45 protein-coding genes and 1 tRNA gene are annotated in these 44,102 nt (G+C 69.0%); 13 read left to right on the forward strand and 33 right to left on the reverse strand.

The window, feature by feature from the left end:
• Both QLQ12_RS02450 and QLQ12_RS02455 read right to left on the reverse strand, forming a co-directional pair.
• The coding region (locus tag QLQ12_RS02450; RefSeq protein WP_282756852.1) for an ATP-binding cassette domain-containing protein at positions 1-256 on the reverse strand (256 nt) is incomplete at its 3' end.
• Complete coding sequence (locus tag QLQ12_RS02455) at positions 253-1,419, reverse strand: ABC transporter substrate-binding protein (RefSeq protein ID WP_282756853.1); 1,167 nt, start codon at positions 1,417-1,419, stop codon at positions 253-255. The genes QLQ12_RS02455 and QLQ12_RS02450, both read right to left, overlap by 4 nt.
• A 79-nt stretch (positions 1,420-1,498) precedes the next feature.
• Between QLQ12_RS02455 and QLQ12_RS02460 the strand changes: the two genes are divergently transcribed.
• A complete protein-coding gene (locus tag QLQ12_RS02460) occupies positions 1,499-2,392 on the forward strand; it encodes a PaaX family transcriptional regulator (protein ID WP_282756854.1) in 894 nt (297 codons plus the stop codon).
• Positions 2,393-2,455: 63 nt separating this feature from the next.
• Here QLQ12_RS02460 and QLQ12_RS02465 read toward each other — a convergent pair whose 3' ends face one another.
• The 5 genes from QLQ12_RS02465 to QLQ12_RS02485 form a co-directional block, all read right to left on the reverse strand.
• The gene (locus QLQ12_RS02465) at positions 2,456-3,181 is read right to left on the reverse strand and encodes an HAD family hydrolase (RefSeq protein ID WP_282756855.1); all 726 of its coding nucleotides are present in this window, start codon (positions 3,179-3,181) and stop codon (positions 2,456-2,458) included.
• 151 nt (positions 3,182-3,332) lie between these two features.
• Positions 3,333-4,145, reverse strand: coding sequence for a slipin family protein (locus tag QLQ12_RS02470; RefSeq protein ID WP_282756856.1), 813 nt, complete (start codon positions 4,143-4,145; stop codon positions 3,333-3,335).
• Between the two features lie 214 nt (positions 4,146-4,359).
• Entirely contained in the window at positions 4,360-5,244 is an 885-nt protein-coding gene (locus QLQ12_RS02475) for a DUF6910 family protein (protein ID WP_282756857.1), read from the reverse strand.
• Positions 5,245-5,284: 40 nt separating this feature from the next.
• Positions 5,285-5,716, reverse strand: coding sequence for a PPOX class F420-dependent oxidoreductase (locus QLQ12_RS02480; protein ID WP_282756858.1), 432 nt, complete (start codon positions 5,714-5,716; stop codon positions 5,285-5,287).
• Positions 5,717-5,863: 147 nt separating this feature from the next.
• A complete protein-coding gene (locus QLQ12_RS02485; RefSeq protein WP_282756859.1) occupies positions 5,864-7,102 on the reverse strand; it encodes an MFS transporter in 1,239 nt (412 codons plus the stop codon).
• 25 nt (positions 7,103-7,127) lie between these two features.
• Here QLQ12_RS02485 and QLQ12_RS02490 point away from each other — a divergent pair, with 25 nt between their 5' ends.
• The gene (locus QLQ12_RS02490; RefSeq protein ID WP_282756860.1) at positions 7,128-8,015 is read left to right on the forward strand and encodes a winged helix-turn-helix transcriptional regulator; all 888 of its coding nucleotides are present in this window, start codon (positions 7,128-7,130) and stop codon (positions 8,013-8,015) included.
• 412 nt (positions 8,016-8,427) lie between these two features.
• Here QLQ12_RS02490 and QLQ12_RS02495 read toward each other — a convergent pair whose 3' ends face one another.
• Complete coding sequence (locus QLQ12_RS02495) at positions 8,428-9,072, reverse strand: DUF4360 domain-containing protein (protein WP_282756861.1); 645 nt, start codon at positions 9,070-9,072, stop codon at positions 8,428-8,430.
• Between the two features lie 446 nt (positions 9,073-9,518).
• Between QLQ12_RS02495 and QLQ12_RS02500 the strand changes: the two genes are divergently transcribed.
• Positions 9,519-10,169, forward strand: a complete 651-nt coding sequence (locus tag QLQ12_RS02500) for a DUF4360 domain-containing protein (protein ID WP_282756862.1) — start codon at positions 9,519-9,521, stop codon at positions 10,167-10,169.
• A 114-nt stretch (positions 10,170-10,283) separates the two neighbouring features.
• Here QLQ12_RS02500 and QLQ12_RS02505 read toward each other — a convergent pair whose 3' ends face one another.
• The 7 genes from QLQ12_RS02505 to QLQ12_RS02535 form a co-directional block, all read right to left on the reverse strand.
• Positions 10,284-10,655 (reverse strand): hypothetical protein, encoded by a 372-nt coding sequence (locus QLQ12_RS02505; RefSeq protein WP_282756863.1) that lies wholly within the window; start codon positions 10,653-10,655, stop codon positions 10,284-10,286.
• A 99-nt stretch (positions 10,656-10,754) separates the two neighbouring features.
• Entirely contained in the window at positions 10,755-11,780 is a 1,026-nt protein-coding gene (locus tag QLQ12_RS02510; protein ID WP_282756864.1) for a trypsin-like serine peptidase, read from the reverse strand.
• A 298-nt stretch (positions 11,781-12,078) separates the two neighbouring features.
• On the reverse strand, positions 12,079-14,370 hold the full coding sequence (locus tag QLQ12_RS02515) for a transglutaminase family protein (protein WP_282756865.1): 2,292 nt from the start codon (positions 14,368-14,370) through the stop codon (positions 12,079-12,081).
• A complete protein-coding gene (locus QLQ12_RS02520) occupies positions 14,364-15,473 on the reverse strand; it encodes a DUF58 domain-containing protein (RefSeq protein WP_282756907.1) in 1,110 nt (369 codons plus the stop codon). The genes QLQ12_RS02515 and QLQ12_RS02520 overlap by 7 nt, the downstream gene beginning before the upstream one ends.
• 209 nt (positions 15,474-15,682) lie before the next feature.
• The gene (locus QLQ12_RS02525) at positions 15,683-16,654 is read right to left on the reverse strand and encodes an AAA family ATPase (RefSeq protein ID WP_282756866.1); all 972 of its coding nucleotides are present in this window, start codon (positions 16,652-16,654) and stop codon (positions 15,683-15,685) included.
• Positions 16,648-19,251: a fibronectin type III domain-containing protein gene (locus tag QLQ12_RS02530; RefSeq protein WP_407651389.1), complete on the reverse strand. Its 2,604-nt coding sequence runs from the start codon at positions 19,249-19,251 to the stop codon at positions 16,648-16,650. The genes QLQ12_RS02525 and QLQ12_RS02530 overlap by 7 nt, the downstream gene beginning before the upstream one ends.
• Positions 19,252-19,365: 114 nt before the next feature.
• Complete coding sequence (locus tag QLQ12_RS02535) at positions 19,366-21,618, reverse strand: tetratricopeptide repeat protein (protein ID WP_282756867.1); 2,253 nt, start codon at positions 21,616-21,618, stop codon at positions 19,366-19,368.
• Between the two features lie 176 nt (positions 21,619-21,794).
• Here QLQ12_RS02535 and QLQ12_RS02540 point away from each other — a divergent pair.
• Positions 21,795-21,878: transfer RNA gene (locus QLQ12_RS02540), tRNA-Leu, on the forward strand.
• A gap of 818 nt (positions 21,879-22,696) precedes the next feature.
• Here the strand turns inward: QLQ12_RS02540 and QLQ12_RS46860 are convergent.
• Positions 22,697-23,068 (reverse strand): alpha/beta hydrolase, encoded by a 372-nt coding sequence (locus QLQ12_RS46860; RefSeq protein ID WP_328518250.1) that lies wholly within the window; start codon positions 23,066-23,068, stop codon positions 22,697-22,699.
• Between QLQ12_RS46860 and QLQ12_RS02550 the strand changes: the two genes are divergently transcribed.
• The gene (locus QLQ12_RS02550; RefSeq protein WP_282756869.1) at positions 23,047-23,175 is read left to right on the forward strand and encodes a hypothetical protein; all 129 of its coding nucleotides are present in this window, start codon (positions 23,047-23,049) and stop codon (positions 23,173-23,175) included. The genes QLQ12_RS46860 and QLQ12_RS02550 overlap by 22 nt on opposite strands.
• Positions 23,176-23,254: 79 nt before the next feature.
• Here the strand turns inward: QLQ12_RS02550 and QLQ12_RS02555 are convergent, their stop codons facing one another.
• The 4 genes from QLQ12_RS02555 to QLQ12_RS02570 all read right to left on the reverse strand — a co-directional run bounded on the left by QLQ12_RS02555 (position 23,255) and on the right by QLQ12_RS02570 (position 26,604).
• Entirely contained in the window at positions 23,255-24,175 is a 921-nt protein-coding gene (locus QLQ12_RS02555; RefSeq protein WP_282756870.1) for a SpoIID/LytB domain-containing protein, read from the reverse strand.
• A 2-nt stretch (positions 24,176-24,177) separates the two neighbouring features.
• The gene (locus QLQ12_RS02560; protein WP_282756871.1) at positions 24,178-25,062 is read right to left on the reverse strand and encodes a peptidase inhibitor family I36 protein; all 885 of its coding nucleotides are present in this window, start codon (positions 25,060-25,062) and stop codon (positions 24,178-24,180) included.
• Between the two features lie 52 nt (positions 25,063-25,114).
• Positions 25,115-25,936 carry a peptidoglycan-binding domain-containing protein gene (locus QLQ12_RS02565; RefSeq protein ID WP_282756872.1) on the reverse strand — a complete coding sequence of 274 codons (822 nt, stop codon included), beginning with the start codon at positions 25,934-25,936 and terminating at the stop codon, positions 25,115-25,117.
• Positions 25,937-26,151: 215 nt separating this feature from the next.
• On the reverse strand, positions 26,152-26,604 hold the full coding sequence (locus tag QLQ12_RS02570; RefSeq protein WP_282756909.1) for an NBR1-Ig-like domain-containing protein: 453 nt from the start codon (positions 26,602-26,604) through the stop codon (positions 26,152-26,154).
• Positions 26,605-26,825: 221 nt separating this feature from the next.
• Here QLQ12_RS02570 and QLQ12_RS02575 point away from each other — a divergent pair, with 221 nt between their 5' ends.
• Entirely contained in the window at positions 26,826-27,266 is a 441-nt protein-coding gene (locus QLQ12_RS02575) for a hypothetical protein (protein ID WP_282756873.1), read from the forward strand.
• A 123-nt stretch (positions 27,267-27,389) separates the two neighbouring features.
• On the opposite strand, the gene QLQ12_RS02580 is transcribed toward QLQ12_RS02575, so the two are convergent.
• Together QLQ12_RS02580 and QLQ12_RS02585 are read right to left on the reverse strand one after the other, a co-directional pair.
• Entirely contained in the window at positions 27,390-27,626 is a 237-nt protein-coding gene (locus QLQ12_RS02580) for an Ig-like domain-containing protein (RefSeq protein WP_282756874.1), read from the reverse strand.
• A gap of 943 nt (positions 27,627-28,569) precedes the next feature.
• The gene (locus tag QLQ12_RS02585; RefSeq protein ID WP_282756875.1) at positions 28,570-28,776 is read right to left on the reverse strand and encodes a hypothetical protein; all 207 of its coding nucleotides are present in this window, start codon (positions 28,774-28,776) and stop codon (positions 28,570-28,572) included.
• An 85-nt stretch (positions 28,777-28,861) separates the two neighbouring features.
• On the opposite strand from QLQ12_RS02585, the gene QLQ12_RS02590 reads away from it, so the two are divergent.
• A complete protein-coding gene (locus QLQ12_RS02590) occupies positions 28,862-29,212 on the forward strand; it encodes a hypothetical protein (protein ID WP_282756876.1) in 351 nt (116 codons plus the stop codon).
• 199 nt (positions 29,213-29,411) lie between these two features.
• On the opposite strand, the gene QLQ12_RS02595 is transcribed toward QLQ12_RS02590, so the two are convergent.
• The 3 genes from QLQ12_RS02595 to QLQ12_RS02605 form a co-directional block, all read right to left on the reverse strand.
• Complete coding sequence (locus QLQ12_RS02595) at positions 29,412-29,855, reverse strand: acyl-CoA thioesterase (protein ID WP_282756877.1); 444 nt, start codon at positions 29,853-29,855, stop codon at positions 29,412-29,414.
• Positions 29,856-30,238: 383 nt separating this feature from the next.
• A complete protein-coding gene (locus tag QLQ12_RS02600) occupies positions 30,239-30,751 on the reverse strand; it encodes a cell division FtsX domain-containing protein (RefSeq protein ID WP_282756878.1) in 513 nt (170 codons plus the stop codon).
• A complete protein-coding gene (locus QLQ12_RS02605; RefSeq protein WP_282756879.1) occupies positions 30,748-31,236 on the reverse strand; it encodes a permease-like cell division protein FtsX in 489 nt (162 codons plus the stop codon). Before QLQ12_RS02605 ends, QLQ12_RS02600 begins: the two co-directional genes overlap by 4 nt.
• Positions 31,237-31,496: 260 nt before the next feature.
• Between QLQ12_RS02605 and QLQ12_RS02610 the strand changes: the two genes are divergently transcribed.
• Together QLQ12_RS02610 and QLQ12_RS02615 are read left to right on the forward strand one after the other, a co-directional pair.
• Entirely contained in the window at positions 31,497-31,655 is a 159-nt protein-coding gene (locus tag QLQ12_RS02610; RefSeq protein ID WP_282756880.1) for a hypothetical protein, read from the forward strand.
• Between the two features lie 98 nt (positions 31,656-31,753).
• On the forward strand, positions 31,754-32,608 hold the full coding sequence (locus QLQ12_RS02615; protein WP_282756881.1) for a phosphotransferase: 855 nt from the start codon (positions 31,754-31,756) through the stop codon (positions 32,606-32,608).
• A 142-nt stretch (positions 32,609-32,750) separates the two neighbouring features.
• Here QLQ12_RS02615 and QLQ12_RS02620 read toward each other — a convergent pair whose 3' ends face one another.
• From QLQ12_RS02620 to QLQ12_RS02630, 3 genes are all read right to left on the reverse strand, one after another.
• Entirely contained in the window at positions 32,751-33,314 is a 564-nt protein-coding gene (locus QLQ12_RS02620) for a nucleoside monophosphate kinase (protein ID WP_282756882.1), read from the reverse strand.
• A gap of 215 nt (positions 33,315-33,529) precedes the next feature.
• Positions 33,530-34,006 (reverse strand): GNAT family N-acetyltransferase, encoded by a 477-nt coding sequence (locus tag QLQ12_RS02625; protein ID WP_282756883.1) that lies wholly within the window; start codon positions 34,004-34,006, stop codon positions 33,530-33,532.
• A 228-nt stretch (positions 34,007-34,234) separates the two neighbouring features.
• Positions 34,235-34,594, reverse strand: a complete 360-nt coding sequence (locus tag QLQ12_RS02630; protein ID WP_282756884.1) for a winged helix-turn-helix transcriptional regulator — start codon at positions 34,592-34,594, stop codon at positions 34,235-34,237.
• Between the two features lie 107 nt (positions 34,595-34,701).
• Here QLQ12_RS02630 and QLQ12_RS02635 point away from each other — a divergent pair, with 107 nt between their 5' ends.
• Complete coding sequence (locus QLQ12_RS02635; protein WP_282756885.1) at positions 34,702-35,538, forward strand: NAD(P)H-binding protein; 837 nt, start codon at positions 34,702-34,704, stop codon at positions 35,536-35,538.
• On the opposite strand, the gene QLQ12_RS02640 is transcribed toward QLQ12_RS02635, so the two are convergent.
• Entirely contained in the window at positions 35,476-37,566 is a 2,091-nt protein-coding gene (locus QLQ12_RS02640) for a hypothetical protein (protein ID WP_282756886.1), read from the reverse strand. The two genes, QLQ12_RS02635 and QLQ12_RS02640, sit on opposite strands and share 63 nt — an antisense overlap.
• 164 nt (positions 37,567-37,730) lie before the next feature.
• Positions 37,731-38,132, reverse strand: coding sequence for a hypothetical protein (locus tag QLQ12_RS02645; RefSeq protein WP_282756887.1), 402 nt, complete (start codon positions 38,130-38,132; stop codon positions 37,731-37,733).
• A gap of 137 nt (positions 38,133-38,269) precedes the next feature.
• Here QLQ12_RS02645 and QLQ12_RS02650 point away from each other — a divergent pair, with 137 nt between their 5' ends.
• Entirely contained in the window at positions 38,270-38,839 is a 570-nt protein-coding gene (locus tag QLQ12_RS02650; protein WP_282756888.1) for a GrpB family protein, read from the forward strand.
• Positions 38,840-39,238: 399 nt separating this feature from the next.
• Here QLQ12_RS02650 and QLQ12_RS02655 read toward each other — a convergent pair whose 3' ends face one another.
• From QLQ12_RS02655 to QLQ12_RS02665, 3 genes are all read right to left on the reverse strand, one after another.
• Entirely contained in the window at positions 39,239-39,832 is a 594-nt protein-coding gene (locus QLQ12_RS02655; protein ID WP_282756889.1) for a hypothetical protein, read from the reverse strand.
• A 445-nt stretch (positions 39,833-40,277) separates the two neighbouring features.
• The gene (locus QLQ12_RS02660) at positions 40,278-40,949 is read right to left on the reverse strand and encodes a phosphotransferase (protein ID WP_282756890.1); all 672 of its coding nucleotides are present in this window, start codon (positions 40,947-40,949) and stop codon (positions 40,278-40,280) included.
• A gap of 37 nt (positions 40,950-40,986) precedes the next feature.
• A complete protein-coding gene (locus tag QLQ12_RS02665) occupies positions 40,987-41,217 on the reverse strand; it encodes a hypothetical protein (RefSeq protein WP_282756891.1) in 231 nt (76 codons plus the stop codon).
• A gap of 236 nt (positions 41,218-41,453) precedes the next feature.
• Here QLQ12_RS02665 and QLQ12_RS02670 point away from each other — a divergent pair, with 236 nt between their 5' ends.
• Both QLQ12_RS02670 and QLQ12_RS02675 read left to right on the forward strand, forming a co-directional pair.
• The gene (locus QLQ12_RS02670) at positions 41,454-42,200 is read left to right on the forward strand and encodes a class I SAM-dependent methyltransferase (protein WP_282756892.1); all 747 of its coding nucleotides are present in this window, start codon (positions 41,454-41,456) and stop codon (positions 42,198-42,200) included.
• 1,254 nt (positions 42,201-43,454) lie between these two features.
• The gene (locus QLQ12_RS02675; protein WP_282756893.1) at positions 43,455-43,796 is read left to right on the forward strand and encodes a hypothetical protein; all 342 of its coding nucleotides are present in this window, start codon (positions 43,455-43,457) and stop codon (positions 43,794-43,796) included.
• Positions 43,797-44,102: the final 306 nt, after the last annotated feature.

Consider the following 44,102-nt stretch of genomic DNA (forward strand, 5'->3'; position numbering starts at 1 on the left):
GGCCTGGCCCCCCGCCGCGGCGGCCCCGCGGCGCCGGGGGGGGGGGGTTCCGGCGCTCGACGGGAACCCCGTCGAGCGCCACGGTGCCGCCGTCGACGGCGAGCTGACCGCCGATCAGCGCGAACAGGGTCGACTTGCCGGCGCCGTTGGGGCCGATCACGGCGCGCAGCTCGCCGGGGGCGACCGTCAGACTCACGTCGCGGACGGCGTAGACGCCCCCGAACGCGCGGGAGACCTCGTCGACGGTCAGTTTCACTTGAACCGGCCCCGGGAGAACTCGGTGGGGACGAACTTTCCGGTCTCGATCGTGTTGATCGCGATGAAGTCGGTGCCCAGGCCGGAGTGGTTGGCAGCCGAGTAGGTGTAGGTGCCGTTCGGGGTGGTCAGGGTGAGGTTTTCGAGGGCGTCGCGGACCTTCTTCCGGTCGGTGCCGCCGGCCTTGGCCATCGCGGCGGCCAGCAGTTTGACGCCGCTGTATCCGTCCTGCGCGAACTGCGGCGGCGAGTAGCCGTACTTCGTGGTGAAGGTTGTGGTCAGTTCGTCGACGGCGGTCTTCAGTTCGCCGGCCGGGAGGTGTTCGCCGACGACACCGACCGAACTGGCGATGACGGCGCCCTCGGCGGCCGGGCCGGCCGGTTCGAGGAAGAGTCTGCTGGCCTGCGCGCCGGTGAGGACCAGCGGGACGGTCAGGCCGGACGCGTCGTACTGCTTGGTCAGGGCCACGGCGGGGGCGCCGGTCGCCCAGACCATCAGCGCCTGCGCGCCGGACGAGCGGACGTGGGTGAAGACGGCGCCGAACTCGGTCGCGGTGGTCTGGAACTCCTCGACCGGGCCGACGGTGACGCCGTACTGGGCGGCTTTCGCCTGGAGGCCCTTCGCGCCGGCGACCGCGTAACTGCTCTTCGTGTCGTAGGCGAGGGCGACCTTCGTGAGGCCCGCGGACTGGAAGTACTGCAGGGCGGCCTCGGCATAGGTGCCAGAGGTGGCCGGGACGACGAACACATACGGATGGATGGGGGTGACCTGTTCGTCGGCCGGGGTCAGCGAGACGTAGGGGATCTCCTCGCGGTCGACCAGCGGGATGGTCGCGAGAGCCGAGTTGCTGAACGGTGACCCGATGATCGCGTCGGAGCCGTCCTTGAGCTCGTTGAAGGCGAGAACCGCCTGGTCGGGCTGGCTCTTGTCGTCGCGGACGGCCAGTTCGATCCGCCGGCCGCCTATGCCACCGGCGGCGTTGATCTGCTCGACGGCGAGGGCCACGGACTTCTGGTTCTCGGTGCCGAGCGGCGAGTAGTTGCCGGTCAGCGAGACGATCTGGCCGACCCGGATCGGGTCACCCTGGTCGCCTTGGTCGTCGCTGCACGCGGGCAGGGAGATCGTGAGGATGAGGACGGCCAGGAAGGCCCATGGCTTGCGCACGATGACCTCCTCGATGAGGATCCATCGAAGTTAGGCTCTTTCTTCGACGGCCGTCAAGAAATTGCCTAACATCTTCTCCATGGTGGCGAATCCACAGACGCTGATGCTCATGCTGCTCGGCGACTTCGTGCTGGACAGAGACGTGTGCGTCTTCTCCGGCAGCGCGATCGACGCCCTCGGCCGGCTCGGCGTCTCCTCGCACGCCACCCGGTCCACACTGTCCCGGATGGTCACCCGCGGGCTCCTGCGCCGGCAGCGGCACGGCCGCAAGATGTACTTCGGACTCACCGGCCGGGCCGCCGCGATACTGCACGACGGCCGCTCCCGCATCTGGGACACCGGCGCCGTCAACGACCGCTGGGACGGCACCTGGACGCTGCTCTGTTTCTCGCTGCCCGAAGCCTGGCAGCGGCAACGACACGACCTGCGCTCCCAGCTGGCGTGGTCGGGGTTCGGGCCGCTGCAGGGCGGTCTGTGGATCGCACCGGGCGCCGTGCCCGCCCAGGACATCGTCACCGGGCTGGGCCTCTCCGCGCACGCCCGGGTCTTCCACGCGACGGCCGCCGATCTCACCGACATCGGCGGCATGGTCCGGGACGCCTACGACCTGCCGGCGCTCGCGGCCCGCTACCAGGAGTTCCTGCACCGCTGGGAGGGCTCTCCCCCACTGGCCGACCCGATCGCCGCCCGTCTCACCCTGGTCGCCGAGTGGCTCGACGCCATCCGCCGCGACCCGCGCCTGCCGGTCGAGCACCTGCCGCCGGACTGGCCCGCGGTGCGGGCGCAGAAACTCTTCCGCGACCTCGACACCGCCTTGCTGCCCCCGGCGCGCTCCCTGGCCGCGTCCCTCCTGGACCTACAGCCCGATCTGGTACGCGCCCCGCCGCCCCCGACCGCACCTGCCCGCTCCGCCGCCGGCCTCGGCCCGGCCGCACCCGACCGCAGCGTGGCGCCGGACACCGGCCGGCCGTAGCTCGGACAGGTCACGGCAACGCCGGAACGTCGGCGCGCAACGGCCGACCGAACCGGCCGTCGCTCAGACGCCCAGCAGGGCGGCGGCGGACGGGAGATCGGGGACGCACGCGGTGGCGGCGGGGGCGTCGGGGGCGTCGGCGTACTCGCCGGTGCGGACCCGGATGGAACGGGCCCCCAGGGCCGCCGCGACGGCCATGTCCCGGGCGGGGCGGTCGCCGATCACCACCAGGTCAGAGGGGCGCACCCCCAGCGTCTCGGCCACCTGGCGCAGACCTTCGGGGTGAGGTTTGCGCAGCGTACGGCCACCGAGCTCGTCGGTGATGACGATCGTGGCGAAGGAGTGGGCCAGGCCGGTCGCGGCCAGTTTGGCGCGCTGGATGACCGGGTCGCCGTCGGTCAGGCAGCCCACCGGGTAGCGCGAGCTGATAGCGGTCAGGGCGGCCAGCGCGCCGGGGTAGCGGGGCAGACGCCGAGGTCGGTAGGCGGTGAAGGCCGCGACCAGGGCCGGGATGAGGTCGGCGGCCAGGTCGGGGGCGATGCCGTAGGCGGCCAGGGCGCGGTCGATGGCGCCGCCGCGGTCGGAGCCGGCGACGATGGCGCCGCCGCGGTCGGAGCCGGCGACGAGTTGGCGGCGTACCGCCCGGCTGAGGCGGACCTGGTCGAGTCCGGCTGCGGCGCCGGCACGGCCGACCGCGCGGGAGGCGCCGTACAGGTAGGCGGACTGCGGGAAGAGGGTGTCGTCGAGGTCGACGACGACGGCCAGGGGCGGCCGCTCGATCAAGGTCATGCTGTCCACGTCGCTGCTGCTCTCGCTCTCCGCGGTCCGGACTCCACCCCCGTGGCGGCGTGACCTCACCGATCGGTCACGCCACCGCGGGGTTGAGGAATCCTCGCGTCCGCGGGATGGAGGAATCCACCAGGCCCCGGGGCCGCGCAGACTAGGCGTCGGTCAGGCGGTCGCTGTGCTTGTCGAAACCGATGTACAGCCGGGCCGACGCGTTGGCGCCCAGGGCGCCGAGGGTCTCCAGCTCACGCAGCCGCAGCAGGGCCGGGTGCCGCGCGTACGCCTCGGCGGCCTCGGCCAGCCGCCGCAACGCGTCCACCTCGGCGTCGGCGCGGATCCGCTTCGCCTCGGCGTCCGCCTCGGCGGCGAGCCGGGCGGCGCTCGCCCGCGACGTCGCCTCCAGCGTCTCCCGGTCGGCCTTGGTGCGAGCCTCGACCATCTGCGCCTCGGCCATGCGCTGAGCGGTGAGCACCCGGTTCATCACGTCCTGCAGGTTGCCCGGGAAGACCAGGTCCTTCACGTCGGCCCGGATGATCTGCACGCCGTAGCTCGCCGACACGCCCTCGACGTCACGCAGGATGTCCTCGGAGAGCTGGTTGCGGTTGGTGAGGATGGCCTCCAGCGTCATCGACGCGAGTGAGCGCCGGGCCGCGAGCTGGACGTCGCTGTAGACGCGGTCGCCGTAGTCGGCCACCCGCTCCATGGCCGCGACCGGGTCGGTCACCCGGAAGTGCGTGATGATGTTGACGCGGACCGCGACCTTGTCGGCGGTCAGGATCTCCTGGCCCTTGATGTTGAGCTCACGCTCACGCAGGTCGACCGGGACGATCTCGACGGTCGGCACCCTCCGGTTCAGGAAACGGCGCTGGGGCAGCTCGTAACGGCCCGGCTCGAGAACTCGGTCGAATCGGCCGTCGATGTAGCGCAGACCACGGAAACCGCTGCGAATGATCACCTCATTGGACATGGCACACCTCTGTTGCGAAGAAAGACTGTTGCGAAGAAAGAAAGGGTGGCCCCGTAGCGGTTCCGATCTGAAGGATCAGACGCTGATGATGGCAGCGGACAAGCTCGGTTTGATCGCCAGTGCGCTCGCTGCTTAGGCGCTTTCTTCTGAAGCCGCCGGGGCCGGATCGATCATCGCAAACGCCGGGCGGCGGCCACAACGCAATATCGAACGGTCACCAGCGCAGCCGCAGCCCGAGCCGCCGCGACGGGACGTCCGGGTCGTCCGCGTCGACGACGGCGTGCAGCCGGACACCGCCGGCGGTGGTCTCGCGGACCGCCAGCCCCTCCACCTTCGCGGCGCCCGGGATCTCCACCACAACCGGGCCGTCGTCGTCCAGCAGGGCCAGCGCGGAGCCGGTGACCGGGCCGTCGTCGATCGCGTTCGGAGTGTCCTCGGCGGCGGCGCTGACCAGCACCCGGCCGTCGGCGAGCGCCACCGCGTCGGTGACGGCCAGCGCGACTCCCGCGACGGCGCCCAGGTCGTACCGGCGTACCCCCTCGATGTCGATCTTTTCGGCCGGGCCGTCGCCGTGGACCGCGGCGAGCAGCGCCGCCACGTCGAGATCGACGCACGCCGTCGGCGTGCCGGCGGTGGGGTTGCCCCGCTGGAACCAGCGCAACCGGTCGCCGATCAGGCAGGCGCCCTCCAGGTTGAGCTGGTCCTCGCGCAGGCCGAGAGCGGCCGCGACCGCCTGGTACGCCGGCCGCAGGTCGGCGACCACCGGGGCCGCGCCGGGCCGCACCAGCGACACCCGGGTCCGGGCCGGCGACGAGCCCGAGCCGAGCAGCAGGACACCGCCGCCTGGCACCGCGCACGCCGCCTCGAAGTCCGGTTTCAGATGCTTGGTGCCGGCCGCGGAGCTGAAGACCTCCAGCCCGCCGACCGGATCGGCCACCCGGACCGGGGTCACCGAACCCGGCCGCCACCAGGCCGCGTGGGTGGCGTCGTCCTGAACGACCAGCCAGCCGTCACCGAACGCGGCGATCGCCGAGGCGGCCCGCACCGGCGAGCCGTCGTCGAAGACCAGTTCCGCGTTCTCCTCGATCTCCAGCAGCACGAGACGATCCTCTCACCGTTCGCGTGCTCCGGCCTGTCGCTCAGCGCAGGCTGGCGCCGTACACGTGGGACACCTTGAGCGCCATCAGGACGCGCCGGTCGGCGACCATGACCTGCCGGTACTCGTCCCAGTCCGGATGCTCCCCGGCCGCGCTACGGTAGTAGCCGACCAGCGCCTCCACCTCGGGCCCGTGCGGGTCGGCGCCCGGCCCGGTGAGCGTCACCGCGCCCTCGGCGGTCGCCCAGGACCAGCCGTCCGCGCTGGTCACCTCCAGGGCCGCCCGCGGGTCCCGGCGCAGGTTGGCGGTCTTCGCCCGCCCTTCGGTCACCGAGACGTAGATGGTCTCGGCGTCCCGGTCGTAGAACGGCGTCACCGGCGACAGCTGCGGCAACCCGTTGGCCTTGATGGTGGCCAGCACACCGATCTTGCTTCCGGCCAGCAATTCACGAGGATCGAACGAAGCAGAGGTCATATTCCTGCCAATTCCCGTTTCCGCCCGGCTATTCCAGATCTCCGCGGACAGGGTCCGCGGCGAAGCCCGCGCGACAGCGGTGGCGGCTCCGCGCGTGCCGCCGGGGTCGCCGGAACGGGCGCGGGTCGCCCTGTTCTGTCGCGCAGTTCACGCCCGCGCCTCGGCGGGTTTCGGGGCGGCGTCGAGCGGCAGGTCGCGCAGGTGCCGGATCGGGGTCGACAGGTAGATGATCGGGGACAGCACGGTGAGCGCCCCGAAGATCAGCAGGGTGGCGCGGGCCCCGATCGACCCGGCCAGGATGCCGGCAAGCAGGCCTCCGATCGGAATGGCGCCCCAGGAGACGAACTTCACCGTGGCGATCACCCGCGACAGCAGCTCCGGCGGGCTGGCGAGCATTCGGTAGGTGCGGGTGGTCACGCTGAGCACCACCGTGGAACCGGCGAAGATGAGGTTGCCGGCGGCGAAGGCGACGTAGGCGGTGGTGCCTGTGCCCAGCGGGATGACGAGCGCGCCTACCACGCCGGCGAGGGCCGCAACGATCAAGCCGCGTGCGGTGCCGACCCGGTCGGTGAACCGGGTGGTCAGCGCGGCGCCGATGAGCGTGCCGAGGCCGTCGGCGGCGAGCAGCAGCCCGACCATGAGCGGCGACGCGTGCAGCTCGCGGACCAGGTAGAAGGGGAAGAGGGCCAGCATCGCGCCACAGACGAAGTTCGTCGCGGTGGCGTCCCACATGGCCGGCCCGATGATCGGGTGCCGGAGCACGAAGCGCCAGCCCTCGCGGATCATCGTGACCATCGGTGGCCGCTGGGCCGGTCGCTGCACCCGCCGGGCCGGAAGGGTGCGCAGCAGTACGGCGGAGATCAGATAACTGACGGCGTCCACGAACAGCGTCGGCACCGCACCCAGCATTTGCACCGCGAGTCCGCCCAGAGACGGCCCGCCGAGCTGGGTGGCGGCGTGCGTGCCGGAGTTGAGGCTGTTGCGCGCCTGCAACTGCGCGGCCGGCACGATCTCCGGCAGGAAGGTCTGGTTCGCCACGTCGAACAGCACGTTGCCGAAGCTCACGACCAAGGCGACCGCGACCAACTGGGCCACTGACAGGGCGTCGAACCACCAGGCCAGCGGCACCGACGCGATGGCGAGGGCGCGGATCAGGTCCAGTGCGACCTGCATGCCGCGCAGCGGCACGCGCTGCACGATGACCCCCGCCGGGAGGCTGACCAGAAGGTACGCGAGATAGCCGGCCGCCGTGATCAGACCCATTTCGAAGGCCGACGCGTCCAGCACGGTCAGCGCGGTCAGCGGCAGGGCCACCCCGCCGACCGCCGAGCCGAGGTGACTGGACGTACCAGCGACCCACCACCGCCAGAAAGCAGTCAGTTTCATAATGGAACTCACTATAGTGGTGGGTGTGAGAAGAGTCGACCTCGCCGACGCGGACTGCGGCATCGCCCAGTCCCTCGGCGTGCTGACCGACTGGTGGACCTTCCTGCTCATCCGCGACATCGCCGGCGGCGTGACTCGCTTCGACGGCCTGCAACGCGGGCTCGGGATGAGCCGACGCGCCCTGACCGAGCGCCTCGCCGCCCTCGTCGAGCACGGCGTGCTGCGGCGCAGGCGGTACACGGATCACCCACCCCGCCACGACTACCTGCTCACCGCCAAGGGCGAGGGTTTGCTGCCAGTGCTGATCGCGCTGCAGGAATGGGGCGACCGGCACGTGCTCGGCGACGGGACGCTCACCGCCACGGCGGCGGCCGGGTCGGCGGAGGCGCGCCGGGTGCACGCCCTCGTCGGACGCCGGCTCCCCGAGCTGACCCTGGCACGCCACGACGGCATATCGGCGCCGCCCGCCGACGCGGACGGCTGGACGGTGCTCTACTGCTTCCCGGGCGCGTTCGTGCCGGGCGGTCAGGGCCTCCCGCCGTACTGGGCGGACATCCCCGGCGCTCCCGGCTGCACGCTCGAGTCCATCACCTATGCCGCGCGGGCCGCCGACTTCGCCGCCGCGGGCGCGCGGATCCGCGGGGTCAGCACACAGCGCCCAGACCAGTTGGCCGCCTTCTCCGCCCACGCCGAGCTGCCGTTCCCGCTGCTCTCCGATGCCGACGGGCGGCTCGCCGCGGCGCTGCTGCTGCCCACCTTCCGAGCCGCCGGCACTGACCGGCTCAAGCGGGCCACGCTGCTGCTCGACCCGGCCGCGACGGTGCGCGCCGTCCAGTTCCCGGTGACCGATCCGGCCGGCTCGGTCAGCGAGATGCTGCGCCTGACCCGGGATCACGTTGCGGCCGCCGGATAGCGTGCCGCGCCGCTTCCCTTAGGAAAACCTTAATTCTGAGGGATGCGGGAAACCGCTTGCCCGCACGATCCGTGCTAACGGGCGACAACCCACCGCCGCTATCGAGAGGCACGTGATGGCTGATTCCCGGCACGTCAGAGGCCGAGTGACCGGGGCGGCGGACGCCAAGCTCGAGCCGGGCGCCGCCGTGACCGGCCCGTAGACCCTCGCCGGGGTGGCGAGGTCCCCCAGTTACCTCCCGCCACCCCGGCGAGCCGCGCCACTCTCCCATTCCACGCTTCCCCGCTTTGCGACGAGGCGCGCCCGGCCTCATCCGGGCGCTCGGCAGCGTCCTCCGAGGGCCGGCACGGAGCCCGTGCCGGCCCTCACGCTGCGCCCCGTCAGGAACACGTGCGCCAAAAGAAGTGGCAGATCAGCACCTGCGCCAGGAGAAGTGGTAGATCGTTTCGATGCTGCCGTCGGTGGAGTCCATCGTCAGGTAACTGACGTCGGTGGAGGTTCCCTTGGCGACACGCAACTCGGTGTTGATGTTGAGGTTCCGCAACTCGCCGCACGGGCGGAAGACCTGGGCCGCGACCGGCACCGCGTCCGTGGCGATCCAGTTGTCGTCGAGCGGCGCCGAGATCGGGTGGTTCGCGTAGCTGCCCTGGGTCATGCCCTGGAAGTAGTAGTTGGCGCGTTGCTGGGCGACCGCGCCACGCTGCAGGAATCCATAGCCGCGATAGTCCACCTTGGCGATCGCGAAGGTGAATCCGTGCGGCACGTGAACGAGCACGTTGAGCTGACAGTTCTTCCGGTTCTCGGTGACCGGGACGCCGGGGCCGGCCTGGGCCAGGTAGTTGCTGTAGATCGCGGTGAACGCGGTGTTGTCCGGGGAGACGGCCACGTCGGCGGTGCCCGGAGCACAACCGGAGCCCGCCATGGCGACCAATTCGATGACGATCTCGTCCGGCGGCGGGTCGTCCAGGGGGCTGCTCGCGGAGGCCTGCGGCGCACTGACGAGCAACGACGCGAAAAATGCGAGCGCGGCACCGCCACGCGTTAACAGTGTTCTCATTTCAGGACCTCCAGCGTCGTAGTGGGTGCCTGGGCACGCTATTCACGAACGCCAATGTAAGTCAACGCTCTCCTGGCGCGGCTGGTGGATTATTGCTGTCTTCAAGAAAGAGGGACGCCCGGCCAGCAAAGGTATAAATACGACAAGCTGGCCGGTGATTCACGTGTTTTGCAGACATTATGACGGCGACCTAGGCCCTTCAGCCCAGGACACCCCTCGGCACGACGACATCAACGAACCGCGACAGCCGTCTATAGATATTCCAGGCTTGTGCGCTCCGGAGGCGCACCGCTAGCGTTTGCTGCGATGCGTTGTTCGATCATTGCGGGGGCGGTGACCTCGGATCGCCAGGCAGCACCAAAATGATGAAATGTTTCCAGAAGCTGCTGCCGTGGAGTGCGCTCGTTCCGGGTTCCCGGTCATGTCTTCGACCGAAGGAAAGAATCATGCCGAAAAGAACAGTCACCCTGACGCGTGTGGTGGCGGCCGCACTGGCCGCCGCCCTCACGATCCCCCTCGGCGGGCCGGCGCAAGGCGCACCCCGGGCGAACGGGGCCACGACGCCCGCCGCCGTCACCCTGGAGGTGCTCGCGAGCAACGGCTCCGGGTGCGCTCCCGGGACGGCCACGGTCACCGCCGACGCCGACGACACCGGTTTCCGGGTCAGATACCGCGACTTCGTCGCCGAGGCCGGCGGAGGCGCGGAGCCGGTCGACCGCCGGAAGAACTGCCAGCTCAGTGTTCTGGTGAACATTCCGGCCGGTTGGACGGTGGCCATCGCCGAGGCCGACTACCGCGGCCGGGCGCACCTGCGCCACGGCGCCACCGGCCTGCACCGCACGAACTACTACTGGCAGGGATCCTCCGGGGGCGACTCCAGCAACCAGTCGTTCTCCGGCCCCTTCTCCGGCGCCTGGTCGACCTGGGACGTCGCGCCCGTCCTGCACTACGCGCCGTGCAGCGGGCAACGGGTGCTGAACATCAACACGGAGCTGCGAGTGGACTCCGGCGACTCCACCGGCACGAGCAGCATGTCGATGCGTTCCTCCGAGGGCGACGTTCACACACTCTTCAACTTCAGCTGGGGCCACTGCTGACCGTCCGCCGAACCCGGACGGGCTGACCGGACGACGGCGTGCAGTCGGGCGTGCCTGCGCGCCGTCGTCCGGCGCCCGGCGCCCGGCGACCGGCGACCGGCGACCGGCGACCGGTCAGGCCACCTCGAGCACGCCTTCGGCGAGGGTGCCCCGCAGTGTCATCTCGCCACCCCACACGACGCCCTGGGCAGACTCGCGGTTCGGGATCGCCTCGGCGGCCAGTCCACGCACGACCAGGGCGGGAGCACCACACTGCGGGGGGTACGACCCGGCCAGGCCGGAGCAGAGACGCGCCACCCGGTCCGCCGCGATCAGGACGTAACCGCGGACCCGGACCTCTCCGCTGCCGGCGCTGATCGCCTCCTGCACGGTGAGGACATCGTCGCGGCTCGGTGAGTCACCCGCCGTCGTGTCCGGCGTCGCGCACCCCACCAAGAGGGCCAGCGCGCCGATCGCGATCATGAACCGGATTCGAGCGGCATCCATCGGACCTCCTGGCTCGTAGTCGAAGGATGGGACGTCCCGGCGGCCTGCCGGGTTCCACGCGAGGGGTGCCAGACCGCGCGTCCGGCACCCCTCGGTCTCTCAGAGATTGGCGATCGCGTTGTAGAAATCGCGTGCGTTGTTTCCGAAATAGGGACCGTTCCACTTGTAGCGGACCCCACTGGAGTTCCAGAAGACCCAACTGTTGACCGAGTCGAGCCATCCGAAGGTGCCGTTGAAGTCATCCAGCCACGGGCCTCCACTGGCGCCCTCGGTCATGTTGCAGTTGATCCCGTTGTGACCGCCGTCGCTGTACGACTGGCCCGTGCAGTACTTCAGGATCTGCCCGTTGAAAGGCGTCCTTGTCGGGTATCCGAATTGGAACTGATACTGCGACAGCGGATAGTTCCACTCGATGCCCTGCCCGCCCACATAGTCGACGATCCGGGTGCCGCCGGCGTTGGTGAACATCACGGCCGCGCCGATGTCCTCGGCCCGGTTCGCACCGTTGTGCCACGCGGGACGGGTCCACAGTTGGCGGGCCGTCCACTGGCCGTGCGGCGCGTTGCCATTGTTGTAGCCGGGCACGAAGGTCCACGGGGCGCTGTTGTACCAGATGCCGGAGCCGTTGGAGACGCAGTGCCCGGCGGTGAAGACGAGGTTCTTGCCACCGCTGTTGACGGTGCTGCCGGAACAGACGTAGTTGAGGCCGTCGGCCCCGACGAAGAAGACCTTGCCGGAGGTCGCTCCCGGCGGGGAGCTCATCGAACCCGCCCACGTGGCGGCGGTGGCGCCCGGATCCACCAGCGGAACGACGGAATGGCGCTCCTGTCCCAGCGCCGCCGCACCGTCGATCTTGCCGGCGCGTCCCTGAGGTTTCGCCTGTTCGGAGAGCTTCGCGTTGGTGGCGGCGTCCACCCGGGGCACCGGCACGGGTTTCGCGGCGAGCATGCGCTCCTTGGTCCAGTAACTCGCCGCGGCGCCGGCGGGGACGGAGACGGCGGAGCTGCCCACCGCGCCGGCCGGTGAGGGCGGCGGGCCGGCCTGGACCGGAGCCGCCAGAATCGCACCGACGAGAGCGCCGGCGAGCGGAATCGAGAGAATGAATGATCGAAGACGTCGTGACATGAGTCCTCTTTTTCGGTCAGCCAATCGGATGCAGTGGTGATCGCATCGCCCAAGAACGGACAAAGACGGCGATTCATTGATCCACATAAATGCCCCGCGGAGGCAATGCGACTATAGGACGCGTGACACGAACCTTCTACAGTGCTCTCGAATGGTGGATGCGAGTGAGTTCCATCGATGGAGCTCACGCCCTCGATCGATTCTGAGATTTAACAACATATTCATCAGTGGGCGACCTTCGGCGCTGTGCCGGCCCGAGGTCCTCGGGCCGATGGCCACTCCGGTTTCCGCCGTGGGGTCAGGAGCGGTTCCAGCGCAGCGGGCCCGGTCGTGCGCTCCACCAGATCCGCCGCCACCACGAGCGACGCCCCCGCAGCGCGTCGGCGAACGCCACCACCTGCGCCCCGGCCCGGTCCGCCTGTCCCGCATCGGCGGCCTCGGGCGCGAACCCGGCCGTGTTGATCGCCTCCACCAGCGCGTCCAACCCGGGAAGCGGGTCACCCTCGGCCGGAGCGAGCGACACCGCACCGGGCGACGGCACGGCTGGATCGTCGGGGGACGGCGGCACGGCCCGGCGCAGCAGGCCGGTCCGCTGCACCGGCCGGGGCAGGACAGCCGCGTGGCCGGCCGCCTCGGTCGCCGACAGATGCGCCGGCACCGGCCGCCCGGCCAGCCGCAACGCGTCGGTGAACTCCAGCCACGCGCCGGCGATCCGCTGTCCCGGATCACCCGTGGTCAGCCGCCGCCGGCGCTGGGAGCCGCGCAGCCCGGCCACGGTGAACGCGGCCCCGGCCAGCAGCAACACCAGGCCACCGGACGTGCCGGAGGCGATCAGGACGGTGGGCGGCCCGCCCTGCGACGGCGGGACGGCGAGCGCCGACGGTGGCGCCACCGGCTCGCTTCCGGTCGGCGGCGGGGTGTCCGACGGCGACGGGGGCGGGCTGGGTGTCGGCGGGGTGAAGTCCTCCTCGACCGGCCGTACCTCGTCGCTCTTGGGCATCGGGTCGAAGGCGATCCAGCCGAGCCCGTCGAAGTAGACCTCCGGCCAGGCGAGCGCGTCACCCGCGGTGACCGGGCCGCCCGCGGCGGGCGCGGCGAACCCGACGACGACCCGGCTGGGCAGGCTGGTCAGGCGGGCGAGGACCGCGAACGCCGCGGCGAACTGCTCGGAGGTCCCCCGCTGCCCGCCGAGGTCGCGCCGGCCGAACAGGAAGTGCCCGATGTTCGGGTACGCGTGCCCGCTCGGCGAGTCGGCGACGTGCCGGTAGTGCTCGGCGAGGAACCTCTCGATCGCCACCGCCCGGTCGTAGGCCGCTCCGTTGCCCTCGGCCAGGTGGTCGGCGAGTTTCTGCACCTGTGGGGGCGCGCCCGGCCCGACGGTCAGGTAGCGGACCATCGCGTCCCCGGACGGCGCCTCGGCGACCGGCAGCCGGTTCAGGTCGGGTTTCTGCACTTGGGAGACGGCCGTGTAGCGCAGGCCCTCGCTCAGCGGTTCGGGACAGATCAGGGTGCCGGAGACCGCGTCGTAGGCGACCCGCGCCCCGGTGATCCGGGTGGGTGTGGGCACGGCCGGGAGCAGCCGCCCGGTCAGCCCGGTGATGGTGATCCGCTGCTGTGTCTCGGTGACCTCGGCGCCGGCGGGCGTCTCCGGCGACGGCAGCACCCGCCCGGCGTTGCGGTAGAGCCCTCCGACCTTCCAGGTGACACCGTCGTAGTCGGACAGGACCGCGAGCCGCAGCCGCACGGCCCGGACGGCCGCTTCCGGCGCCGGGGCGGCGGGGGCAGCGCCGGGCTGGAACTCCAGGAGCGGCTGCGAAGGGTCGAGGGCCCATCCGGAGATCCGGTTCAGCGGGCTCTCGTCCAGGCTGTCCACGCGGGGCGGTTGCACGTACCGCCGGGGGTCGACCGGCGTCGCGGTGACGCGGTCGCTGACCCACGGGCCGGCCGCCGCGATCACGGCGGCGAGGATCAGCAGGCTCGCCGCCGCGCCGCCGAGCGCCCGCACCCGTACCGCCGTGTGGGTCCCCGCGCCGGGCGCACCGGAGGCGACGGCCAGGGCGGCCCCGGCCAGCCCGGCGAAGGCAAAGGTGAGCCAGGTCGCCGCCGGCGCGTTCGGGCCGACCACATAGACGGCGCCCCCGTAGACCGCCGCCGGCGGCAGGCAGCCCAGCAGCACCCGCCCGCCGCGGACGGCGGCTTCGGTGGCGGCGAGCCCGGCGATCCAGATGGCGGCCACCGCGATCACCACGGTGTCCGGGGCCGCCTCGACCGGGATCATGGCGGTGAGCAGGCGCGGAATACCGTTGGTGAGCGCGTCACGGGCGACCTCGACGGTCAGCCCGGACTCCCCGGCGGCCAGGTGCAGCGCGAGCGCCAGATAGCCGCCGAGCAGCGTCGCCGAGAGCGGCGCGACCGTCCACGACGGCAGCCGCCGCGCCGCTACACCGACCCCGACCGACCCGGCCGCCGCGCCCGCGGCGAGCCGGAACAGCAGGTCGTCGGCGAAGATCCGGCCCAGCACGGCTCCGGCCAGCGTCAACATGCCGACGAGCGCGAGCGGCACGACGGCGGCGCGGACATGTCTCACCATCCACGCACCCCGTCCCACGCGGCGGCGAACTCGGCGCCGTCGGCGGCCTCGATCACCAGCAGGCGGTCCGTGGGCGCGGTCGGCGACGAGTCGCGGTCGCCGAGCACACCGGCAAGGGCCACGGGGTACGCCCCCCGCAGCCCACTGACCGCGCCGAGGTCGTTCCGTCCGCCCGGCCCGGTCAGGAAGATCAGCGTGTCGCCCAGTTTCTGGGCCCGCAGCCGCCGCAGGGTGCCGTCCAGGTCGCCGTCGCCGGGTTCGGCCTCGGTGAGCACGTCCAGGTGTGGCCCACTCGTGGCGGCCGTGACCAGGTGCAGGCTGACCGGCAGGTCCTCCCGGACGGCGGCGGCCACGATCGACGCCGCGGCCTCGCAGGCGTCCTCGAAACTGTCGCCGCGGTGGGCGGCGGCCCGGTCGTCGAGGAGCACCACGATCGTCGGTTCCGCGGTGTCGAGCTGTTCCCGGACCATCAGCTCGCCCATCTTCGCGCTGCTGCGCCAGTGCACACGCCGCAACTCGTCCCCGGGCACGTACTCCCGCAGCGTGTCGAAGGCGACCGTGCCGTGCGGCACCTTGTCGGCCCGGCCGTCCAGGCTGCGGGTCAGGCCGGCGGGCACCGCACGCAGCGGGTGGATGCGCGGGTGCACCCGGACGATGGTGGTCTCGCCGTAGCCGCGGGCCAGCGTGATCAGGCCGAGTGGGTCACGCCGGGTGACGTGCAGCGGCCCGATCGGCACGAGGCCCCGCCGGTGGGTGGGCACCGGATATGCCGCGACGGTGTCGTGGCCGGGCCGCAGCCGCAGCAACGGGACGTCGACGGTCGTGCTGCCGCACCGGTCGGTGGCGATCAGGGTGGCCGCGCGCACCCGGCTGGTGTTGCTCACGGTGAGGGTGACGGCGGCGGGTTCACCGCGGCCGACCCGGTCGGGGTCGGCGACGCGGGTGACGCCGAGACGTGGCCGCCAGAACGCGAACACCACCGCCGCGACGACGGCGGCGCCGGCCGCCGCACCGAGCAGGGCCAGATCGGGATAGCCGTAGCGGAACCCGGCGGCGAGCAGCGCCACGGCGGCGAGGCACAGCCCGACGCCACGGGCCGTCACTCCGCTGCGGGTGCCGGCCCGGCGCCGCCCACCCCCGGGCACCACGCCGGGACCACCCGGCCCGGACCGGAACACCGCGCCGAGACCGCCCAGCTCGGACCGGAACACCGCGCCGAGACCACCCAGCTCGGACCGGAACACCGCGGCGACACCGCCCGGCGTGGACCGCGCACGCCGGGAGGCGGGGGTACCGGTGCCGTCGGGACGGATCACGCCGGGACGTGCTGGTCGGGCAGCGGAACGGGCACCGACCGCAGCGCGTCGGCGAGGACCTCGGCGGCCGTCACCCCGCGCAGCTGGGCGTCGGCCGACAGCAGCACCCGGTGCGCGAACACCGGCTCCACCAGCGCCTTGAAGTCTTCCGGCAGCACGTAGCCTCGGCCGTTGACCAGCGCGTACGCCCCGGCGGCGCGGGTCAGCGCGATCACTCCACGGGGGCTCACCCCGACCCGGACCTGCGGGTGGTTACGGGTGGCGGCGGCCAGGCGCACGGCGTACGTGTAAAGAGGGTCGGCGATGTGGACGGCCGCGACCATCCGCGTCATCTCGCCGATCATGGCGGTGTCGGTAACCGCTTCCAGCGTGTCGGGTGACCGGAGCGCCGCGCCGCGCAGCACCTCGATCTCGACGTCCTCGGACGGGTAGCCGACGGAGAGTTTCACCAGGAACCGGTCGAGCTGCGCCTCGGGCAGGCGGTAAGTGCCGTCCATCTCGACCGGGTTCTGGGTGGCGACCACCAGGAACGGCTGCGGCACCGGGTGCGGCACGCCGTCGATCGTGACCCGCCGCTCCTCCATCACCTCCAGCAGCGCCGACTGGGTCTTCGGCGACGCCCGGTTGATCTCGTCGGCGATGACCAGGTTCGCGAAGACCGGGCCGGGGTGGAACTCGAAGCCCCGGTTGGCCTGGTTGAAGACGGTCACGCCGGAGACGTCGGAGGGCAGCAGGTCAGGGGTGAACTGGATGCGCCGCCACTGCCCGCGGATCGACGACGCGAGCGCCCGGGCCAGGGTGGTCTTGCCGACGCCGGGCACGTCCTCCAGCAGGACGTGCCCCTGCGCGAACAGCGCGGTCAGGGTGAGCCGGACCACCTCGGGCTTGCCGAGGACGACGGTGCCGATCCGGTTCGCCAGCTCGGCGGCGACCTCGGCGAATCCTTGGACGTGCGCGGGGGTCAGCACGCCGGCAGGTCCGCCAGGTCGTCTCCACCCTCGAGGTTCAGCCACGCCCACGGGATGTAGTTCTTGCCCTCGTAGTTCACCTGAATCCACCACGTGCTCTGCTTGTGCTTGTTGTAGACGTACGAGTCGACGTCTTCACCGGCCTTCTTGCAGTACGCCATCAGTCGGGTGCCGTTCTTGACCCAGCCGGCCTGCTGATCGTTGTCCTGCCGGGTGACCTTGAAGATCTCGTTGCCGTTGCGGGCGTTCTTCACGTCCTCGTCGCAGTACGTCTTCTGGTCGCCGCTGTCGCCGTTGATACAGGTGGCGATGCCGTAGAGCGCGTCGGTGGTCTTGGCCATCGACCCGGGGACGCTGCCGGCCGCGTTCTTCGCGGTGACCGTGAACGTGTAGGCGGTGCTCGGCTTGAGCCCGGTCGCGTTCAGCGACGAGCAACTGCCGGTGGAGCCCTTGCCGCCGTCGCTCACGGTGAGCGTGCACGTGGTCGTGCCACCACCGTTGTTCACCGCGAACGTCACCTTGGCCGTGTTGAAGGTCGGGTCCACCGCGGTCATGGTGACCGTCGGAGCCGCCACGGTACGCGCGGTCGCCGTGCCCGCCGGCCCGGCCCCGGCCTCGTTGACCGCCGTCACCTCGACCGGCACCGTGGCGCCGTTGCCGAGCCCGGTCAGCGTGGTCGAGACGCCGGTCACGTCGGTCTCCTTGCCACCGGCCTTCACCACGTACTTCGTGATCGGGCGCCCGTTGTCGGCCGGCGCCGTCCAGGTCACCGTGACCGCTCCGGCCGTGCCCGCCACGGTGGCCGCCTCGACGCCCTCCGGACGGCCCGGCACGCTGAACGGCACCACGCTGTTGCTGACCGCGGACGCCTTCGAGCCGGCGCCCGTCTCGTTGATCGCGACGACGGTGAACGCGTACTGCTTGCCGAACTCCAGCTGGTTCGCGGCCACCGTGAGCGTGGTCTCGGTCGCCTCGCCGATCGGCGCGGTGTTGCCCTCGGTGACGGCCGTCACCGCGTACCGCGTGATCTTGCGCCCCTGCCCGTTGGCCTCCGGCCAGGTCACCGCGATGGTGCCGTCCGGTTTGGCCTCGGCCACCGGCGTGCCCGGCGGGTCGGGGACCTCGGCGGTGGGGATCGCCTCGTTGCTCTCGCGACCCGGGCCGTCACCCTTGCGGTTGACCGCGTGCACCGTGAACTTGTAGGCCTCGCCGTTGGTCAGCCCACCGACCACCAGGGACCGCTGGTCGGCGCCGACCTGGAAGGTGCGGCCCGCCCCGGCCACCACGTAACGGCTGATCGCGGCACCGTTCTCGTCGGCGGCCTGCCAGGAGACCCGGACCTCGGCGTTGCCGGCGGCGGCCCGCACACTGCGCGGCGCGCCCGGTTTCTCGACCGGCGGCTTCCTCGGCTTCTGCTCTTTCGGCGGGGTCACCGGAGGCGCCGGCACCGGGGGCGGGTCACCACCGACGACCTGGTCGGTGTCCTTGTCGACGGTCCGGACGGTGTGCCGGTCGTCGACGACGCGGGCGGTCGTGGCGCCGGGGGCGTTGATGAACAGGTGGTTCTCCCGCACCTCCAGCTCCAGGTCACCGCCCGGTTTCTGGATGTCGATCGGCTCCTTCGGCTGGCCCGCCGGATCGAAGACGTGCACCGTGCCGTCGTCCTCCGGCACGTAGAGGTAGCCCGCGTAGGTGACCGCGGTCCGCACCTCGCCTCCCTCGCCGGGGACCGTGACGTCACGCACCCCGTCCTTGCCGACCGTCCAGACCCGCCGGTCGTCGGGCACCGTGACCGCGATCGTCTCGCCCTCGGTGCGGGCCGGCAGCTCACCCGGACCGGTCAGCGGCAGCGTCGTCGGCTGCCCGGCGCCCTTGTCGTCCACCCTGGTCAGCGCATTGGTGGTGCGGTCCAGCACGGCGATGCCCCGGTCCAGGGCGGTGACCGCGAGGTCGTGGCTGGGCGCCGCGACCGAATCGGTGCGCAGCCGTGACGCCGCCGTCTCACCCGGATCGATCGCGGTGACCGTGCCCTCGGTCGGCGCGGCGACCCACAGCCGCCCGGCGCCGTCGAACACTCCGCCGCTGATGCCTGGCGGGAACTGCAGCGGCTCCCCCACCGGCTGCAGGCTTGACGGGTCGACCTGCTGCACCTTGCCCTGCACCGCGTCGATCACGAAGGCTGATTTGTCGTGCAGGGCCACGGTCACGCCGATCCCCGGCTGGGTCTGCTGTTTCCAGTAGACCTGCAGGTCGGTGAGGTCCATCGAGGCGACCGAGCCGGTCTGCACGTCACGCAGCAGCACGAAACGGTCACTCTGGCTCACCTGCACCTGATGCCCGCGCGCCTGGGTGGCGTCGGCACGGGTCTCCACCCGGGCGCTCGACCCGTTGATGCGGGCGAGCTCACCCTTGCCCTTGCTCCACACCCAGGACGAGGCGTCGAAACTGGCGAGCGCGTCGTCGGCCGCCCCCAGCCCGCGCACCGTCAGCCCCAGGCCCGCGGCCAGCACGACCACGGTGGCCATCGTGACCAGTTGGCCCCGGCTGGGCAGCCCTCGCCTACGCCCCGCCACCGTGGTGGCGTCATTGCTGGTCACTGCGGCCGTCCTCCCCGTCGAGCTGGTGTCTCCGCCGTCTCCGCCTCAAGGACGCAGGCCATCATAGGGAAAGCGAGGCCGACGTCGATACCCGGTCGTCTCGCCTGTGGACGATCAGTTGCGCTTCGTACACACCTGGTTAGAAGTGGCGTAACGATCCGTTGAATAGATCGCAATCACTGTGAAGCAGTACTGGAGGCCCGGATTCAGTCCGGTGACACGCGCGGCGACCTTGCCCAGCCCCACGTTCGAGGCCGGCTTCAGCTGCTGCCCCTCCTGCGCCATCATCACCACGAACGGGACCTTCCCACCCGTCGGATCCGACCACGTGACCGTCACCACCGTGCCGTCGTCGTCGAGCCTCACCCCCGACGGCGGATCACCCGCCAGCACCGGCCCGGTCGCCGACACGGTCACCTGCGGCTGCGGCGGAGGCGTCACCCCCGGTTGCTCCCGTTTCACCAGCACGACGACCAGCACACCCACCGCGATCACCGCCATCAGCGTCGCGACGACGGTCAAACCCACCGCGAGCCCACGCCCGCGGGCCGGTCGCTCCTCAACCCTTTCCGGCGGGTACGGGTGACCCACGCCGGCCGGAAGCCCTCCCTGCCAGCCCGGGTGGACGTCGGGCTGCCCCGGCCAGACCCCGGGATGCCCGGGGTGGGGCCCCTGCTGGCCGACCGGATAGCCGGACTGCGCGGTGCCGTATCCGGCCTGTCCCGGATGACCGCTGGTCCCCGCATATCCGGGGTGCCCGCTGTGGCCGGGCGGCGCTTGCGGCTGGCTCTGCTCCACTCGCCTGTAGCCCTGCTGGCCTTGCCCCTGGCCCTGCTGGGCCTGCCCGTAGCCCGGCTCGCCTTGCCCCTGACCCTGCTGAGCCTGCCCGTAGCCCGGCTCGCCTTGCCCCTGACCCTGCTGGGCCTGCCCGTAGCCCTGCTCGCCTTGCCCTTGCCCCTGCTGGGCTTGCCCATGGTCCTGCTGGGCTTGCCCATGGTCCTGCTGGCCCTGTCCATAGCCATGCTGGGGAGGGGCCTGACCCTGCTGCGCTCGCTGATGGTCCTGCGATGTCTGCGCCTGGGCCACCTGTTCCGCGCCATGGCCGGACAGTGGGGCGCCGTGTCCCGGTCGCGTCTCGGTGCGCTCGGGTTGGACACCCGCGTACCCCGCCTGCGCCTGCTGATGGCCGGTGGCCTGCCCTTGCTGCGGGTGGGCGGGCTTCGCCGTACCGCGATCCTGCTGTTGATATCCCTGCTGTTGGTGTTCGGCGCCTTGCCGTTGCTCGGGGATTCCCGGTCGATATACGCCGCTCTGCCGCTGCTCAGCGACTCCGGGCTGATGTACGCGGCCCTGCCGCTGCTCAGGGACTCCGGGTTGATGCGCGGCACCCTGCCGCCGGTCCAGGATCGGCGGGGGGTTTGGCGCACTGTCCCACGGGTTGCCCATCGGGCTGTTGGGTTGCCGGACCGCCGCCACCGGCGGGGTGACGCCGCCGTCGGCGGGCCCCGTCGGTGGCATGGGGCGGGCCACCGGAAACACATCGGTCGGCTGATCCATCGCCGCCCGCACATCCGGTCGGGCTGTCCGCCCGTGCTGGCCCTGGCCCTGGCCATCATCCGGAAGAGTCGACTTCACCGGCCGCTGGACGAGCGGGACATCCGGATCCGGCCGGGCGGTCCGCGCCTGCGGCAGCGGCGGAGGTTGAACGACCGTGGCGTTCAGATCCGCCCGGGCGATCTGCGCCCGCTCCACTGCCGGCGGGGCAATGTTCGCCCGTTCCACCACCGGGGGCGGCTGGACCGCGCCGGTCGACGGATGAACGACCGGGGCCGGGCGGTCGACGGCGACGGGCCGCTGGACCGCGGGAACCACCGGAGGGACCGGCGGATCCGCCGGAAGACGCGGGGACGGCGGCGCAGGCCGTACCGCCGCGTTTGAAGGGTCGTCGCCGAGATAGGCCCGAGCCCGGACGACAAGATCATGCCCGCCGCCGAGCGTCGCCGGCCCGTGCTCGGCCACCCGGCCGAAAGCCTTACGCGCCTCATGCCGGTTGCCCAGTTCCTCAGCGACAACCCCCAGATCATGCGAAATATGCAGCATGACCGGATCGCCGTCACCGAGCCGCCACTGCCCCGCCGCATAGGCGTCCTCGAGCATCCGGCGCGCACCCATCGGATCGTCCGTCCGCAGATAGACGCCCGCCAGTTCCCGCTGGGCGGTGAGGACGTCGGGGTCGTCCTCACCCAGGTTCTCCCGCCCCAGCTCCACCGCGCGCTCCAGCAGCACCTGAGCCGGGTCGAGATCACCGGAGGCGATCAGCGCACGCGCACGATCGAGGGCTGGGGTGAGGGGGGACTGCTGAGGCACGCCCGCCATGCTGCCCGTTCCGCTCCCCGGGCGCCACACGCGATCCCACCGGCCCGCCCCGACCCCCGCTTCGACCCCCTGCCCGGGCCGTATATAGTTCTGTCCGTGCAGCCGACAAGGCAGCCGAAACCCAGGTGAGAGCCAGGGCGACGGTCCCGGTAAGCTGAACACACCCGGTCCGGGTGGCGGAATGGCAGACGCGCTAGCTTGAGGTGCTAGTGCCCTTAACGGGCGTGGGGGTTCAAGTCCCCCCTCGGACACACATTAAGCACACGGCCGAAGTCGTCAGAGACGACCTCGGCCTTCAGTGTTTCTAGGCCGGGTCGGTAGGTCATCCGCAGGCCGATACGGCTGTAAAGCTCCGCCTTGTCACGGGATCGGCGGCGCGCAGGACGGTCAGCAGGCTGCCGAGGCCGTCGATTTTCGCCGTGATCTGCCCCTCGTTGAGCTGTTGCGGTGGCGCCGCGCTCAGGCGCAATGCGGCTGGTCGCGTTGTCTCGTTCGGTTGAGGTCTCGCTGCTCCAGGACGCGATGAGTGTCGGGTCGCCTCCGGCGTCGAGGGCGGCCCGGTAGCGCTTGATCTTGGTGTCGCAGTCCTCGATCGTCTGCCGCAAGTGACGGGTCCGGTCGGCGCCCTGGTGCTGGGCGAGTTCGGCGCGGTAGTGGGCGTCGGCAAGTCTGTGCCATTCAGGGCTGCCCGACGCCGCCGACACCCGCACGTCTGACGGCGGTGACATCCGAGTCTGCGGAAGCTGCGCGGGAACCACCGGAGTTAGTGAGGGCTGGAGGGCCCGCCGCTGCTGACCCGTCGTGGGCTTGACCCGTTTCGACGGACAGGGCCGACGAGTTGATCTTCAGGCTACCGTTGGGGATGGGTAGCAGACTCCCGAGCCTTGTTCCCTGACCGCCCCTACATCTACCCCGAGGACGGACAGCAGGGCGGACAAGGTCGGTGGGCGCATACCAGCCCATCACCGACCGCACCGACCGCACCGACGCCTCCGGGCACGTCGCAGGCGGGCGGGAACCGCCGGTCGCCGATCGTGTACGCCGCCATCATGGCGAGCTGGCCGCCCGCCTAGTCGCCGGCGATCGACACGTTCGACGCCGCGGTGCCGTGCCGGATGGCCGCCGACCGGATCCAGCCGAGCGCGCACTTCACATCGCCCACCGCGTCCTGCCAGCGAGGCGGCGGCGCGAGCCGGCAGTCGACGGAGTAGACGGTGATGCCTTGGTCGGCCATCCAGCCGAACCACGGCGCGCTGTCGGCACGAATGCCGAAACTCCATCCGCGACCGTGCACGTAGAGCAGGGCCGGCCGGCTCGGCGCCGGGTCCGGGGTAGGTAGACGTCGACGCTCAGGCCGGGCGCGTACGACTCGGTGGCGGTGGGCGCCGCGGCAGGGGCCGGCGTGAAGTGTGCCGTCCAGTGCCGATCCACGACGCGCCACCGGGCCGATGGGCGCTGATCTGGCGGACCGCCGGGGTGACCGAGATGATCCTCGACTTCGTCCGGGCGGCCCGGGAGGTCGGCCCGGTCGCCCCGAACACCGATTGAACAGAGGGCTGGACAATGCCGGAGAAACGCGAACCGCCCGCCGCGGATATGCGGCGGGCGGTTCGATCGGTGCGTTACCTCAGGAGATGGCCACGTCGTCGTAGTAGTGACGCAGAATCGACTGGTAACTCCGGCCCGCGTTGGCGAGATCACGCGAGCCGTACTGCGACATCCAGTCCCCGCTCACCCAACCACCGCACGCCGTCGTGGTCGCACAGTAGTGAGCCCGCAGGATGCTGCCGTTCCGGGTCATCCGGGTCGACCAGGTGCGGTCCACAGCGGCCGAGGTCGAGGACACCGCCGACGACGGCTTGTAGACCTGGTCGTTGGTGTTGTCCGCGACGTCGTAGCACTGCCCGCCCGGGGTCTTCCGAGTCGAATGCAGCGCCCAGTACCAGGCGTAGCTCTTGACCGCCATGGCGCCGGCCTCCAGCGAGGCGTCCGGCCAGCTCGTCACCCACTCGTTCGGGAGGACGTTCTTGACGTACGTCTTGAAATCGACCCGGTCGACCCGGCCGAGACCGACCCGGTAGACCAGAATGCTGGTCGGCAGCTTGCTGTTGGTGCCGTCGGTGGTGCAGCTCCCCGTCGATCCGAGGAACTGGTGCGAGGCGTTGTTGTTCTTCAGGGTAGCGTTCAGGTTGCCCCTGGCTCCGGCCGCGAAGTCCTGGCTGGCCCCGCCGAAGTTGCTGTTGAAGTAGACCCGCACGGTCTTACCCGTGCGGTTCCATACCGACGCGGCGTTGTTCTTGACGCAGACGCCCTTGCCGTTGCCTTCGCTCTTGAATTCGTAGCAGGACGGCTGGGTGGCGCCGTAGTCCTCGATCGACTCGTCGAAGTCCGAGAGCGATCCCTCTTGGCCACTGTTGTAGTAGTAGCAGAACTCGCCGCTGTTGCATTCGCCGTCACGGTCGGCGGCGTACGCCGCACCCGGTGCCACCGCAACGCTGACGAACGCTGCCACCATGACGGCCAGAATGCCGGGAACCCTCTTCAGCATGCTCATCGCTCGTTGTAGCCCTGGGAACGCCAGAACGCGCTCGGGTCCGGGTTGTCCAGGACGGGGTCGCCGACGCTCTTGGACGCGTGGGTCTGCTCCCCGTTGCGGACCTCGACGTGGGTGTGTGCGGCTGAGCTGGAACCCACGCCGCGCCACGACTCGTCGGCGATGAGTTCGCCCCGGCTGATGGTGTCACCCCTACTCACCCCTGCCTTCGGCGCGGTGTGCAGGTAGATCACCGTCTTGTTCAGCGAGGCGTTGTAGATGGCGATGGTGGACAGTCCGCCGCTGCCGGTGGAGCCATGGACGACGTTGGTGACCCTTCCGGACACCAGGGCGTACACGTCCGAGCCGATGCTGCGAGCAAAGTCGATGCCTTCGTGTCGGCCCGGGGTGGTCTCGTAGCCGTCGAATCCGGCCGTGATCCTGCCGCCGTTGGCCTTGTACAGCGCGTCCGACAGGTCGGTGCGTGCTCCGGGGCCGAACTCGTGCGAGGCGTTGTTGTTCTTCAACGTGGAGTTGAGGTTGCCTTTCGCCCCGGCCGCGAAGTCCTGGCTGGCCCCGCCGAAGTTGCTGTTGAAGTAGACCCGCACCGTCTTATCCGTGCGGTTCCATACCGACGCGGCGTTGTTCTTGACGCAGACGCCCTTGCCGTTGCCCTCGCCCTTGAACTCGAAGCACTCCGGCTGGCTCGCGCCGTAGTCGTTCTCCGAGGCGGCGAAGTCCGAGACGGACCCCTCCTGGTTGCTGTTGTAGTAGTAGCAGAACTCGCCGCTGTCGCAGTCCCCGTCCCGCGCTGCCGCCGACGCCGGCGACGAAAAACCCAGGATGGAGGTGGCTACGGCGAGCGCGGTGCCGGCGACGGCCAGGCCCTTACGGATGTTCATGACGTCCTCTCTCGGACAAGTGAGGGATGGGGGCGGATCGGACCGGATGTGGTCACTGAGCGCGCTGGTACTGCTCCCAGGTCTTGATCGGGACCCGCGGGCCGTCGTCCGGGCCGCGATTGGCCAGGCCGTTGAGGCCGAGGTAGTAGTCACCGACCTGGTGCTGCGCCTGGACGGACAGGTCGGTGTCGTTGATCGCGTTGGCGTGGATGTGCCACGGCCAGTCGCCCTGACTTGGGCTGCGCACCCAGGCGGCGAAGCCGACCTGGCGCAGGGCCTTAGCGACCGCGGTGCGCTTGGCGGCGGTCATCCCGGTGACCGAGATGTCCACCACGCCGCCACCGTCGTGCGTGCCGGCCGACGTCGGGTCGCCACCGGGGTTGTAGGAGCCCTGGTCGAGCACGACCTTGAAGCCGAGCAGCCGCTCCGCCTCGGTAAGCATCGCCTGCGTGCGGGCGTTGACGACGTAACCGTCACGCGCCACCTTCGCGCCGGGGCTGATCGTGTTGCTGACGGTGTACCGGTCCTGCCCGAGCTTGGTCAGCGACGTCGTTCCGGGCAGCCCGTTGGCGTCCAGGCCGGTGTAGCCCAGCGACCGCTGGTAGGCGGCGTACGCCGAGACGGTCTGGGTGCCGAAGTAGCCGTCGACCCACTGGGCGGCCAGCAGGTTCTTGGCCTGCAACGCCTGCTCCACAGCGAGCACGGACGCCTTCGCTCCCGGCGTCAGCGTGCTGTCAGCACGGCGGGGATCGATCTGGGCCGCCAGGACGGTGGCCTCCATGTTCACGACCGGCCGGGCGGCCGGCGCGGGGGGCGCCTGCGCTGGGCCGTCGGACGCCCCGGCCCATGCCTGGGCTGGGAGTCCGACAGCCATGCAGAGCGTGGCGAGCCCTATAGCTAACCGGCGACGGCGCATGATCGATCCTCCTCGTAGGTGATGAGTTCCGTTCGGAACGGACACCACCGTGCGAGAGGGGACCTACTGTTCGGTAGCCCCGTTTCCTGTCAGATCCGTCAGACCGTCGCCGACCTCGACGGATGCGGTGTTGTCAGTTTGGGCGGGACCGGGACTGACACCCGGAGCGGTGTTCAGGCGATGACGCTGACCAAGAGATACACCGGTCGGCGGCTGGGGAAGTAGGGCTGCCCGTGCTCGTCGACCATCTTCCAGCTCACCATGCATTTGCCCGGGCGGCTCGGTGCGACGACCGGGACAGTGATCATCACTTGCTCGCCGGGTGGCGTGTCGCCGGTCGCCACCCGCTCCGGCACCAGGCAACCACCCTCACCGGTGGGGTTCGTCGGCGCCAGGAAACGCTTGTGCCAGGCCACCTTTCCCACGTTCGCCAGCGCCCAGACCTCGTCGAAACGCTGGTTCACCTTCACCTTCACCTTCGCGCCGTCGGGGAACGTGATGTCGCCGACAAACCTGCTCGCGTCCCCAGGAATCAGCGAGTCAGAGAAGCTCGCCGAGGGTGACGGGGCCGCCATCGGCGTGCCCGAGAATCGGACCCGAATGACGATGCCCACCGCGGCCAGCATCGCCACCAGTGCCGCCGCCACCCCGGCGACGAGTCGCCGACGCCGAGGTGGCGTGGGCTGTTCGATGCTGTCAGAGGGCTCGCTGTCGAAATTCATTACACCCGCGTCTGCCGAGTTCAGGGGCTGTCAGACCGATCTGACACGGTTTTCGAGGTACCGAACAGCGGGTCTGTTCTCGCAGAGTGATCGAGCGTTCCTGAAGCGCTCACACCAAAGGAGACATGTTGAAGACCAGCATGGTCGGTCGGCTCGCCGCCGGCGTCACGGCCCTCGCCGCCGGCGCCACCACGATCGTCGCGGGCCCCACCGCCGCATTCGCCGCGGACGTGAACCCGAAGTCCGCCTCCGCTGTCTGCGGGTCCGGATTCAGCGTCGTCGACTCCTTCAACGATGACGGCTGGGCGTACGTCTACCTGCTCTACAACAGCCGCAGTGGCGAGAACTGCGTGGTGACCATGAAGCAGAAGAACCTCGGGACCAAGACCCGCGTCTCCGCGTGGCTCGAGACCGAGGACAACGTCAAGTCGGACCCCGGCAACTACGAGTACTACGCCGGCCCGGTCCGCCTGAAGGCGCAGGGCAAATGCGTCAGGTTCGGCGGGGAAGTCAAGGTCAACGGCCAGGTCACTTTCTACAGCAGCCCCTGGGGTCACTGCGGCTGATCGAGCCGGCACCTCGGGAAGCAGTGACGCGCGGTCGCCCCGAAGGGCGGCCGCGCGTCGGCGCTGCTCAGTTAACCTGTCAGCGGGTCGCCTTGACGGTGGCCGCCGAGCTGGTCGACCGGGTCACGGTCGTCGAACCGGCGTACGCCCTGTGATCTTGTAGGTGCCCTTGGCGAGGGGACCCAGATCCAGGACGGCCTTGCCCCTGCTGTCGAGACGGACCGTACGCACGATCTCGGTGGTGCTCCGGACCGCGACGATCCGCACCGTTCCGGCCGGGACGACCCCGGACGCGGTCGTCACCTGCACGGTGAGACGCGCGTTCTTGCCGGCCGGCCAGCTTGACGGTGACGTTGCCACCGGACAGGACACCGGTGCCGACAGCGGTGGAGCCGAGAAGCACCCGCCTCTTCCCCGAGGGCTTCGCCGACAAACCGCCGCTGACCGTCACCTGGCAACCGCGGCGGTGCCGTAGAGCAGCAGTGGGACGAGGGGTGACGTAGTGGGCGAGCAAACCTTGGAGCTGACGTGGGTGTTTAGGCCGAGCGAGGAGCGGCCCAGCGACATCCAAGTACTGGCGGGGGGTGCCGGTTCATGGGGCTGGGCCGCGGGGAGCCGACGGCGCGGTCGAGCTGCGCGACGGCACTTGTGTGCGTGCGACGCGAGCGGAACTGTCGGCTGAGTAGGGCGGTCCGCGATAGCGGCGAGGCACGACAGGGCCGCCGTATGCCCGGCAGCACTGTACCGATCGCCGCGAGCCTTCGATCAGCTGACGGTCACGACTTGAGCGAGCACTGCCCCCGCTACCAGGAAGGGCCCGAAAGGAAGCATCACGGCGCTCCCGCCGAATGAGCCATCCGCCTGCCACCACAGGGCCGCGCTCGCCATCGCAACCAGGCCGCTGGCGATCCACCACGGCTGCGGGCAGCGTCCGCATGCCGATCCGATACGCAGCCAGCCCCGTCCAGCCCTCGGTGAATGGACTCCCACAGGAGGCACAGGCGGTTTTGGCGCATTTCCCTAGACAACGGCCAGGCGGTGGGCGATCCTCGGCCAGCATGCCGCCAGCGCGCCGCTGACCACCGCCGCGGCGATGATCAACATTTCAGTAGGTTCGCTTCCGCTTTACGGACCGTCGGGGACAGTCACCACCACCGTTCCGTGGGCGAGTCCGGCTCCGACATGACACGGCGGCCACCGCGCACATCTGGCAGGGCCCGGCTGCTATCACATCACCCCACATTAAGATCAAGATCAACTATCCGCTGCACTCGCGGAAACTTTCTCTGGCGAGGACGAAGCCTCACAGACGACGCGAGCGGTCGTCATCAGCTCGCGCATCGTCCCACTGCGACCCTCTCAGCAAGGTTTCGGCCTGATCACGGCTCAGATCTTCCTGCTGTTCCTCGCGCGCTGTCAGCAGCACCTCATACTGCTCAGGGCTGAGGATCATAAGGTTGTCAAGGTCGTCCGGGATGTCATCGTCACGTCGGGGAGGCTTCTCAGGCACGGATAGCTCCAGGGTGAGGGACCACGCACGCTCAGCGGCTAACCGCGAGTTTCGCGACGGCGTGGCCCGTTGAAGAATGCACTCCATGGCGAACACCGACGCACGACTGCGCTGGCGGGAGCAGCAGCGTGCGAAGCAGCGTGGACGGCTCCATCCGGATGTCGCCCAAGGCGACCTTGAGGGATTCGCGTTGGTGCGTCCGGACGGATCCCTGACGGCTGAGGTCGTCCACGTGCAATGGATGGACAACCATCCAGCAGGTCCCGACACTCACGTAACGGTTTCGTTCGCAGACGGGTGCAACGTGGAGTTCGCGTTCGATACCCCCGTCGTGAAGGTCCGATCGGCCGACCTGCGGGTGGTGAGCCGAGACGACGTACGTCAGGCAGCGGCATCGGGATGGGGAGCCGACGCCGAGCGCTGGGATGAAGCCTGACTCGTCGCCTCCGGAACCTGCGAACGCACGCCGCGCGGCAAATGAGCGCGCCGCTGACAGCGCGTATTTTGGTATCACGCCCGCTGATGCCACCAAGGCCGTCCCGGCGGAGTCAGCGCTGGTACCCGCGTGGGTGGCCGGGGCCGAAGATCGAGGGGTAAGGCTTCAGGCGTTCCGGATGCTCTCGCTCCGCTGGAATTCAGACATGCTGATGGCCGGCTCGGAGTGAGTTTTCCTCACCGAGCGCCTTCACCAGCGGGTCGGGCAGCGCTATGGTGCCGTGTCCGAGGGTGGAGACCGTGGCGTAGACGATGCCGCCGGTGCAGACGGTCTCGCCGTCCCGACGAAAGGCAAAGTCCAGCGTGAAGCTCTTTCCGCCGATCCGGGACGTGCTGACCAGGACCTCGATTCGCTCGTGGCGTCTCACGCCTGCGGCGAAGTCCAGGTCGACGTGCACAACATGCACGTCGAACCCTAAATCGTGCCATTGCGCGTACGGAAGCCCTCGGTCTATGAAGAACGCGTCGACGGCCTCGTCGACATGGCTGAGGTACCACATGTTGAACATGACGCCTTGGCCATCGATCTCGTGGAAGCGAGGGATGAACGAGTAAACGGACACGACCGCGTTCTGTGTCGTCAAGACTTTCTCCTCAACATGAGTGTCACTGTTCCGCGCCGGGTGTGGTGGAGATCCTGATCTCGATTCAGGTCGCCAAAATATGCGCTTGCGTTCCCCGGCACGGTACTACCGGCGGACACTCCCTTCACGACGGTGATGGCGTGCCCGGGACCAGGTCATCGTCGAGGGGTCACCAGCGGCGTCCGGGTTGGAGAACACCACTGCCGGCACACTTGGGCGGCCATCGGCCCGCGGCGGCCACTCGCTGCCGACGAGTTGCGCACCGGTGATCGGTTCACGCCACGGCATGCCGCGTGCCGGCCGCTGAAATCGCGTCCAGACTTGGTGGGCCAGAACCCACCGGAGGGCGTCAGAATTACCTCAGGAGTACTGCCCGTGACGTCTCAGCACTGCTCGACCGCGATGAGGACGGTCTCGTCGCGCGCCTGGAAAACGTGGAACGCCCTGACGCCCGGCCGGTCCTTCAACGAGCTGAGCGGGGCACAGTCAAGATAACGACCGCTCGTGGCGACCACCGCCATCTCCGCCACGGAGTCGGCCTTGATCGTGTCCGGCAGCGGGGTGCCCCGGTCCGCGTAGACCTTTCTCATCAGGACCAGCGCTTCCTCACGGGTGAGCAGGCGCCCGTCCCCGTCGAAGGGCAGGTCGTCGAGTGCGGCGCGGACCGTCTCCTTCTGCGCGGCGGTCGCCTCGTCGGTGAAGAAGACCCGGACCTCGTACTGGTTGACCGGCACCTCGCGCCAGCCGGTGAGCAGCAGCACGGCCACGACGGCGGCCGCACCGGCCAGGGCAGACACCCCGGCGACGGCGAGGTGCACGCGTCGCAGCCGGCGCGGGGACGGAATCTCCAGAACCTCGGTCACGGGGTCCAGACCGTAGGGCTCCGGGGTGGTCACGAGCAGTCCAGCTCGGCGAGCGAGCCGTTGCCGCCGTGTGTCCGGGCGACGCGGACACTCTTCACACCGGCGTAGCCGTGCAGAGCTGACACGGTGGAACAGTCGAAGTCCCGGCCGGTGGCGGAGACTTTCAGGCTCTCGGGCAGGACCTCGGCCTTCACGCCGTCCAACATCGTCGTCTTGCCCTCGTCGGCCATCAGTTTGCGTACCCGTTCGAGCGCCTGCTCACGGGTCACCACGGTAACGCCCTGGTTCGCGGGGACCCGATCGAGGACGACACGGGCCGCGTCCCGCTGTGCCGTGGTGGCCTCGACCGCGAGCATCACGTTGATCTCGTAACGGTGGACCGGCACGTGCCGCCACCCGGCCAGCAGCAGTACACCCAGGGCCACGGTCCCGCCGGCCAGCACGGAGGCCGCGGAGACGACGAGGTGGACGGGCCATTCCCGCCGGGGTGGTGGCGGGGGCGCGACGGTATCGATCACGGTCGCCCAACATACCGGCCGGCCGAGACGGCGGTAGCCCGGGCCACCGCGGGCATGGGGATGAGCTTGCCGTTTAACCTTCAGCCCAACCCAGCGTCGCGCGGACCAGTCCGCTGCGTCATCAGCAGCGACTACGGTGAGTGCCAGAGATGAGCCGGGGCGGGTGGCGACGCACCAAGACCGCGCGTTCGCTGCGGCATGAGCGGACGTCCAGAGAGCGGCGATAAACCTGTCCTGCTTGTTCACCGATCATGAACCTCATGGACCTGGATGCCCTCAACGACCTCGATGGAGATGATCCTGAGATCCGGGTTCAGTTGGCCGTCCAGCCTGAAGCTATTGACGTCTTGCGAGACTATTTGGGGCGAACATTGACCTACAGCCGGTCCGACGCGCGGCCGGCTTCCTTGCGGCTGTGACCCCGCCGCGCGATGTCAACGGCTATGAGCGGATGTCCAGCGCGGTCGCCAACTGCTGTTCGACCGGGTCCGGCCGGTCACCTCGTATGATCCCCGCTGTGACTTCTGCGCCCAGCAACCTCTCTCCGCAGCAGCAGGCACTACTGGACCAGTGGCTTCCTTCCGCGACCGTCGAGAAGAACTACAGCTGGGGCTTGGTGGCAACCACTGTCCTCGAGATAGCCCACGCCGGGTCAAGATTCATCGTCAAAGCCGGCGGCGCCGATGACCATCACATCCAGCGAGAGCTTCATGCCCATCTCAACTGGCTAGACTCATGGACCAGCAGAGGCCGCGCACCGACTCTGGTGCATGGCAGCGCGGACGCGAAGCTCCTCCTCACCCGATACCTGCCGGGTGAACTGGCGCTCGGCAGCGAGCACGCCGAAGAGCCGTCCACCTATCGGCAGGCGGGCGAACTGCTGGCCTTGTTACACGCCCAGACTGTCGTCACGGACGACGACTACGAGAGGCGCGAGAACGAGAAGTCACTGGCCTGGCTCAGCAGACCACATCGGATCGCCGCGACCACCGTGGAGCGACTACAGGCGGAGATCGCCGCCTGGCCGACGCCGCCCGCGACCCTTGTACCGACCCACGGGGACTGGCAGCCCCGGAACTGGCTCGTCCACGACGACGTCGTGAGCGTCATCGACTTCGGCCGTGCGGCGATGCGTCCCCCATTCACGGACTTCGCCCGGCTGGCCGTCCAGGACTTCCGCCGCGACTCGAAGCTCGAGAGAGCCTTTCTCGACGGGTACGGGACCGATCCCCGCGACACGGCCGCGTGGTATCGCAACCGAGTCCGTGAGGCGATCGGCACCGCAGCGTGGGCCTACCGAGTAGGTGACGAGCCGTTCGAAGCCCAAGGACATCGAATGATCGCCGAGGCACTCTCGTCTAGACCTCAATGAGCCCCCAGGAACCGCCGCCGCCGAGCCGCCCGACACATGGCCATAGCGCGCGCTCATCGGTTACCAGCACGTCTGACAGTCCGGCGACCGGTCACCGAGCGTGATGACCCGGCGAATCATCCGCGCACGCTCGGCGGCCAGGTCAATACACGGGATCGGGTCCTGACGGCCTACTACCCGTATCGAACACGATCGCCTGCAAACCGGCAGCGAGATCCTCTACCGATCCGGACTGATGCAGCGCGTGGAACGCCTCGGAGGAACGATAGAAGGCTTGCACCGGAGCTACGCGTAGCCGGTGTTCGGCGAGAATCTGCGGAAACTGGTCGCGTTTCGCGGCCAGCCGCCAGTCCTGGCCGATACGTCTCTCGTCGAGCAAGGCCTGGATGACGATCTCCGGCGGGTGGCCGTGTTCGGCCAGCAGTTCGGCGTGACGAACGGTGCGCGGGTAGCCGAACAGCACCCAACGACCCGGCGAACGGGCCAACGTGTCCGCGACGAACTCGGCCAACACCTCGTCCGGTACCAGCTCGCCGGCCTGCATGTGGTTCGCGAACCGCTGGCCCCACGCCGTGCCGCCCTGTACCGCCGTTCGGCAGAGGTCTCCCACGTTGTAGGCATGGAGCCCCATGGCCTCGCCGAGCAGCCTCACCGCGGCCCAAGCGTCGAACACGCCGGGCTCCGTGATGACAGCGATCTTCCGCATGCTCTCGCTCTCCCGCTTCCCGAGAGTGCAATCTATCGATGACTCGCCCACATGGTCGGGCGCTGGCCCGAGCACCGCGACAAGGCGCGATCCGTCCATTCCACTCGGACAGCGCGGTCGACCCCTGACGCGAGCTTGGCGCGGCGGTGACACTGCGCAACGGGCGATCTGCGGCTGTTCCGGACGACAGCCTCAGCGTTGGCGGCAGGAATTCTCTAACCAATAAGCGGCTTGGACATCTGCTGGGTGAGGACCTGGTAGCCAAGTCGCTCATAGAGCCTGATCGCCGTCTTGTTGGCACCGAACACATTGAGGCCGAGACGGCTTACGCCACGTTGAACGAGCTCTCGTTCGGCAGCAAGCATCAAGCCCCGGCCGTACCCCTTGCCCCGATGCGCAACGTCGACCACAACGTTGTAGACCCATGCCGTGTCGGGGTGATTCGCCACGCCCGGCAGCGCGAGCCATATCCAGCCGATCCGCTCGCCGTCAGCCTCACCGATGTACAGCAGCATGTGCTCTGTCTCCACGCCATCCGGCAAGTACTGCTCATGCTGCCGCCGAGTTTCAGCCGCCACCTCCTCTTGCCGGGTCTGGCCGGTAGCGACCCTCTCGGCGAGGTAGCCGGCAAGCGCGGTGTTGATGACAGAGTCGAACTCGCTCGAAGTCATGGGGCGCAGCTTCACGGTCATATGCCGTATCTAACCCGAGAAGCGCCACAGAGCGATGTCCGCTCATCGGTTCAGTTCAGGACGCCAGTTCAGAACGCCGGGTGACACGGAACTCCGGCCACGCAGTGTGACGGTTCGCCGCTGGCTGACGTGCCCGCTCGGCGGCAGATCCGGATGTTCGGTCGAGCGCTGCGGACGGCGGCGGCGAAGCGTTGCGCCGCATCCGCGTGATCACGCGGCCAAGGCTCGTCATCTGGTGTCGTAGGCGCTCCGCGCCTGCTCCACCGCCGGGAGGTGTGCGTCGGCCCAGGTGGCCAGATGAGCGAAGAGCGGACCGAGGCTGGCGCCCAGCTCGGTGATCTCGTACTCGACCCGGGGTGGCACTTCGGCGTAGTAGGTGCGCGCAACGAGCCCGTCGCGTTCCAGCTGGCGTAGCCGCTGTGTGAGTACCTTCGGGGTGATGCTGGTCAGCCGGCGCTCCAGCTCCACGAATCGCTGCCGACCGTGCTCATGCAGTGCCCACAGGATCGGGGTCGTCCACCGGCTGAACACTATGTCGACGACCGGCGCGACCGGGCACGCGAGCTCGGGGTCCGCTGATCGTTGCATGTGCCCTCCGCCACAAACCCATTACTTTCCTCTAGGTACCTACTATACGGAAGCTACTAGCGTCCCCTTCGACCGTGCGAGCGACGCGGTTGAACGGGAGACGAGACATGTTTGTCGTAACAGGAGCCACCGGGAACGTCGGCCGGACGCTGTTGTCGATCCTTGCAGGATCGGGTGCCGTGGTCACGGCGGTGTCGCGTGGACGACGCCCGGTCGCAGTACCGGACGGAGTTCGCTACCACCGCGCAGACCTCGAGGACCCGCAGAGCCTGCGCCGAGCACTCGCCGGTGCCGACGCCATGTTCCTCCTGGTAGAAGGCGCGGGCGCGAACCTTGACGGGCCCGAGATCCTCAACGTGGCCATCGCGGCCGGGGTGAAGCGGATCGTGCTGCAATCCTCACAAGCCGTCGGTACCCGACCGGGGGCGGCGTCGCACGCCCCGCTGCGCGCCATCGAGGACCAAGTACGCCAGTCGAGCCTCGGCTGGACGATCCTGCGCCCCGGCGGCTTCGCCTCCAATGCCTTCGCCTGGGCCGACTCGGCTCGGTCCGGCCGGACGGTGGCCGCACCCTTCGGCGACGTCGGCCTACCGGTGGTCGACCCCGACGACATCGCCGAGGTGGCCGCCATGGCCCTCCAAGGCGGCCACGACGGTCGTACGTATGAGCTGACCGGCCCGGCGCTGAGCACGCCACGCCAACGGGCTGCGGATCTCGCCGCCGCACTCGGCGAGCCGATCCGCTTCATTGAGCAATCGCCAGACGAGGCCCGCCGACAGATGCTGGCGTTCATGCCGCCGCCGGTGGTCGAAGGCACACTGGCGATCCTCGGCGCACCGACCGGACGCGAGCAGCGAACTAGCCCCGATGTTACGGAGGTGCTAGGCCGACCCCCGCGGCCCTTCGCCGAGTGGGCCGCACGCAACATCGACGCCTTCCGTTGACCCGTCGAACCACCCCACCGACTGATGACCGGCCGGCTTGATCGGCCGTCCGGTCATCGGCACGAACGTGTGTGGCGAGCGACGTGCCTCGGCGTCACACCGCGTGACCGCTCGCCATGAACTGACGCGGACGATCGGCGGCAGAAACGGATGCACGAGGGCGCGCCGCGGTCGGAGTCCGTGCCGCCTTACCGATTTATTCGGCGATCTTCTGGCGGGCGGCGATGGTGGCAGTGAGCAGTATTCGTCCGCGCGCATCTCGGCGTCGTCGTCACCGATACTCATTCCGGCTCGGTGCCGGGAGGCCACGAATCGATCCAGCCGATCGAGCACCGGCCGCGCGTGCGACCCCATCGCGGCGAGGACCCGCAGCGCTTTGGGCCCGTACAGGTCGTCGGACAGGTACTGCGGTAGAACCTCCAGCAGTTCAGCGGCAACCGCAGGACCTTCGTGGAGCCATAGAGCGCCGGCCGATTCCAACTGCCCGAATCCGGGAGCCCGGAACAGGCTCCGCAACTGCTTGTGCTGGCGGGTGGTGAGCCCGCCGTGCTCGGCCAGCCAGCTCAACAGCGCTGCCGCGACTCGGCCTCGACGAAGTTCCTCCGGCCGGCCATCGAGATACTGTTCGGCCACCGCCCGGTCCGAGGTGACTCTGAGAAGGGCGAGCGTCGCGCCTTGCAACGGGTACTGCCGCAACGACGCGGCCGCGGCTGCTGCGGCTGGCCCGATCCGTCCCAGAACGTAGATCGCGCAATCCGGAGTGTCGTTCTCGGCCCCTTCGAGCCTGGCGACAAGTTCCGGCACCGCGGCAGCAGCGGCCGGACCGAACGCGGCCAGTACCCGCATCGGCAGTCCCGGCTCGCACGAATCCGGCAGCGCGGCCAGGATCTGCCGGGCGGCGGCCACCGGCGCCCGGGGATCGGCGCCCGCCCGGGCAACCGCCCTGAACGCCTCAGCCAGGCGGGGCTCCTCGCCGCCGGAGAGCATCAGGCGGACCAGACGCGGCACCGCCCGCTGGTCGCCGACGCTACCCAGCGCGGTCGCGGCTACCGCACCGAGCTCAGGCTCATCCAGTACGGCGGCCAGTTCGTCGGCGGCCAGGCGAGACGCGGTCAATGAAGCCGCCACCGCGTGCAGCGCCGCCGACCGTACCTCGGGAATGTCGTCCTGCAGCAGGCCGGTCAGTATCGGCGTCACCCGGCCGGGCGCGACGCGCCACTCACGCATCGCCGCGAGCGCGATCCGTACGCCTTCGTCCTTGACCTGTGGGCTCTCGACCCGGTTTGCCAGCCGTTGCGCCCAGGCGTAGCAGTCCTGTTCCCGATCGAGGCCGGTCAGCGTCCGTGCCCAGCGCTCCCCTGCTGTCAGCGAAAGGGGAGACCCTGGCGCGTTCAGGACTCCGGCGCAAGATTCGAGGTCGACGCGGATCGCCGCGTCCAGCGCCGGCCGGGCCGCCGGATCGTCTCTGCTGAAGGCCGCGACATTGGCCAGTAGCCGGACGGCCGGAACGGGATCCGACCGCAGGCTTTCCAGGATGGCTTGATGCCGCGCGACTCGGTGCCACGGTATGGCATCCACGAAGGCGATCCGGACGACCGGATCGGTCGAGGCGTTCAACGCTGCCAGGGCGCGCTCAGGTTCGGCGGTGTCGACCAGTAGTTTCGCGGCGGTGCGCCGCACTTGCGGATCTTCGTCGTCCAGGGCCGACTCGGCGGCGTCTGCCGCCAGGGGCCAATGCGGTTTCTGGAAGGACAACTCGTACAGCAGCTCGAAGACGGTCCGCCGAGCCGACAGGCGGCGATCGGTCGTGAAGGTCAACAGGCGCCGGACCATCGGCCCGTCCCGGTCAGCCTTGACCCAGTAGAAGATGTGTGCCCGCGCATCGCTGCCAGGGACCAGAACATCACCCGAGACGATGCCGGCTTCCAGCCATCCCCAGTCGCCCAGCGGCGACACCAGGGCCGGCCCCTTCACTCTGCGAGGCGCGGGGCGCCCTTCCAGTACGTCATGGACCTGATCTTCACTCACGAGCATTCCAGCTCGCAACGCGTATCCGCTTCTCGGCACGTCCGGACCTCGGGCGGCACAGGGCAATGGTCACACAGTGTAACGACTCACGCTCGGGTCACGGCGCACGGACGGCGGCAGTTGAGTGCACGTTGCGACACCGTGGCACGCAGTAGGGTTTCTGCCTACCATTCGCGCCACTCGTCGGTCATCTCGCTTCGATCTATTCCGGCTCGTGAGGCCACGGCGTCGAGATCAGCACCCGCCTCCGTGAGGGCATCGTCGATGTACTGGGACAACTCTTCCCGCTCGCCGGTTTCGATCAGCTTCCACCGCTCGCTCACGGAGTTGAGAGCGGTGACAACATCCTTGATCGATACCCAGACATCATGGTGGCTGCTCAGGTCCACTCTTTCGATCCTGCGCTCAAACAGCGTCAGGACCGCATCGACGTCGGCCGTGAATGCTGCCGGGAAACAGCGCAGAGCCCACGCATCCTCGCTGCCGGGATCGAGTGACCCGGCCGCGACAGCCGCCTCTTGCTCCTCCAGGAACTGCCGCCAGTCCTTCGTCGGGCGCTGAGCCACGGTGCCAGCGTACGACCCAATCCAGTGCATCTGTCGAGCTTCGGGCACCCATGCCTTCTGAACTGCGGTCGCGCACCGCTCGGTTCGCGGCAGAAGTGGGAACCCAAGTGTTGCCGCCGTCGCCCTACGATGGGCCGGTGAGCGAGGAGATCGATCAGGCCGGCCGATCCGTGGTGCGCATCGTCGACTACGACCCCGCGTGGCCGAAGCGTTTCGCCGAGATCGGTAGCGGGCTGCGCCGGGCGCTCGGCGATGTGGCACTGCGCATCGACCACATCGGCTCTACCTCGGTGCCTGGACTGGCCGCCAAGCCCATCGTCGACATCCAAGTGTCGGTCGAACGTCTGGAGCCCGTGGCGCCGTTCGCGGAACCGCTGATCGGTGCAGGCATGGTCTTCCGGGTCGACAATCCCGAGCGCACCAAGCGCTACTTCCGCGAGGCGCCAGGGCAGCCTCGCACTCATATCCATGTACGCCGGGCTGGCAGCTTCTCCGAGCAGTTTCCGCTGCTTTTCCGTGACTTTCTCCGCGTCGACCAGACAAGCGCCCACGAGTACGAATCGATCAAGCGAGCCCTCGCGCGACAATACGGCTCGGACCGTCACGGGTACACCGACGCCAAAGCCGCGATCTGCTGGAAGATCATCCAGCGGGCCGACGAATGGGCACAACAAACTGGTTGGCAGCCGGGTCCCACGGACGCTTGATCCAGATCGGCGAAGCGTGGCCGTAGCGGTCCTGCCTCCACTGGGGGACGGCCGGGCTCACCACCCGCAATCCGACGCACTCATCTCGGCTACTTCAGCACGTCCGACAGTCAGGAGCCCGGTTACCGAGCGTCACGGCTCGGCAAGCCGCCCGCGTACGGTCGGCGGCAGATCAGTTCTTGTGATCTTGCCGGGATGCCTGAGCGACTGGATGGATAGACGTAGTGCTCGCCGGGCCCTTGAACCGTGGCGATCGGGACCGACGGCTCGCGGAGGTGTCATCACCGCGCGGGCCAGTGGAGCACGGGCCGTAGCCGGGCCGGGCGCACCCGGAAAACACATGCAGCCCGGCCCTGTAGCGCCCTTGCCCGAGGTTCGCCGATCAGGCAGATCGCCGGGCTACCGGCTCGGAGGCGGTGTCAGCTCGGCGTGCCGGATCTGGAAGTCACCGCGTGTCACCGTGCCGAACGCAGCGGTGGACAGGCACGGCCCGATCCGGGACGGACCCCACTCGCCGGCCTCGTTCTTGTCGATGGTCGCGTCCCAGGTGAAGCCGACCCGGTCCCGGCCGCGCCCGCCGTCTTGCACGCTGAACCCGACGCGCGTACCGAGCAGGTTCTTCGCGTAATCGTCAGCGCGGTTAACGATCGCGGTCACCGTGGCGTGCCCAGGACTGGTCATCAAACAGTCGACCTGCGCCTCCCACCGAACGGTGACATCCATGGCGGCGAAGTAGTGCGCGACGCGCACGGTGCCGGTGGCGTCCGCCGGCGAGCCGTGCTCCCCGCCCTCGACCGGCATCGGCCGGCTCCACGGCGCCGACCGGGCATCGAAGGCGAACGAGCGCACATCGGCGTCGGCGCCGAAGGGCAGCGCGAACTCCGCCCAGCCACTCACCCGTGCAGCCCCCCGCTCGGTCGCCGCGGCCGGCACCGCCGCCACGACCGCGAGCAGCGCGGCTGCGGCGGCCCCCCATCCCATTGCCTTACGCATCGTCGTCTCCCCTTCCGGCCGCGTGGTCGCGGCTTCGTGGGCTCTACGTTCGACGATGCGCGACGCGCTTTGATCCCCCGGGAGAGGGAGATCGCTCCCTCCGACGGGTGGTCGGTCAGTGACCGCCAGTCCCAAGCCGACAGCAACATCCGCCCTTCGGCAAAGCCGGACGCCGGTGGCAGCGGAGCTCCGGCTACAGCGCGTGACTCGACCGGCGCGGTAGCAATGTCCTCATCCCCCACGGAGCCGCGGGCACACTGCACCGTCACATCCCGCGCCAGCGGAACCCGTCCCTCCGGCCGGGTGGCCGGCGCTGTTCGCCGAGCACGAGCCGTTCCGAAACCAAGGAAGCGGAACGACCGGCACGACACTTCACCGCTCTACGGAAAGTGATGAAGGCGGGCGTCAACACACGCGGATCGCGGCATGAGCGGATGCCCTCAGCTCAGCCGCTGGGGTGCCGGAGGACGGTGATGAGCTGGACGGCTGCATCGATCAGGGCCACCTCAGCAGCGGTGATGTTGGGATCGTCGCGTCGTGCCACGGCGGCTTGGGTGAGGGCTGACAGCGGGTCACCGTCCGTCGCGTTCAGGAAAGCAGTCAGCAAAGTTGCCACTGAGTCGGCCAGAGGATGGACGTCATCGACGGCTACCTGCGCGAGAATCATTGCGGACATAGCGATGTCGAGGTCCGCCGGTCCTTCGGCGGCGTTACGCCAGTCGATCACGACTGGTCCGCGCGCTGTCACCATGATGTTCTGGGGATGCAGATCGAGGTGCAAGATCCGATCATCGGCTGCCTTGCCGGCGAGCGGGGGAATCGCGTGCAGTCGACGATGTAGATCGGCCAGCTCGACGCCCGCCTGCACGAACGCGAGGTCGCCCGCGGCACAGGCCTCCAGCATCGTAGGCCCGTGCAGTCGTTCCATCATGATGTTCGCGCCGTAGGCTTCGTAGACGGCCGGAACCGGGAAGCCAAACTGCGCTACGTGGTCCATGATCGCCGTCTCATTAGCCACCTCGCCCCCGTCACGGTAGCGGCGGAGGACTCGGCGGTCGTCGATCGCAAAGACGTCGGCATCACGGCCGGACGCCACGGGATCAAGGTCGTCGAACATGCCCGAGGGTAACGCGACATCGACATCCGCTCATCGGCTAGTTCAGGACGCCGGGTGACACTGGACTTCGGCCACGCACACGTAACCAGGACGCCGTAAACGTGATCGCGCCAAGCATCGCCGCGATCATGATGCCGCGGTAGCCGAAATCATCGGTGAGCTGGTTGACGGTCATCCCACCGGCAACGAAACCCAGCAGGACACCAGCGGATTTGCCGCGCCAGTCCAAACGTGCCCGATGCCGCCCGCCCGCGTCCTGACCCGTCATATCACTATCGTGACAACCCGATGCTCCACACGCGATCCACCGTCTGGAGGCAGTCAAACGCCGGCGCCGTGTGTACCCCCTAACGACCGAGGTTTGCCCCATACGTACCCGTCACATGGCACGCTGACCGCCTCGGAACCCGACGTGACACCACGCAGAGTTACACCGCCAGGCGCACATCAGCGCACGGTCGGCGGCAGACGAGGATGATCTGGAGCTGATAGCGTGGCAACCCCATGGATGCAGCTGACTTCTACACCGGGATTGTCGTCGACGCATACGCAAAGCTGAAATCGGCGCATTTTGACCCTACACCGTATGCGGGGTTCATCGCGGCGACGGGCCAGCCAGCCCTCGAGATCGGCTGCGGGGACGGAGAGCCGCTTCTGGAGCTTCTTGGTCGTGGGTTCGATATCGACGGCGTGGACTCCTCCGGCGACATGCTTGAGCGTTGCCGGATCAATGCAGCCACTCTCGGCCTTGAGGTCGATCTGTATCACCAGAAGATGGAACAGATGTCTCTGCCGCGACGGTATCGCTCTGTCTATCTGGCGGGCCCGACGTTCAATCTGCTACCTGATGACCGGGTGGCTCTCCAAGCGCTCCGTGCGATCCGTGAACACCTGACTACCGATGGTGCAGCGCTCATACCACTATGGATTCCGGAGCCCACGCCTTCGGAGGAGTTGGGGCTGACGCGCGAAGCCGCTGAGGACGACGGTGTGGTGCTGCGCTATACGCCGCTCGCCGAGTCATATGACAAGGCGAAGCGGGTGCGAACGACCACAACCCGGTATGAGCGCGTCACCCCAGCCGGCGTCGAGCGTGTCGAGCGCGAATGGATCTTGCACTGGTACACCTCTGATACCTTCGAAGCACTGTGCGCCGAAGCCGGACTTCAGGTCACAGCATTGACCGACGATGACGGTCACGCCATCACGTCAACAGCGACAGACTTCATGGTCACCGTTCAGCGAAGCTGACCTAGATCGTGGCGCTTTCGCCAATCGGCATAGCCAGAGTCCGCCTTCACGGATCGCTCTCGTAGAACTCGCACAACGCACTCAACTCGGCCAGTTGAGTGCGTTCACTGACTCTCACGGGACACGCCGCAGCGACTGTCGGTCGGCCGAAGCAACGCGTCGCCATTGCTGGACCTGCAGCGATTCGCCCGAGTTCCCCCGAGTGGTCACTCGGCCGGAGGGTCACGCGCTGAGTCCCGCCCGCCGGCGCGCGCACCGGGCACCGAGATACACGGCGCCCCGTGACGGCTCCGACCGGGGCGACCAACACTCCCGCAAACGTCACGGAAAGTAACCGGAAGGGGATGCGGGTCCGGCCTCGATGCGCGTGGTGAGAGTCCTGCTCAACACCGGAATCCACTATGGACGAAGCACGTTTGCGACACGCGAGCACCATCCGATCACCACGCTCCCACAAAGTGGGATTTTCAGGGCAAAAAATGGGAAACAAAAGGCCGCGACCCCTGCTTCCGCAGGTCACGGCCTTGATCGTCTGTGCTCCCGAAGGGACTCGAACCCCTAACCTTCTGACCCGTAGTCAGATGCTTCAATGCATATGCGAACTTTCCGCATCCTTTGAATGGCGTGCTCCTTTACGGACGAACGTCCGCCAAATGTGTTCTACGTATCCGCTGGTCCGGGCCGAGTGCTTCCATTTCGTGACCGAGAACGGAGATCGCATCGCCCCCCGTGCTGTTTTAGCTCCGGTTGTGCCGGTACGGTCTGCGACATCCGAGCACCATCGGAGCACCTCGCGATCACCGCCCATCCCGCTCGGCGTCATTGCTGATCGGCGGAGGGCTCGCTGATGACGACGGCCCATCCGCCTATAACGCCCATATCGCTCGCTTGCTGTTCGTACGCCGAACCCGATGCGCTCGCCCAGCTTCTCGTAGCTGCAGGCGGTGCTGAACGGCGAAAATCGTCGCCCCGGCAACTGAGGCCGGCCCAGTCGCCGACCATCGCGCAGCATGCCGGGGACGCGAACCTGGACGGGGTGCAGGACCTGCTGAGCCGGGTGCGGTGGGGACGACGCGGCGGTCCGCGCTGACGTCCGTGAGTTTGTCGGCCACCAGCTCGGCGAGGCCGACGCAGAACGGTCATCGACGGGACGGGTGATCTGAAGAAGCGGTTGTGGGTTTCAGCCATTCATGTATACAAATATGATTGTCGGTTAGCACGGGGCTGCCGAACGATCCAAGAAACGGAGAGCCGATGAATTCCATCGTCGCCCGCCGCGTTATCCCTGTTGCCTTCGGTGCGCTTGCCGGACTGTCCATCGTGGGTGCTGTCGCGTCGCCGGCCAATGCTGCGGACATCCAGTCCTCCGGCGTTGTGGCCGCCGCCGCCTGCGGCGAGTTCATCGTGCCAGTCCGTCCAGGATCGGTTGTCAAGGTGGTGAGGTACACGCACTGCGGCTCCGGCTCCGTGCGGGTGAAGGCGATCATCGATCGCGGCTCCGACTCGGACTGCGTGACGGTTGGCTCGAACCAGACGAGGAGCCTGGTCGAGTACGTGTCCCCGATCCAGAGCTTCAACCGGATCGTTCGCTGCTGAGGCGTACGCGCTGACTGGAAGGGTCCCCGACGCGGGGACCCTTCCTGCGTGCTTCACGGCTTTTGTCCCGCCCGGCGGGACGCCACATGTTGCGGTGAGCCGATATCGGTTATCGCGAGGGACGGCCGAAGCCCTACCAGGCACGCATTCGGTGGGTCGATCCAGTAACGAAACGACACCTAGTAGTGCTTTGTCACTTTCGAGTGGCTGATGGTGACTTGTTCATGGACGGTCGCTGTCATTGAGGTATGGACGTTGTTGAGGCTGACCGGTTGCGTGATGACCTGGCCGAGTTCGCGTCGGATG

This window comes from Actinoplanes sandaracinus (assembly GCF_030009775.1).
GTDB lineage: Bacteria > Actinomycetota > Actinomycetes > Mycobacteriales > Micromonosporaceae > Actinoplanes > Actinoplanes sandaracinus.

Coding starts and splice junctions, on each gene's coding strand:
- QLQ12_RS02675 (WP_282756893.1), top strand. CDS start 43,455: ATGAATTCCATCGTCGCCCGCCGCGTTATCCCTGTTGCCTTCGGTGCG.
- QLQ12_RS02670 (WP_282756892.1), top strand. CDS start 41,454: ATGGATGCAGCTGACTTCTACACCGGGATTGTCGTCGACGCATACGCA.
- QLQ12_RS02465 (WP_282756855.1), bottom strand. CDS start 3,181: ATGACCTTGATCGAGCGGCCGCCCCTGGCCGTCGTCGTCGACCTCGAC.
- QLQ12_RS02590 (WP_282756876.1), top strand. CDS start 28,862: ATGGCGAACACCGACGCACGACTGCGCTGGCGGGAGCAGCAGCGTGCG.
- QLQ12_RS02480 (WP_282756858.1), bottom strand. CDS start 5,716: ATGACCTCTGCTTCGTTCGATCCTCGTGAATTGCTGGCCGGAAGCAAG.
- QLQ12_RS02555 (WP_282756870.1), bottom strand. CDS start 24,175: ATGCTGAAGAGGGTTCCCGGCATTCTGGCCGTCATGGTGGCAGCGTTC.
- QLQ12_RS02655 (WP_282756889.1), bottom strand. CDS start 39,832: ATGCGTAAGGCAATGGGATGGGGGGCCGCCGCAGCCGCGCTGCTCGCG.
- QLQ12_RS02560 (WP_282756871.1), bottom strand. CDS start 25,062: ATGAACATCCGTAAGGGCCTGGCCGTCGCCGGCACCGCGCTCGCCGTA.
- QLQ12_RS02510 (WP_282756864.1), bottom strand. CDS start 11,780: ATGTCACGACGTCTTCGATCATTCATTCTCTCGATTCCGCTCGCCGGC.
- QLQ12_RS02665 (WP_282756891.1), bottom strand. CDS start 41,217: ATGACGGGTCAGGACGCGGGCGGGCGGCATCGGGCACGTTTGGACTGG.
- QLQ12_RS02570 (WP_282756909.1), bottom strand. CDS start 26,604: ATGCTGGCCGCGGTGGGCATCGTCATTCGGGTCCGATTCTCGGGCACG.
- QLQ12_RS02575 (WP_282756873.1), top strand. CDS start 26,826: ATGTTGAAGACCAGCATGGTCGGTCGGCTCGCCGCCGGCGTCACGGCC.
- QLQ12_RS02500 (WP_282756862.1), top strand. CDS start 9,519: ATGCCGAAAAGAACAGTCACCCTGACGCGTGTGGTGGCGGCCGCACTG.
- QLQ12_RS02565 (WP_282756872.1), bottom strand. CDS start 25,936: ATGGCTGTCGGACTCCCAGCCCAGGCATGGGCCGGGGCGTCCGACGGC.
- QLQ12_RS02620 (WP_282756882.1), bottom strand. CDS start 33,314: ATGCGGAAGATCGCTGTCATCACGGAGCCCGGCGTGTTCGACGCTTGG.
- QLQ12_RS02635 (WP_282756885.1), top strand. CDS start 34,702: ATGTTTGTCGTAACAGGAGCCACCGGGAACGTCGGCCGGACGCTGTTG.
- QLQ12_RS02630 (WP_282756884.1), bottom strand. CDS start 34,594: ATGCAACGATCAGCGGACCCCGAGCTCGCGTGCCCGGTCGCGCCGGTC.
- QLQ12_RS02460 (WP_282756854.1), top strand. CDS start 1,499: ATGGTGGCGAATCCACAGACGCTGATGCTCATGCTGCTCGGCGACTTC.
- QLQ12_RS02470 (WP_282756856.1), bottom strand. CDS start 4,145: ATGTCCAATGAGGTGATCATTCGCAGCGGTTTCCGTGGTCTGCGCTAC.
- QLQ12_RS02515 (WP_282756865.1), bottom strand. CDS start 14,370: ATGGTGAGACATGTCCGCGCCGCCGTCGTGCCGCTCGCGCTCGTCGGC.
- QLQ12_RS02660 (WP_282756890.1), bottom strand. CDS start 40,949: ATGTTCGACGACCTTGATCCCGTGGCGTCCGGCCGTGATGCCGACGTC.
- QLQ12_RS02495 (WP_282756861.1), bottom strand. CDS start 9,072: ATGAGAACACTGTTAACGCGTGGCGGTGCCGCGCTCGCATTTTTCGCG.
- QLQ12_RS02610 (WP_282756880.1), top strand. CDS start 31,497: ATGGACCTGGATGCCCTCAACGACCTCGATGGAGATGATCCTGAGATC.
- QLQ12_RS02625 (WP_282756883.1), bottom strand. CDS start 34,006: ATGACCGTGAAGCTGCGCCCCATGACTTCGAGCGAGTTCGACTCTGTC.
- QLQ12_RS02485 (WP_282756859.1), bottom strand. CDS start 7,102: ATGAAACTGACTGCTTTCTGGCGGTGGTGGGTCGCTGGTACGTCCAGT.
- QLQ12_RS02505 (WP_282756863.1), bottom strand. CDS start 10,655: ATGGATGCCGCTCGAATCCGGTTCATGATCGCGATCGGCGCGCTGGCC.